The 57,671-nt window shown below is 59.9% G+C and carries 48 protein-coding genes, 1 tRNA gene and 3 rRNA genes (2 of these 52 cut by a window edge); 15 read left to right on the top strand and 37 right to left on the bottom strand.

Annotated elements, in window-relative coordinates:
• The 3 genes from ispG to BBAG_RS02085 all read right to left on the bottom strand — a co-directional run.
• Nucleotides 1–1,170: the 5' portion of a flavodoxin-dependent (E)-4-hydroxy-3-methylbut-2-enyl-diphosphate synthase gene (gene ispG, locus BBAG_RS02095; RefSeq protein ID WP_003825649.1), read on the bottom strand. The gene continues 33 nt to the left of window position 1, outside the view; 1,170 of the gene's 1,203 nt are visible here — the first part of the coding sequence; its start codon is at nucleotides 1,168–1,170; its stop codon lies beyond the left edge, outside the window.
• A gap of 72 nt (nucleotides 1,171–1,242) precedes the next feature.
• Nucleotides 1,243–2,427, bottom strand: coding sequence for a 1-deoxy-D-xylulose-5-phosphate reductoisomerase (dxr, locus tag BBAG_RS02090; RefSeq protein WP_033508626.1), 1,185 nt, complete (start codon nucleotides 2,425–2,427; stop codon nucleotides 1,243–1,245).
• Nucleotides 2,427–4,052, bottom strand: a complete 1,626-nt coding sequence (locus BBAG_RS02085; protein ID WP_003825645.1) for a DivIVA domain-containing protein — start codon at nucleotides 4,050–4,052, stop codon at nucleotides 2,427–2,429. The genes dxr and BBAG_RS02085 overlap by 1 nt, the downstream gene beginning before the upstream one ends.
• Nucleotides 4,053–4,209: 157 nt before the next feature.
• Between BBAG_RS02085 and BBAG_RS02080 the strand changes: the two genes are divergently transcribed.
• A tRNA-Val gene (locus BBAG_RS02080) sits at nucleotides 4,210–4,283 on the top strand.
• 254 nt (nucleotides 4,284–4,537) lie between these two features.
• Here the strand turns inward: BBAG_RS02080 and BBAG_RS02075 are convergent.
• Nucleotides 4,538–4,954 (bottom strand): DUF3052 domain-containing protein, encoded by a 417-nt coding sequence (locus BBAG_RS02075; RefSeq protein WP_033508624.1) that lies wholly within the window; start codon nucleotides 4,952–4,954, stop codon nucleotides 4,538–4,540.
• A gap of 54 nt (nucleotides 4,955–5,008) precedes the next feature.
• Nucleotides 5,009–5,860: a YlbL family protein gene (locus BBAG_RS02070; protein ID WP_231855883.1), complete on the bottom strand. Its 852-nt coding sequence runs from the start codon at nucleotides 5,858–5,860 to the stop codon at nucleotides 5,009–5,011.
• A gap of 270 nt (nucleotides 5,861–6,130) precedes the next feature.
• On the opposite strand from BBAG_RS02070, the gene BBAG_RS02065 reads away from it, so the two are divergent.
• Nucleotides 6,131–7,711 (top strand): zinc-dependent metalloprotease, encoded by a 1,581-nt coding sequence (locus tag BBAG_RS02065; RefSeq protein WP_003825639.1) that lies wholly within the window; start codon nucleotides 6,131–6,133, stop codon nucleotides 7,709–7,711.
• 161 nt (nucleotides 7,712–7,872) lie between these two features.
• On the opposite strand, the gene BBAG_RS02060 is transcribed toward BBAG_RS02065, so the two are convergent.
• Nucleotides 7,873–9,390: an ATP-dependent helicase gene (locus BBAG_RS02060; RefSeq protein WP_033508620.1), complete on the bottom strand. Its 1,518-nt coding sequence runs from the start codon at nucleotides 9,388–9,390 to the stop codon at nucleotides 7,873–7,875.
• Nucleotides 9,391–9,523: 133 nt separating this feature from the next.
• On the opposite strand from BBAG_RS02060, the gene BBAG_RS02055 reads away from it, so the two are divergent.
• Together BBAG_RS02055 and BBAG_RS02050 are read left to right on the top strand one after the other, a co-directional pair.
• Nucleotides 9,524–10,990: a phosphotransferase gene (locus tag BBAG_RS02055; protein ID WP_003825637.1), complete on the top strand. Its 1,467-nt coding sequence runs from the start codon at nucleotides 9,524–9,526 to the stop codon at nucleotides 10,988–10,990.
• A 69-nt stretch (nucleotides 10,991–11,059) separates the two neighbouring features.
• On the top strand, nucleotides 11,060–11,284 hold the full coding sequence (locus tag BBAG_RS02050; protein WP_003825636.1) for a DUF3107 domain-containing protein: 225 nt from the start codon (nucleotides 11,060–11,062) through the stop codon (nucleotides 11,282–11,284).
• A 133-nt stretch (nucleotides 11,285–11,417) separates the two neighbouring features.
• On the opposite strand, the gene BBAG_RS02045 is transcribed toward BBAG_RS02050, so the two are convergent.
• Nucleotides 11,418–12,299 (bottom strand): PHP domain-containing protein, encoded by an 882-nt coding sequence (locus tag BBAG_RS02045; protein WP_003825633.1) that lies wholly within the window; start codon nucleotides 12,297–12,299, stop codon nucleotides 11,418–11,420.
• A gap of 85 nt (nucleotides 12,300–12,384) precedes the next feature.
• On the opposite strand from BBAG_RS02045, the gene BBAG_RS02040 reads away from it, so the two are divergent.
• On the top strand, nucleotides 12,385–13,038 hold the full coding sequence (locus BBAG_RS02040; protein WP_003825631.1) for a vitamin K epoxide reductase family protein: 654 nt from the start codon (nucleotides 12,385–12,387) through the stop codon (nucleotides 13,036–13,038).
• 119 nt (nucleotides 13,039–13,157) lie between these two features.
• Here the strand turns inward: BBAG_RS02040 and dapF are convergent, their stop codons facing one another.
• A complete protein-coding gene (dapF, locus tag BBAG_RS02035) occupies nucleotides 13,158–14,048 on the bottom strand; it encodes a diaminopimelate epimerase (protein ID WP_033508546.1) in 891 nt (296 codons plus the stop codon).
• A gap of 160 nt (nucleotides 14,049–14,208) precedes the next feature.
• Between dapF and murI the strand changes: the two genes are divergently transcribed.
• The 4 genes from murI (at nucleotide 14,209) to BBAG_RS02015 (ending at nucleotide 18,500) form a co-directional block, all read left to right on the top strand.
• A complete protein-coding gene (gene murI / locus BBAG_RS02030) occupies nucleotides 14,209–14,988 on the top strand; it encodes a glutamate racemase (protein ID WP_003825626.1) in 780 nt (259 codons plus the stop codon).
• 169 nt (nucleotides 14,989–15,157) lie between these two features.
• On the top strand, nucleotides 15,158–16,006 hold the full coding sequence (locus BBAG_RS02025) for a patatin-like phospholipase family protein (protein ID WP_033508544.1): 849 nt from the start codon (nucleotides 15,158–15,160) through the stop codon (nucleotides 16,004–16,006).
• 100 nt (nucleotides 16,007–16,106) lie between these two features.
• The gene (locus BBAG_RS02020; RefSeq protein WP_003825622.1) at nucleotides 16,107–17,039 is read left to right on the top strand and encodes a LysR family transcriptional regulator; all 933 of its coding nucleotides are present in this window, start codon (nucleotides 16,107–16,109) and stop codon (nucleotides 17,037–17,039) included.
• 228 nt (nucleotides 17,040–17,267) lie between these two features.
• Nucleotides 17,268–18,500 carry a MalY/PatB family protein gene (locus BBAG_RS02015; RefSeq protein WP_033508618.1) on the top strand — a complete coding sequence of 411 codons (1,233 nt, stop codon included), beginning with the start codon at nucleotides 17,268–17,270 and terminating at the stop codon, nucleotides 18,498–18,500.
• A 567-nt stretch (nucleotides 18,501–19,067) separates the two neighbouring features.
• Here BBAG_RS02015 and BBAG_RS02010 read toward each other — a convergent pair.
• From BBAG_RS02010 to BBAG_RS01960, 11 genes are all read right to left on the bottom strand, one after another.
• Nucleotides 19,068–19,955, bottom strand: coding sequence for an SPFH domain-containing protein (locus BBAG_RS02010; RefSeq protein ID WP_033508542.1), 888 nt, complete (start codon nucleotides 19,953–19,955; stop codon nucleotides 19,068–19,070).
• 152 nt (nucleotides 19,956–20,107) lie between these two features.
• Nucleotides 20,108–20,299, bottom strand: coding sequence for a PLP-dependent transferase (locus BBAG_RS02005; protein WP_231855881.1), 192 nt, complete (start codon nucleotides 20,297–20,299; stop codon nucleotides 20,108–20,110).
• A gap of 187 nt (nucleotides 20,300–20,486) precedes the next feature.
• Nucleotides 20,487–21,662 carry a pyridoxal phosphate-dependent aminotransferase gene (locus tag BBAG_RS02000; protein WP_003825613.1) on the bottom strand — a complete coding sequence of 392 codons (1,176 nt, stop codon included), beginning with the start codon at nucleotides 21,660–21,662 and terminating at the stop codon, nucleotides 20,487–20,489.
• An 83-nt stretch (nucleotides 21,663–21,745) separates the two neighbouring features.
• Nucleotides 21,746–22,405, bottom strand: coding sequence for a methionine ABC transporter permease (locus BBAG_RS01995; RefSeq protein WP_033508614.1), 660 nt, complete (start codon nucleotides 22,403–22,405; stop codon nucleotides 21,746–21,748).
• Between the two features lie 5 nt (nucleotides 22,406–22,410).
• A complete protein-coding gene (locus BBAG_RS01990; RefSeq protein WP_003825610.1) occupies nucleotides 22,411–23,499 on the bottom strand; it encodes a methionine ABC transporter ATP-binding protein in 1,089 nt (362 codons plus the stop codon).
• Nucleotides 23,500–23,633: 134 nt separating this feature from the next.
• Nucleotides 23,634–24,509, bottom strand: coding sequence for a MetQ/NlpA family ABC transporter substrate-binding protein (locus BBAG_RS01985; protein ID WP_003825608.1), 876 nt, complete (start codon nucleotides 24,507–24,509; stop codon nucleotides 23,634–23,636).
• A gap of 50 nt (nucleotides 24,510–24,559) precedes the next feature.
• Complete coding sequence (locus BBAG_RS01980) at nucleotides 24,560–25,570, bottom strand: ketopantoate reductase family protein (protein WP_003825607.1); 1,011 nt, start codon at nucleotides 25,568–25,570, stop codon at nucleotides 24,560–24,562.
• A gap of 239 nt (nucleotides 25,571–25,809) precedes the next feature.
• Complete coding sequence (locus BBAG_RS01975) at nucleotides 25,810–26,706, bottom strand: cysteine ABC transporter substrate-binding protein (protein ID WP_003825603.1); 897 nt, start codon at nucleotides 26,704–26,706, stop codon at nucleotides 25,810–25,812.
• A gap of 14 nt (nucleotides 26,707–26,720) precedes the next feature.
• The gene (locus BBAG_RS01970) at nucleotides 26,721–27,542 is read right to left on the bottom strand and encodes an amino acid ABC transporter ATP-binding protein (protein ID WP_003825601.1); all 822 of its coding nucleotides are present in this window, start codon (nucleotides 27,540–27,542) and stop codon (nucleotides 26,721–26,723) included.
• A complete protein-coding gene (locus BBAG_RS01965) occupies nucleotides 27,535–28,209 on the bottom strand; it encodes an amino acid ABC transporter permease (RefSeq protein WP_003825599.1) in 675 nt (224 codons plus the stop codon). Before BBAG_RS01965 ends, BBAG_RS01970 begins: the two co-directional genes overlap by 8 nt.
• Nucleotides 28,196–28,852 carry an amino acid ABC transporter permease gene (locus tag BBAG_RS01960; protein ID WP_033508539.1) on the bottom strand — a complete coding sequence of 219 codons (657 nt, stop codon included), beginning with the start codon at nucleotides 28,850–28,852 and terminating at the stop codon, nucleotides 28,196–28,198. Before BBAG_RS01960 ends, BBAG_RS01965 begins: the two co-directional genes overlap by 14 nt.
• Before the next feature lie 263 nt (nucleotides 28,853–29,115).
• On the opposite strand from BBAG_RS01960, the gene BBAG_RS01955 reads away from it, so the two are divergent.
• Together BBAG_RS01955 and dapD are read left to right on the top strand one after the other, a co-directional pair.
• Nucleotides 29,116–29,763 (top strand): alpha/beta hydrolase, encoded by a 648-nt coding sequence (locus BBAG_RS01955; protein ID WP_003825596.1) that lies wholly within the window; start codon nucleotides 29,116–29,118, stop codon nucleotides 29,761–29,763.
• A gap of 150 nt (nucleotides 29,764–29,913) precedes the next feature.
• On the top strand, nucleotides 29,914–30,903 hold the full coding sequence (gene dapD, locus BBAG_RS01950) for a 2,3,4,5-tetrahydropyridine-2,6-dicarboxylate N-succinyltransferase (protein ID WP_003825592.1): 990 nt from the start codon (nucleotides 29,914–29,916) through the stop codon (nucleotides 30,901–30,903).
• A gap of 152 nt (nucleotides 30,904–31,055) precedes the next feature.
• Here dapD and BBAG_RS01945 read toward each other — a convergent pair whose 3' ends face one another.
• The 3 genes from BBAG_RS01945 to BBAG_RS01935 form a co-directional block, all read right to left on the bottom strand.
• Nucleotides 31,056–32,348: a citrate synthase gene (locus tag BBAG_RS01945; protein WP_003825590.1), complete on the bottom strand. Its 1,293-nt coding sequence runs from the start codon at nucleotides 32,346–32,348 to the stop codon at nucleotides 31,056–31,058.
• Nucleotides 32,349–32,505: 157 nt separating this feature from the next.
• The gene (map, locus tag BBAG_RS01940; RefSeq protein WP_003825588.1) at nucleotides 32,506–33,282 is read right to left on the bottom strand and encodes a type I methionyl aminopeptidase; all 777 of its coding nucleotides are present in this window, start codon (nucleotides 33,280–33,282) and stop codon (nucleotides 32,506–32,508) included.
• Between the two features lie 24 nt (nucleotides 33,283–33,306).
• Complete coding sequence (locus BBAG_RS01935; RefSeq protein ID WP_003825586.1) at nucleotides 33,307–33,912, bottom strand: HdeD family acid-resistance protein; 606 nt, start codon at nucleotides 33,910–33,912, stop codon at nucleotides 33,307–33,309.
• 169 nt (nucleotides 33,913–34,081) lie between these two features.
• Here BBAG_RS01935 and BBAG_RS01930 point away from each other — a divergent pair, with 169 nt between their 5' ends.
• Nucleotides 34,082–36,163 (top strand): M13 family metallopeptidase, encoded by a 2,082-nt coding sequence (locus BBAG_RS01930; RefSeq protein WP_003825584.1) that lies wholly within the window; start codon nucleotides 34,082–34,084, stop codon nucleotides 36,161–36,163.
• Nucleotides 36,164–36,175: 12 nt separating this feature from the next.
• On the opposite strand, the gene BBAG_RS08095 is transcribed toward BBAG_RS01930, so the two are convergent.
• Both BBAG_RS08095 and BBAG_RS01920 read right to left on the bottom strand, forming a co-directional pair.
• On the bottom strand, nucleotides 36,176–36,886 hold the full coding sequence (locus tag BBAG_RS08095; RefSeq protein ID WP_050754766.1) for a single-stranded DNA-binding protein: 711 nt from the start codon (nucleotides 36,884–36,886) through the stop codon (nucleotides 36,176–36,178).
• Between the two features lie 369 nt (nucleotides 36,887–37,255).
• Entirely contained in the window at nucleotides 37,256–39,079 is a 1,824-nt protein-coding gene (locus tag BBAG_RS01920; protein ID WP_033508608.1) for a proline--tRNA ligase, read from the bottom strand.
• Between the two features lie 412 nt (nucleotides 39,080–39,491).
• On the opposite strand from BBAG_RS01920, the gene BBAG_RS01915 reads away from it, so the two are divergent.
• Nucleotides 39,492–40,169 carry a response regulator transcription factor gene (locus BBAG_RS01915; protein ID WP_003825579.1) on the top strand — a complete coding sequence of 226 codons (678 nt, stop codon included), beginning with the start codon at nucleotides 39,492–39,494 and terminating at the stop codon, nucleotides 40,167–40,169.
• Complete coding sequence (locus tag BBAG_RS01910; RefSeq protein WP_003825577.1) at nucleotides 40,162–41,271, top strand: sensor histidine kinase; 1,110 nt, start codon at nucleotides 40,162–40,164, stop codon at nucleotides 41,269–41,271. The genes BBAG_RS01915 and BBAG_RS01910 overlap by 8 nt, the downstream gene beginning before the upstream one ends.
• A gap of 252 nt (nucleotides 41,272–41,523) precedes the next feature.
• Here the strand turns inward: BBAG_RS01910 and BBAG_RS08090 are convergent, their stop codons facing one another.
• From BBAG_RS08090 to BBAG_RS01850, 12 genes are all read right to left on the bottom strand, one after another.
• Nucleotides 41,524–42,948, bottom strand: a complete 1,425-nt coding sequence (locus tag BBAG_RS08090) for a polysaccharide deacetylase family protein (RefSeq protein WP_003825573.1) — start codon at nucleotides 42,946–42,948, stop codon at nucleotides 41,524–41,526.
• A 186-nt stretch (nucleotides 42,949–43,134) separates the two neighbouring features.
• The gene (locus BBAG_RS01900; RefSeq protein WP_003825571.1) at nucleotides 43,135–44,550 is read right to left on the bottom strand and encodes a DEAD/DEAH box helicase; all 1,416 of its coding nucleotides are present in this window, start codon (nucleotides 44,548–44,550) and stop codon (nucleotides 43,135–43,137) included.
• A 37-nt stretch (nucleotides 44,551–44,587) separates the two neighbouring features.
• Entirely contained in the window at nucleotides 44,588–45,238 is a 651-nt protein-coding gene (gene orn, locus BBAG_RS01895; RefSeq protein WP_033508605.1) for an oligoribonuclease, read from the bottom strand.
• Between the two features lie 134 nt (nucleotides 45,239–45,372).
• The gene (locus BBAG_RS08765) at nucleotides 45,373–45,519 is read right to left on the bottom strand and encodes a hypothetical protein (RefSeq protein ID WP_269147683.1); all 147 of its coding nucleotides are present in this window, start codon (nucleotides 45,517–45,519) and stop codon (nucleotides 45,373–45,375) included.
• A 5-nt stretch (nucleotides 45,520–45,524) separates the two neighbouring features.
• Nucleotides 45,525–45,917, bottom strand: coding sequence for a substrate-binding domain-containing protein (locus BBAG_RS08265; RefSeq protein ID WP_269147682.1), 393 nt, complete (start codon nucleotides 45,915–45,917; stop codon nucleotides 45,525–45,527).
• Between the two features lie 185 nt (nucleotides 45,918–46,102).
• Nucleotides 46,103–46,846 (bottom strand): phosphatase PAP2 family protein, encoded by a 744-nt coding sequence (locus tag BBAG_RS08200; protein ID WP_047750045.1) that lies wholly within the window; start codon nucleotides 46,844–46,846, stop codon nucleotides 46,103–46,105.
• Between the two features lie 204 nt (nucleotides 46,847–47,050).
• Nucleotides 47,051–47,167 (bottom strand): 5S ribosomal RNA (gene rrf, locus BBAG_RS01880).
• A 169-nt stretch (nucleotides 47,168–47,336) separates the two neighbouring features.
• A 23S ribosomal RNA gene (locus BBAG_RS01875) occupies nucleotides 47,337–50,394 on the bottom strand.
• Between the two features lie 425 nt (nucleotides 50,395–50,819).
• Nucleotides 50,820–52,350 (bottom strand): 16S ribosomal RNA (locus BBAG_RS01865).
• Together the 16S, 23S and 5S rRNA genes form the textbook arrangement of a ribosomal RNA operon.
• A 564-nt stretch (nucleotides 52,351–52,914) precedes the next feature.
• A complete protein-coding gene (gene guaB / locus BBAG_RS01860; protein WP_003827769.1) occupies nucleotides 52,915–54,468 on the bottom strand; it encodes an IMP dehydrogenase in 1,554 nt (517 codons plus the stop codon).
• A gap of 62 nt (nucleotides 54,469–54,530) precedes the next feature.
• Nucleotides 54,531–55,658 carry an MraY family glycosyltransferase gene (locus tag BBAG_RS01855; RefSeq protein WP_003827767.1) on the bottom strand — a complete coding sequence of 376 codons (1,128 nt, stop codon included), beginning with the start codon at nucleotides 55,656–55,658 and terminating at the stop codon, nucleotides 54,531–54,533.
• Nucleotides 55,655–56,314 (bottom strand): L-threonylcarbamoyladenylate synthase, encoded by a 660-nt coding sequence (locus BBAG_RS01850; RefSeq protein ID WP_033509204.1) that lies wholly within the window; start codon nucleotides 56,312–56,314, stop codon nucleotides 55,655–55,657. Before BBAG_RS01850 ends, BBAG_RS01855 begins: the two co-directional genes overlap by 4 nt.
• A 238-nt stretch (nucleotides 56,315–56,552) precedes the next feature.
• Between BBAG_RS01850 and BBAG_RS01845 the strand changes: the two genes are divergently transcribed.
• Nucleotides 56,553–57,209 (top strand): sugar O-acetyltransferase, encoded by a 657-nt coding sequence (locus tag BBAG_RS01845; protein WP_033509206.1) that lies wholly within the window; start codon nucleotides 56,553–56,555, stop codon nucleotides 57,207–57,209.
• A gap of 86 nt (nucleotides 57,210–57,295) precedes the next feature.
• Here BBAG_RS01845 and BBAG_RS01840 read toward each other — a convergent pair whose 3' ends face one another.
• A protein-coding gene (locus BBAG_RS01840; RefSeq protein WP_003827763.1) for an ABC transporter ATP-binding protein crosses the window boundary here: on the bottom strand, nucleotides 57,296–57,671 show its 3' portion. It continues 329 nt past the right edge of the window; the window shows 376 of its 705 coding nt (coding positions 330–705); the start codon falls outside the window, past its right edge; the stop codon is at nucleotides 57,296–57,298.

Below are 57,671 nucleotides of genomic sequence, written 5' to 3'. Positions count from 1 at the left end.
CGGACCGGTGGAATTGACCGGAACCTGGCCGTCCGCTTCCATTTGCGCCGCGATTTCCTGCGCCTTGTTCAGGAGCGTCTCAACAATCTGGTCTTCAGGCACGGTTTCGATCACCTTGCCCTTGATGAAGATCTGCCCCTTGCCATTGCCGGAGGCCACACCCAAATCGGCTTCGCGCGCCTCGCCTGGGCCGTTGACGATGCATCCCATCACAGCCACGCGAATCGGCGCGGTCACATCCTTCAACCCTTCGGTCACGGCGGAGGCGAGCTGAATCACATCCACCTGTGCACGGCCGCAGCTCGGGCAGGAGATGATGTCGAACTTGCGTGGGCGCAATCCCATGTATTCGAGCAGTTTGCAACCGACCTTCACCTCTTCGACGGGAGGTGCGGACAGCGAAACGCGGATGGTGTCGCCAATACCTTCGGCAAGCAGCGCGCCGAACGCCAGACAGGATTTGATGGTGCCCTGCCAAGCCGGCCCTGCCTCGGTCACGCCGAGATGCAACGGCCAGTCGCCTTTGGATGCGAGCAGTCGATAGGTCTGCACCATGGTGATGACATCGTGGTGCTTCACCGAGATTTTGAAATCGTGGAAGCCTACGTCCTCGAACATGTGCGCTTCCTTCAGCGCCGATGCGACCAGGGCTTCGGGGGTCGGGCCACCGTATTTGGCATACAGTTCCTTGTCGAGCGAACCGGCGTTCACGCCGATGCGCAGGGAGATGCCGGCATCCGTCGCGGCCTTGCAGATGGACGGGCCGACCTCATCGAACTTGCGGATGTTGCCCGGGTTCACGCGTACCGCTGCACAGCCGGCATCGATGGCCTGGAACACGTATTTGCTTTGGAAATGAATATCGGCGATCACCGGAATCGGCGACTTCGCGCAGATTTCCGGCAATGCGTCGGCATCATCCTGACTAGGCACCGCGACTCTGACGATATCGCAGCCCGCCGCGGTGAGCTCGGCAATCTGCCGCAACGTGGCGGGAACATCGGCAGTGACCGTATTGGTCATGGATTGTACGGAAATCGGCGCTCCGCCACCAACCGGCACCGGGCCGACCATAATGCGGCGGGATGTGCGGCGCGGATGCAACGGGCTTTCACTGGTCAGGGCAATGGGGTCGCCGGTCGGGCGGAACGGCTTTTCGATTTCTGCCATAGGTTTCTTCTACTCGCAATTCTTGACGATGACGAACAATTCCAGATGCAGAGTTCGCTCACCTGCATCCAGTCACTGTTGACGGTTTATCAAATCATCGGCACGGCGTCGAGCTTCCCGCTCGACTTGACCCATTTCCTCCACGTCCTTGAACAGCGGGGCGCCACGCAGTTCGCCGTCCATCGCGTCGAGCACGGCCTTGACCGTGTCCACAATGCCCAGATATGGCAAACGATGATCGAGAAAAGCGTGCACAGCCTGTTCATTGGCCGCGTTCAGCACGGCGGTATGCTTCTCCGAAGCGGCAAGGCAATGCCGGGCAAGGGAGACCGCGGGGAACGCCTCATCGTCCAACGGCTCGAAGGTCCACTGCGCGGCTTTGGTCCAGTCGCATGCCGCGGCGACATCGCCCAGACGGTCCGGCGCGGACAGACCGAGCGCGATAGGCAGACGCATGTCGGGCGGCGATGCCTGGCTGATGGTGGCGCCGTCGACGAATTCCACCATGGAATGCACGATGGACTGCGGGTGCACGGTCACTTCGATGCGATCCGGCGGAATATCGAACAGACGGCTTGCCTCGATGACCTCCAAACCCTTGTTCATCAAGGTGGACGAATTGATGGTGACCACCGGTCCCATATGCCAGGTCGGGTGGTTCAGCGCCTGCTCGGGTGTGATATCGGTCATCTGATCGCGCTTCCAGCCTCGGAACGGGCCGCCGGATGCCGTGACGATAAGCTTGGACACTTCGGCATGCGTGCCGGAACGCAAGGACTGCCAGATGGCGGAATGCTCGGAGTCGACGGGATTGATCTGCCGGTCGCGAATCTGCGCGCCGAACAGCAGATGACCGCCAGCCACAACGGATTCCTTATTGGCAAGAGCCAGCTGGGATCCTGCCTGCAGCGCCGCAATGGAAGGCTCCAAGCCGATGGAACCGGTAATGCCGTTCAACACCACGTCGGCTCCGGAACCGGCCAATCCGATTACCGCTTCAGGACCCGCCTGAATCTGGGTGCCGTGGGCTCCCGCCTGGTCAAGCGCCTCGCGCAGCGGCTTGGCGGCCTGCCTGTCGAACACCGCGACCAATGGAACGTGGAATTGCGCGGCCTGCTGGGCAAGCAGCTCGATATGGGCGCCGCCCGCGGCCAAACCGCTTACGGTGAAACGTTCCGGATGTCTGGAGATAACGTCAAGCCCTTGAGTGCCGATGGAGCCGGTGGACCCAAGAACGACCACGGTATTGCTGTGAATCACTGCTCTTTCTTTTCGTTGTCGAAAGTCGGGAACGACAGATCGGGAATATCGGCGCCGGGGAAGGTGAAATCGAATTTCACGCCATTGTCGGTGCCGTCGGCACCGTTGCCGCCATTGCCATCATCGTTCTGGTGAACGGTCTGCGGGGTTTCATCCCCGGCGGGCGCGAAGCTTGGGAACGATGTGGACGCGAACGGGCTGGGGGCATCAAGACTCGGCACCTTGGGCACGAAGCTTTTCTCTTCGATCCTGGGGAGCTCCTGGGAGACCTCGGCCATATGCGCCAGGGAGGCCAGTGAAGCGTTGACGCGGGTGGGCTGTGCAGCCGGTGCCGTCGTGCCTGTCGGGGCCGGTGCCGTCTGGCGTGGCGGTGCGAATATGGAATCGGGTGCCGGAGCGAAGGGCTCCGGGGCCGCGGAAGACGGCGCGAATGCCGCAGGCGCTTCCACAGCCGGGGCTTCGACCGGATGCGACTGCGCGGCCGGCTCGAAGGACGGCAGCGGTGTGCGTTCCTGCTGCGGAATCGGATTGACGGACTCGGCAGGGGCGAATATCGAAGCGGAGGAAGTCGCGCTCGGCTCGTCGGCCATCTGCTGCTGCGATTGCGCAGCCGCAGCCTCGGCATGATCGGTGTTGACGACTGGCGGTGCAAAGGATGGCGGAATCGCCGTGTTGTTCTCGTCCGAACCCTGAGCAGGGAAGATGCTCGACGTGGAAACATTGCCGGCAGACTGCACCGGTTCCGCCGCCTGGTCGAATATGGACTGCTGCACAGGCTGGGAGAAGAGGCTCTGCTCGGCCTGGCTGACTTCGCTGAAGCTGTCGCCGGTGCTCACCGAGGTGGGTTCCGGAGTGTTCAACAATTCGCTGACCGCGGACTGGAATTGGGCGTCTGCGGAGATCAGCGGCGCGTCCGTGCCGGCCGCAGCCGCGGAAACGGCCGGGGCGACAGCCGCCATAGCCGGCACTTCGGATTTCTCACCCTCGTTGGGGGCGATGCGGTCGGAGATACGACCATAGGATTCGATACGGCTCAGCAGCTGCACGCAGGAGTTCAGGAAATAATCGACCTGACGCTCGTCATACCCCTTCTTGCCCTTGCGCTGGGTGAACACGGAATTGGCAACCGCCTCCGCGGTGATCTTGTCGAACCCCTTCACATCCTCTTTGGAGATGCCGTCGATGCCCAGCTCCGCCGCGCACTTGTCCACGATCCTATCGGCGAGCTTATCGACCTGCTTGCGGTCATAGGACGGCACATGCGGCTTGCCGGAGCTGAACCGCTCGCCATTCGCGCGACCGACGTGACGGGCGACGTCATGATACAGGTCTTCGGTCTGTGCCTTCCACGCGACGCGGCCATGCTGGGAGATCTCGCAGGCGGTCTGCTTATCGACCACCGCACGCTCCAATCGCGCCAGTGCCGCGTCGACCTGCGCAATAACGTAACCGCCTCGGGTCAAGTCAAAAGAAACGTTTTGGATGTCGCGCTGCGTCAGCTGCACGCCATCGCCGTCATACAACGCGTGTGCGTGCTCCAGAAACTCATCCACTTGACCGGGATCGTACCCCCACTTGCGCTTCCCGGCCCTGGGGATTGAAGCTTCAGACTGCTGAGCCATAGTCTACCGACCTCCTAGAGGAACAAACATACTCTGTTCCACTGTACGTGGGCGTTGAGACGCTATGCCATGCCGAATGCTCAACTCGCCGTATATTCCGCCCTTTTGCCGCATTCACCACGCATTCGTCAAGGGTTACGCTATGGTATTGGAGAGCGGGCGATTAGCTCAGTTGGTTAGAGCGCCACCTTTACACGGTGGATGTCGGGGGTTCGAGTCCCTCATCGCCCACGATTCGCAGTGGGTCCGTCAAGCGTTGGCTGGCGGGCTCTTTTTATGATTCCACGCACAATATACGAGATATACGAGGTGGAGGCCTCTTCGAGCGGAATCGCCACTCCCCTCCGCCCCCGTCCGGACCAACCGCCATTCGTGGCGAAACATCCGAATCGACCATTCTTCGCCACATATGAAAAGAGCGACCCGAAGGCCGCTCCTATAACGTCTATAAACCGTTCACCCCACAAAAGACAGTGAGCCTCGGCTCACCTTCCCCTGCCGTAGGCGCGCAGGCGAATGCCGTTCCAATCGCCGCTCACCGTCAATGGAGTCGCCGCATTCATGCCGGCGGTCTTGGCCGCGGATTGCACGGTGCTGGAGCTTGGCGCCCCCGGACGCCCCGGCTTCGGGGTAAGCACCCATAACGGCCCGTCATTGCCGAGCACGGCGTAGGCGTCAACGATGGTGTCCGAAAGCGCATCCTCATCGTCGCCATCCCGCCACCACAGGATTACTCCGTCTACAGCGGAATCGTAATCCTCATCGACAAGCTCTTCGCCAGTCAGTTCTTCAATCTTCTCTCGGATGGAGTCATCCACGTCGTCATCCCACAACCATTCCTGCACGATGTCGCCGCGTTCAAATCCAAACTCTTCAGCGTTCTGTGATGCCGTTTGATTCACAAAGCCCAAGAATAGCAACATGTGACGAAATACGTGTGATCTGTTCACATTTTTCTATTTCGTTTTCTCCACGTCGGTATCGACCGTGCAATGCGGCAGCGATGCGCCCTTGCCCTTGCCTATGGCCACGACGGCATCATAGGCATCGTCGATGGTGGAAACAGCCACATCGCGCAACCCGCTGGGAACGTGGCCGACCACTTCGTCGCAATTGCCTCGGGGAGCCAAAAACCATGTGGCCCCGTCGCGTTTGGCTCCAAGCATCTTCAATCTGATGCCGCCGATCTCGCCCACCGTCCCCTTGGCGTTGATGGTGCCAGTGCCGGCAATGGTCTTGCCGCCGGTCTCATCCTGGGAGGTAAGCTTGTCGATCAGACCGAGCGTGTACATCATGCCGGCGGACGGGCCGCCGATATCGTCCACATGCATGGACACCTGGGCGTCGGCTACATCGATTCCACGCTTTCTGAGCATGTTCTTCGCAGCCTTGACGGCGCTGTTTTGCGAATCCTTCATCTCCGTGGCGCTTTCGGCCTCGTATTCCTCCGCAGTCTGCCCGGTCGGAACCACCACTTCACGCGGCATCACCACGGCATGGGGGTCGAACAGCGCCCACACCACTTCCGCATTGGTGACCGGATAGCCGGGCAGTCCGCTGGCATTCACCGTGGTCAGCAGCAGCTTGCCCCGGCTCCGGTACGTATGCGCTTGGGAAACGGCGATGATCTGCTTGCCGTCGCTGGAACCAAGCACGTTCTGCGTGGGGCCGGGCATTTCCACCGAATAGGCGCTGGGCAGGCACAGCACCACCACGGAAAGCGCCACTGCGATCAGACCGGCCAGATAGCGCGGCGAACGCGCACGGAAATACCGTGCGATACGTGAGGGTATTGAGGTATGCGACATACCGTGCATACTACACAGGTGCGCTGAACGACCAAGACGGATCCGGATGGTGGGCACTGACGCTTGGGAAAGGCCGGCAGATCAAACAGCCGAAGCGCCATCGATATGTGCATATTATGTGCGCACGCATGGGAATCCTGTAAAACCTATGCCGTCAGCAATGGCAATGCGTATATTAAGTGGACGGCACACCCTAATATGAGTACCACAAGACGCGTGCGCCAGCATGCGCACCGACCACACATCCGCAGGGATCTAAGGACCTCCACCATGGACGAGAACGCATTTCACGATTGGCTTATCACCTGCTTCGGCAAGGAGCAGGGCGACGCTGTCTGGCAGCAGATTTCCCAGCTTCCCGATTCGATTCGCGAACAGTTGCTCAGCCAGGATCCGAGCACACTGCCCAACCCGGCCGAAGTGCAGCAGCTGATGAACGCGTTCACCGTCGGAGGACTCAATACCGTCAACGAAATGCAGCAGACCGTGCAGGACGGCCCCATCAACATCAAGCTGGCGAAATCGCTGGCCTTGCAACGAGCCAACGCGGACGGCTCGCGCACTACTGTCAGCGCCGAAGAGGGCGCGGCCGTGCGCAAAGCCATGAGCGAGGCGAATCTATGGCTCGACAGTGCCTGCGAATTCGCACCGCCGAGCGGTGACCCGCAGGCTTTGACCCGCGCCGGATGGGTTGAAGGCACATTGGACGCATGGGCGAAATTCGCCGCACCGATCGCCGCTTCGATGGGAGATGCACTGGCCTCGGTGATCTCCGAACGTCTGGGAGATTCCTTCAACGGCGAAATCGCCGGCATGTTCGCCGGTCCGGTGCCGATTCCGATTCCCGAAGGCATGAAGGACCCTGCACAGCTGATCAAATTGCTGGGCAATACGTCATTCGCCATGCAGCTCGGCCACGCCGCCGGCGTGCTCAGCCGGGAAGTGCACGGCGGTTTCGATCAGGGCATCGCGCTGCTGTCCAATCCAGCCGGCGCGCTGATCGCGCAGAACATCGAGGAATACACCGCATCGTTGAACAGCAATGTGGAGGATTCCTTCGGCAACATCTCCGAGGAGGAAACCGCAGCAGATGCAAAGACCGATAAGGCCGACGCCGATGCATCCGCCGGCGAGCAGCACAGCGCGATGGACGCGCAGACCGAGGCGCTGTTCAACGAAATCGTCCAGCCCGATCCGATTCCACAGGATGAAGTGATGACGTTCCTCGCCCTACGCGAGGCCGCGCACGCACGCCTGTTCTCGGCGGTTCCATGGCTGATGCCACGCTTCGAAGCACTGATCGGCAAATACGCCCGCGGCATCTCCATCGATCTGGATGCGATGGAAGAACAGCTGCGCGACGCCGAAAGCCTCGACCCCGATTCCATCTCCAATGCGGTCAACCTCACCAAGGTGGGAATTCCCGATACCCCGGAGCAGCGTGAGGCCATGGCATCGATCGAGTCACTGCTGGCGCTGGTCGAGGGATGGGTGGATTGCGTGGTCTGGAGGGCCGGCATGGCGCATCTGCCGCATATCGAACAGCTCACCGAAATGGCTCGCCGCGAACGCGCCACAGGCGGGCCTGCCGAGCGCACGTTCGAAAGCCTGCTGGGATTGGAACTTCGCCCCAAGCGCATGCGCGAAGCCGCCGACCTATGGTCCATGATCACCGCCGCCGACGGCCCGGAGGCACGAGACGCCAAATGGACTCACCCGGACATGCTGCCGTCCTTGGATGGCGGGGCAAACGGTACTGCCCCCAACTCGCAGAATCCCACCGACCCGCCTTCCGGCGGCAATGATTGGGACGCCGAACTTTCCAAGCTGCTTGGCGAGGAAGACAGCTGATCCCACACTCGTTCATCCGTAACGCGCGGTAGGACGCAACGGCTTCACACCTTGTGTTGCCTTCTGCGCTCTACCGCGCGTTACCTCTGATATACGCCACTGCCAACACAACGCTTATGCGTGGCATGGGTATGCGCCGCCGGAGCCACCCGGCTACCCCGTCAGCTGAGGAAACGGCTCAGCACACGCTGCTGGGAGCCCATACCGTCTTTGGAACGGGCATACGACATATGAAGCGTATCTTCGGCTCGTGTGATGGCCACATACATCAGACGCCGCTCCTCCTCCAAGTCGTCGCCGTTGCGGGCGGAACCGTATGGCAGCAACCCCTCCGAACAGCCGACCACGAACACATGCTTGAATTCGAGGCCTTTTGCGGCGTGGATCGTGGATACGGTGACACGGCCGAGCTTACGCACCGCAGCGTCATCCTGTTCATGCATCGTCTCGACCAACGCCAGTTTCCCTGCCGTCTCGAGATCCGCGACCGGCGATGACGATGCCCAGCCGGAATCACGCCGGACGCGATACCCCAGCCGTTCGGTGCGCAATGCGCTGCAGCAGGCGGCCTGTTGGGCGTTGATTCGCGTCAGAATCGCACAATCCGAAGGGTTCGCCCCGTTCGCCACCAATTTCGCGATACGGGCGGCAACCCCCTGTGCCTCCAGCAGATCCGTCTCGTAGATATTGCGAGACACCCTGCTGCCGTTGGCCCGAGCGGAGCGCAATTTCAGATAGTCGTGCCGCACCGGGGACGCCGCCAATACGCGATTGGCATAGTTCACTACCTGCGGCGTGGAACGATAATCCGTGTCCAAGCGGATATCGGCGGCCAGGGGTTTGAACTCGTCGGCGAAACCCAGCAGATCATAGCTGGATGCGCCGGCGAACGAGTAGATGGTCTGTGCCGGGTCACCCACCACACACACATTGCGGTTATCGCCCAGCCACAAGCGCATCAGCCTGTGCTGCAACGGGGATACGTCCTGGTATTCGTCCACGGTAAGCCATCCGATGGCATGGCGGATCCGAGCGGCGGGCTCGTCGAATTCCTCAAGCACATGGCACATCATGAGCAGAATGTCATCGAAATCCATCTCGCCGCGCGCGGTTTTCTCCAGCTCGTAGGCGTCGTAGATATCGGCGAAATGCGAGGCGTCGATCCCCGCCGGCATACAGCGTTCGACGGCGGCCGCCACACGTTCCACCTCGCTTGGGGCCACCAGCGACACCTTCGCCCAGTTGATCTCGTCGCGCACCGCGCGAACCGTCATATCGTCCAACCTGTCGGCAAGACCCACCCTGCGCATGGCGCGCATGGTGATATCACGCGCATCCTCAATCAATCGTGGAAACGGCGCCTCGCACACGTCGGCCCACACACGGCGAAGCTGCCGCAATGCCGCCGAGTGGAAGGTCGCCGCAGTCACCTGGCCACCCACGCCCAAGGATTCGAGACGCACCCGCATTTCAGCGGCCGCCTTGACGGAGAACGTCACCGCAAGCACACGCGACGCATCCCATTGGCCGCTTGCGCACGCATGGGCGATACGCCGGGTCACCGTACGGGTCTTGCCCGCGCCAGCGCCAGCGATAATACGTACAGGGCCTTCCAGCGCCGTCGCCGCAGCCAGCTGCGCATCATCCAAACCTTCAAGCAGCTCGTCCATGCACCCCATTGTGGCAAGCGGCCTGCCCACATACGGCGGCATGACGGCGAAATCAGCGCCATGATGCCCACCCTCGGTCGTGTCTGGCCGCTCTGGGCCGCACATGTATTAGTGTGGAAGCGTGACTGAACGAAACGAACTCATGATGGCGGCGCTGACCTCGGCTGCCATGCCCTCCATCGTCGTGGCCGGCGTATTCGCCGGTACCACGCATGCGCACGGCATCGACCAAGCACAGGTGCGCGACGCGTCGGGCACCGTATACGACGTGTACGCCACCAACAGCGATCAAGGACGACAACTGTTGGCTTCGCGCGTACAGGCGTCGCGTGCGCTCTGCGAGGTAAGGGAATCGGGCGGACTCGGCTTTTCGCTGGGTCGCGTGCTCACCTTCGTGCCCGGCACCGATGCCAAGGGACCGACCGGAGACACCGCGGTAATGGTGATGATGCATCAGGATGGTGCCGAAGTGCCCCTTGACGTGCTTTCGTCAACGCAATGCTCCGCCATGGGAACCGCCATCGGCGCAATCCACCGTCTGCGCACGGATTTCATGCAGGAGGCGGGCTACCCGGTGTTCGTCACAGGGCAGATCAGGGCTCAGTTGACCGCTTGGATCAGGCGGCTGCGCAATGCCGGCCATGTGCCGAGCGAGATCACCACAAGCTGGGCGCGCATCATGGATACGGAGGGGCTGTGGTCGTTCTCGACATGCATGGTGCATGGCGGGTTCGATGACGGCGATGTGCGTTTCAGCGGATCCACCATCACCGCCGTGAACAATTGGCAGAACATGCAGGTCAACGACCCGGCACGCGATCTGGCCTGGATCTTCTCAAAGCTTGATGAGGAACGTCGCAACGCGGTGCTTACCGCGTATGGGCGCATGATGGGCAACCGTCTTGACGATCTGATCATGCTGCGCGCCAACCTGTGGGTGCAGATGGAGCAGGTAGGCGATTTCATCCGTGCGTTGAACAATGCCGACAACGATCGGATCATCCAGTTCAAGGCACAGGTGGACCGTCTCGCGCATCAGCTCGGCGTGAGTGTAAGAGGTACTCAGGCATCCCACGGCGCTACGGTACAACCGTCCGCCGGCAAGCACCCCTCCACGATCACGGTCGGAACGCTGCTTCAGGGCGATGAGAACGGCATGCGTTCGGGCAGCGGGTTCGCCGATGCGGACGACAGCACGCTCGACCCGGACAACACCGGTTCCGCGAACATCTCCACTCATTCCGGCGCATCTTCCGACAGCACGGCAAGCGGGCATTTCGCATCCGCGCCGATGCCCGACATTCCTCCCATCTCCTCGGCCACCATCGCGCTCGGCCAGATGGACGACGCAACCGGCAACACCCATGTATCGCCCGGGGAAGGCGTGGTAAGCGACGACACGAACGAGCACCACATCGTGGCGAACCAGGCGAACGGCAACACGCTGAACAACGAGCAGCCGCAACGTTTCTCCATTCCGGATCTCAACGCGCCGGCAACGGAGGTGATCCCCCTGCTGGAGCGGGAGGAACGCGCCCTGCATGACGCGCAGACCGGATTGGATGCGTCGGATGTGACGAACGAACGGAATATCACGCCGCAAGCGTAATCAGCACTGTGGTTTTCGCCACACCAGAGCAGAATATAGCCATATACGAACCAACCAAGGAGCATTTCAATGGATATCGAACTGGGCATTCAGAACGTGGCACGCGCCGTCACCTTCAGCACCGAGGAATCCGCAGAGGCCGTCAACGCCACCATCAGCGCCGCAGTAGCCGAGAACAAGCCGATCGTGCTGAACGACGACAAGGGACGCAGGATCATCGTCCCCGCCGGTGCCCTTGGCTATGCGATCGTCGGTTCCGAAACCAAGCATGCCGTCGGCTTCGGGGCACTCTGATCGGTTGTACCGCCAGCGCACAGGCAATGTGCGCACCATATGCGTTGAGGGCGCCTTCCGCCAGTAAGCAGGAAGGCGCCCTCAACGCATATCAGCAGAGCTCCGGCCAGACAGCCGGCTCACCAGCCGACGTTCAGACGAGTGCAAGCACCCCTCGTTCCACGATCCGTTCCACCGTGGCCGCATCGGTCAGATTCTCCCCCAACGCGTTCAGCTTTCCTGCGCCATGCCAATCGGACCCGCCGGTCACCAGCAGCCCATACTTGCGTGCAAGATCAAGCAAACGGCGACGCTGATCGGGAAGATTGCCGCGATGCCACACCTCGAGACCATCCAATCCGGCATCGACCAGCATGCCGATCTGCGCGTCGGACAGTAACGTGTCGTTGCGACGCCTATCGCCAGGATGCGCGATGACGATCACGCCGCCAGCCTGTTTGACGGTCTCCACCACCTCCCGTGCCGTTGGCGACGGCGTGGGAATGTAATACTTCGATTGCGCACTCACCGCCCCGGCGAACGCCTCGCTTCGCGTCCGGTACACGCCGGCCGCAACCAGCGCGTCCGCGATATGAGGCCTGCCCACCGTGGTGCGGCTCCCCTCCTTGACCTGCTGCTCGACCTTCTGCCATGTAATCGGAAAATCCTGTGCCATGCGTTCGACCATATGCCGCGTGCGCAGCAAACGCTTACGTCTCGTAGTCGAAAACATATCCGCGATCCGCTTGTTCGCCGGATCATATTGCAAGCCAAGCATATGCACGCTCACCGAACCGCATACGGCCGTGATCTCCGTTCCCCGCAACAGTGCGATTCCTTCGCGGGCGGCAGCATCCGCGGCATCGTCCCAACCCGCACTGGTGTCATGATCGGTGATCGCAATGCCATCCAGCCCATTGCGCAATGCCAGCGAAACCATGCCCTGCGGGGTTTCCGTCCCATCGGAAAACACGGTATGGCAGTGGATATCCCACCCCGTTTCAGGCGGCTCATCGGGAATCTCATAGCGTGTCATGACCCCTATCGTAACCCACTGTTAAGCTCGTTGCGCAGCATGAGGGAACATCCGCAGCCGGTTCAATGAGGAAGGAACAGCATCCATGAGCGACGAAGCAACGGAAAACACCGATCTCAAGCCACACGGCTGGAGACACAGCGCCACCTGGACATACCTGGTGATGCTGGCGGCATCCGCCGCGGCATTGGTCGTATCGTTCATATTGAGCGCAGACACGCTGAAACTGGCGCGGAACCCCGGCCAGCAACTGGGCTGCGACGTCAACGCGGTATTGTCCTGCTCCTCGGTCGCCCAATCATGGCAGGCCGAAATCGTGAAATTCGGCGGACTGAGCTACCCGAACGCATTCTTCGGCATCGCCGCGGAATCGGTATTCGTCACCATCGCCGTCATAGGATTGGCACGCGTCACCGTGCCACGCTGGTTCGCCACCTGCACCTGGCTGGGAGGGCTCGCCGCGCTCGCGTATTCGTACTGGCTGACCTCGCAGTCGCTGTTCGTGATCCAGGCGCTGTGCCCTTGGTGCCTGGCGCTGATGTTCTCCACGACCATCCAGTTCATGGCGCTTTCGCACGCGACGGCCGTGGTCCAGGAATTGCCCGCACGCAAGAACGGCGCAGTTCGCGGTCTCGACACGTATTACCGGCTTAATTACGATCTGATGGTCGACGTGGTGTGGATTCTGGCTTTGGTTGCGATCATCATGGTCAAGGATGGACCGATGATATTCCGCTAGAACCGTCATCCCGTCTCCCATATTCGCCATCGCGGCGGAGGCATCAATGAAGGGCCGCGCATCGATTGTTCGGTGCGCGGCCCTCATTGATGTCGTAGGCGACACCGTCGCCCGCTCAATCACAACAGCGTGATGTCGCCCACCAGCGTCGCGTCTCCGGTAAGTTTCACATCCGTGTCGCTCACGTCGATGCGCAGCACACCGCCACGCACGGCAATCGTCCAATGGTCGATGCCGGTCTTGGCGCGAAGCGTGACGGCGGTGGCGCACAATCCGGTACCGCACGACAAAGTCTCACCACAGCCGCGTTCGTTCACGCGCATGGTCGCCGTGCCGAGGTTATGGTCGGCGTCCCGCGTATCGATACGCACGAATTCCACATTCTGGTCGGATTCCAGCACCGGGCTGACCACCGGCTTGGTCACCAGGTCGAGATCCTCCACCGCAGGCAATGTGGCCTTGCCGTCTTCGATCACTGCAACGACATGAGGATTGCCCATATCCACGTATGTACCGCGCGCAGACCCTGCGGTCCCCGGAATCGTCACTTCGAAGGCATCCACCTCGCCGCGCTTCCATGCGCCCATGTCCACGCGGAACACGTTTCGGCCAAGCCCTTCGACGCTGCCGAGCGACGTGAGCACCTTCACGCCGGCGCGGGTGCCCAAATGGAAGGCATCGCCCTTGGCGTAGCCGCGGTCATAGGCGAACAGCGTGATCGCGCGGGTGCCGTTGCCGCACATCTGGGCCAGGGAACCGTCGGCATTGCGATAGTCCATGAACCATTCGGCACCGTCCTCACGGCATTCGGCGATCTGCTCGGCCGTCAGATCGGACACGTCCTCGGGATGTGCGAGACGGATCACGCCATCTCCGCCAATGCCGAAATGGCGATCGTCAAGGTGCCGTACCTCGTCGGCAGTCGGCTCGAACCTGCCTTCGGGATCGGCATATACGACGAAATCGTTGCCGGTGGCATGCGTTTTGGTGACTTGCTGCGGAATACCCATGCGCCCCACCCTACCCGTCGCCATGCTCAACACCGCATACCGACCGGCACCGCACGCCAGGAACGCCTACAGTGGCGCAATGGGACGATTCCCGCACATTGCGGCGAGTACTCTAGAAAGAGTCTGATAATCCAGGCTCGATGAACGGGAAGGAACGCATATGAGCTCAACGGCACCGATCGGCGTATTCGATTCCGGCCTCGGCGGCATTTCGGTGGCCCGGCAAATCGCACACGATATGCCGGACGAAAAGGTGCTGTATTTCGGTGATTCCGCGAATGCGCCATATGGGACCAAAACCCCGCAGCAGGTGCGCGATCTCAGCTTCGCCATCGTGGAACAATTCGTAAAACAAGGTGTGAAGGCCGTGGTCATCGCCTGCAACACCGCCACATCGGCAGCAGCCGACGCACTGCGCGACACCTACGACATCCCGATCATCGGCATGGAACCGGCGCTCAAAGTCGCCTGCGACCGCGGCCACGGGCACCGCCAGCGCGTTATCGTCGCCGCCACGCCGCTCACCCTGCGCGAGCGCAAATTCGCCAAGCTGATGGACCGGTTCAAGGCGGACCACACGATTTTCCCCGAACCCTGCCCCGGCTTGGTGAACATCGTCGAGCATGGCCAGCTGGACGACCATGACACCGTAATGCGCACCCTGCACCATTATTTCGGCAACTACGATCTGCCGACCATCGACTCCGTAGTGCTTGGATGCACGCATTTCGTGTTCTACCGCGATTATTTCCGCGAACTGCTGCCCGACACCGCCGCGATCATCGACGGCAACGAAGGCACGGTGAGGCATTTGCATGTGGTGCTGGAATCATTGGGCAAACTCGCTCCGGAGGGGGCGGAGGGCGGCGTTACGATCGCCAATTCCGACACGTCCCCACGCACCGCCGAACTGGCCTCGTACCTGCTGCACCGCAATTGATCGCCGACCCCGTCCGCCGCCAGCATTTTGCGCCGATGGCCGAACAGCCTTCCGGAAATGTCCGCCGAAACGGCATAAGCTTGGCTCAGCAACACGGCCATCGCACCGACTAGCGCATGGCCAATACCTCATAAGACCCTGAATAGGCAAACAGGAAAGGGGCAGTCCTATGGCACATAGAACAGCGATGATCGACGTTGGCGGCGGCTTCCGCGCGATTTTCGGCGCGGGGGTAATGGACCGCATGCTGGAGGACGGCATTATGGTCGACCATTGCTATGGGGTTTCCGCAGGCAGCGCGAATATGGTCTCCTATATCTCCAAGCAGCATGGCCGCACCCACAAGTTCTACACCGAATACGCCTTCCGCAAGGAATACGCGAGCCTCGACAGCTACATCAAAAACCACAATTATGCCAATCTGGATTACATGTACAGCACGCTGAGCAACCATGACGGCGAATATCCCGTCGATTATGAGGCGTTCGCGGCCAATCCCACCGGCTTCACCGTAGTCGCCTGCAACGCCGAGGACGGGTCGACCAAGTATTTCGACAAATCGGATGTCAGCTACGACAATTTCGACATCATGAAAGCCTCGTCGGCGGTGCCGTTGGCTTGCGAACCGTATGTAATCGATGGCGTGCCGTATTACGACGGCGGCATTGCGGACCCGATTCCGGTGCAAAAAGCATTGGATGACGGCTACGACCGCGTGGTGGTGATTCTGACGCGATTGAAGGACGTGCTGCGCGAACAGAAAAAGGACATCGGCCCGGCGACCATTCTCAAGCGCACGCACCCGGAGGCGGCGGAACGCCTACTGAACCGATGCCAGACCTACAACGACGAGGTGGCGCTGGCCAAAGAGGTCGAGCAGGACGGACGCGTGCTGATTCTCGCGCCGGAAAGCCTATACGGCCTGAACACCCTGAGCAAATCCTATGAGGGCCTGGAACGCATGTACCGAGCCGGATATGCGGCGGCCGAGGCCATTCCGGCATTTCTCAACAGCTGAAAGCCCGGCGGCAACAGGAACGCCGCTGCGGGCAACGGCGGACGGCGATGACGTAGGCAATGCCTGCCAACGGGCGAACAGCACACGAAAGGACAGACCAATGCAACGGCTGAATCCACAGACCCTAGTGACCTTGTGGACCATCGAACAGCTTGGCTCGTTCTCGGCCGCCGCCCGCGACATGGGTTGGTCGCAGCCCGCCATCAGCCAGCAGATCAGAAAATGCGAGACCGAACTCGGCGTAAGCCTTGTAGACCGCACCTCGCATGGCGTGGAGCTGACGCCGGCGGGCAGAATCCTCGCCCGTCATGGCCAGCTCATCGAAAACCGTCTTGCTCAGGCAGGCAAAGATCTTGAGGAATACCGGCGCAACGGCTCCACGCATATCCGGCTCGTCGCTCCCCCATCGGTGTGCTCGTCGTTCGTGGCACGCGTACTGGTGCATATCAGCAAATCGACCGACATCCGCGTCAGCCTTATGCAGATGGAACCGCCGGAGGCGGTCAAGGCATTGCATCAGGGCCTTGCGGATTGCGCAATCACATTCCGATACAATTCGCTGCCCGGCATGGACGATTCCACCGACCTTAACACCGAATGCTTCGGCATCGACCCCCTGATGCTGCTGGTCGGCGCTTCCAGCAGCATCGCCGCAACATACCGGCGTACCCAGGAGCCGGTGAATCTGAGCGAAGCTTGCGACGAGTCATGGATCGCCGGCTGCGAAACCTGCCAAGCCAATCTCGTCTCCTTGGCGAAAGCGGCGGGATTCTCGCCGAATATCACGCATTCGACCGATGACTACTGGGCCACGCAGAATCTGGTCGAGGTCGGTATGGGCGTATCCATCGTGCCGCGTTTGGCGACCATGGCGGGGTTGCGGGGCGATCTTGCCGCATGCCCGATCAGAGACGCCAACGCATTCCGCCAGGTCTGCTTCGTTGCCCGGAACGGCGACGACCGCCCCGCCATCGCACAGGTGCGGCGGGAAATCGGCAAAGCATCCAGGCAGTATCTCGAACCGGTATGTTAACCGGTCGATTCACAGCAGTCGGTTCACAGCAGTCGATTCAAAACAGTCAGTTCACAGCAGTCGGTTCACAGCAGTCGGCTCAAAGTTTTATGACGAGCCCTGGCATCCTCTTGCGTAAAAACACCCTGTGATATAAGCAAAGTTCATAGCAGCCAAACAATCCGGCGGAGGAACACCCTCGCTTCCACGCCGCGCATCACGCATGCTGAAGGTATGAGCGATATCAGCATGACTTCAACAGATCCGGCCGCCACCGCAACCCACTGCCATGAGCAGGCGAACACATCAGGTTTCGACGCGGAAGCCATCGACCGCACTTCCGCCGCGGACCTGGCGGCCATCGGCGGCGACAAGTGGACCCGCTACCCCGGTTGCATCGGCGCGTTCATCGCCGAAATGGACTACGGCCTGGCGCCCTGCATCCAGCAGGCCATCGACAACGCCTGCGACCATTGCAAGCTCGGCTACATCCCCGACCCATGGAAACGCCGTGTGGCCGAAGCCTGCGCCAAGTGGCAGAAAGACCATTACGGCTGGAATGTAAGCCCGGACATCATCCGACCGGTTCCCGACGTGCTCGAAGCGTATGAGATCTTCCTGCGTGAAATCGTCGGCGCAGGCAATTCGGTGATCGTGCCGACGCCGGCCTACATGCCGTTCCTGAGCGTGCCGCGCCTATACAACATCGACGTGATAGAAATCGACATGCTGCAGGACGGCGACGCATGGGCCTTCGACTTCGATGCCATCGAGCAGGCGTTCCGCAACGGATGCAAGGCGTTCGTGCTGTGCAACCCGCACAACCCGATCGGCAAGGTGCTTACGCTTGACGAGGAACAGCGAATCTCCGACCTTGCCGCCGCATACGATGCGCGCATCTTCTCCGATGAGATCCATGCGCCATTCGTATTCGACGGCTACACGCACATCCCCTTCGCCACCATCAGCGAACAGGCCGCCATGCAGTCCATGACCGCGACCAGTGCCTCCAAATCCTTCAACATTCCCGGCACGAAATGCGCGCAGGTGCTGCTCACCAATCCGGACGACCTGACCATGTGGATGGATCGCGCCGAATGGAGCGAACACCAGACCGCGACCATCGGCGCCATCGCCACCACCACCGCCTACAACGAGGGAGACCCCTGGTTTCAGGATGCGTTGCAGTATGTGAAGCGCAACTTCACGTTGGTCGATGAGGAAATGCACGGACGATTCAACAAGGTCGGCTATGTGAAACCACAGGGCACGTACATCGCATGGCTCGATTTCAAGCCGCTCGGCATTACCGACCCGGCGGCGTATTTCCTCGACAGGGCCAAGGTGGCGCTTACCGACGGCAAGGAATGCGGCACGATTGGTCAGGGGTGCGTACGCATGAACTTCGCCATGCCGCGACCGCTGCTGCGCAATTGCTTCGACCGCATGTATGTGGCATTGCACGAGGATGGGCTGTTGTAACAAACAGCGTGCTGTCGGAGCGAGGATTGCAGGACTTCCACAACCTTCACTCCGGCAACGCCTTTCGGTATTTTTTGGGGAGAGGCTTGATTTCTCCGCAGGAATATGGATTATTGCCATCAATACTGCATTCCGTAGGTGGTTTTGCGGTTCCGTAGGTGGTTGCCCGCGGAACCGCCACCGGGAAATGGCCTCAGTCAAGCCATTTCCCAAAACCGTTATCCCGCCATACCCTCCTACGGAATGCAAAAACCACCTACGGAATCCCCCATGCCCACAACAGCATCAGGAATATACATGCAAACGCTCGACACATGCCCTGCCCACATGCTATTACTTCTGACGCCAAGCCATCAAGCATCAAGGCACCAGGCATCGGGAATCCTGTGGAAGCCTCATTATGCTCAGGCTGCAATTTTCGTCGGGCACGGCCCATGCCCCTTCCCCTCCCCAGTCGCCATATAGCTCATTACACAGAAGGGGCGGTTCAGCTTTGAACTGAACCGCCCCAATAGCATTTCAGGCCCACAACCACGCAAACCCGAACACGCCTACAGCTGACCGGCCTTACTTGCCCGCCTCCATGGCGGCGATGACCTGATCGCGCATCTCATTGAAACCTCCCGGCGTGGAGGCCGGCAGCACAACCGTCTTCGTGTTCTGCGAGGAGGCGAGATTACGCATGGTGTCGAGATACTGGTTGAACAGCACCACGTTGTTCACATCGCTCACGTTCATGCCCACGGCCTGCAGGCTCTTGATCTGATCGACGATGCCGTTGGCGATCTCACGGCGGTAGTTGGCCTGGCCTTCACCCTGCAAACGGGTCTTTTCAGCCTCGGCGGCGGCCTGCGTCTCGATCTGGATACGCTGCGCCTCGGCGCGCTGACGGGTGGCCTCCTTCTCACGCTGGGCCGCATTGATGGAATCCATGGCGCTTTTGACCTGCGGGCTCGGGTCGATGGCGGTGATCAGCGTCTTGACCACGGTGAAACCGAAACGAGACATCTCATTGCCCACGGTCTTCTGCACATCGAAGGCGACATCGTCCTTACGGGAGAACGCGTCGTCAAGCGTCAGCGCCGGAATGGCGGAACGCAGCGCATCCTCCATGTAGGAGCGCAGCTGGCCGGCTGGATCGCGCAGCTCATAGTAGGCGGTGGCCACATTGCTGGGATCCACACGGAACTGTGTGGAAGCCACGACGGTGACGAACACATTGTCGAGCGTCTTGGTTTCCAACTGCACGTTAAGCTGGTTCACACGCATGTTCGTCTTCATAGCGATACGGTCGACGAACGGGATACGAATATGGATGCCTGCGAACTGAACGGTGTGGAATTTGCCGAATCGTTCGATGATGTAGGCCTGCTGCTGCGGCACGATGAACAACGTGGACAGAAACAGCGCGGCGATAATAATGACAATGACAAGAAGTGTGAGCAGAAAGCCCATGTCCTCTCCCTTTCCTTTGCAAAGGTGCGCTGCATCCGTTGCAACGCACCTTTTCAGCGTATCAGAGCGGAACATGGGCCCGATTCGCATGGCCAGGAGCTGGGCAATGCCTGTCCGCGAGCTGGACAGACGTATCGGGTCGGGCGTATCGGTCAGGCGGCATACGCTCCGGCGATGGCTTGGTCGAGGTCGGCTATCAGATCGTCGACGTTCTCCAAACCGATCGACAGACGGATCAGATTATCGCCTACGCCGGCCGCCTCGTAATACCGCTGCGGCACCTCACGATGCGTCACATGCGTCGGGTCTACGATCAGCGAGCGCGAGTCTCCGCTGTTCGTCACGCGCTCGTCCCTATCACCGTTGCCTATACAGCGCACGAATCGTCATAGGGCTTATTTATGAGGAGTTATCGAGCCGAAAAAACGCAGAAAATCAACGATTTTCTCGACCAATAACAATGCCGTTCCCGCAGGGAAAGTCATATGTTATTCCCCTTGTGGAAACGGCATTTCAAAAAGCAAAACGGCCTTACAGCACGCGCCCCACCCGGCGCACGGCCTCGCGCAGCAGATCCTCCGATTTCAGCAGGCTGAACCTCACGTAGTCCACGCCCACTGTGCCGAAGCATGTGCCTGGCAAGGCGGCGACAGCGGCGCGTTCCAGCAGCAGGTCGGCGAACTGCTCACCGTTCAATCCTTCCGGCGCATGCACCCATGCGTAGATGCCGCCGTCCGAATCGAATACGTCGAGCCCGAGCTCGCGCAGCCCACCTGCCACAATCTTTCGGCGCAATGCATAACGTTCCGCCAACTCATGCACACAACTCTGGTCGGATTCCAATGCGGCCGCTCCGGCGTCCTGCACACTGCCGGTGATCATGGAACCCATCTGGTAGTGGTATTGCTTCACATGGCTCACGATGTCGCTGTTTCCCGCAATGAAACCGGCACGCCAGCCGGCCATCGCATACATTTTCGATAGTGAGCACACTTCCACGGCCACGTCGAACGCACCGGGCAGCGACAGAATGCTGATCTGCTGTTCACGTACGCCAAGCCCCGCATAGGCGAAGTCCTGCACGATGGCGAACCGGTGTTCGCGAGCAAGTTCGATGGCACGTTCCAGAAACCCTCGCGGCGCCTGCGCTCCGGTCGGATTGTTCGGATAGTTCAGGATCAGCACCTTCACGCGATCCCAGGTATCCGCAGGAACCGCATCCAAGTCAGGCAGGAACCCGCGTTCCGGCAGTGACGGCAACAGTATTTCCTCAGCTCTGCCCATTACCGTCATGCAATGGTATGACGGGTAGTAGGGGTCGGCGTAGGCCACGGCGTCTCCAGGCGATACGAGCACCGCGAATAGTGCGGCCAAGCCATCGACCGCGCCTTCCACGGCGAACAGCTGCGTCTTCCAATCAAGGTCGACATCATACGTATTGCGATACCACGCCTGCGCCGCCTTGAGGAAGCTCGGCTTGCCATCGAACGGCGAATACCTGGCGTTCGCCGGGTCGTCCACGCCCTTTTTGGCGACTTCACGAATAAAATCCGCGGGGAACGCATCCGGGTTGCCTTTCGCCAAGTCGATCACATCCGCACCGCCCGCCACGGCCGCGGCCACTTTGCGATCCATGTCCGCGAACACGTTCGGCGGAATGGACTGGGCGACCGTGGTGAACGGGACCGGGGAAACATTCGAAGTCATACACAAACCTGCCTTACTCAACCTGCTGTATTGGCACTATCACTTGGCTGCACTTCACGCGACTGGCGCCGTCGTGCCGCCCGTCAGTGGGTCACTTTGCGTGCGATGGCATCGCCGATCCACTGGATGATCTGCACGATGACGATGAGGATGATCACAATCGCCACGAGCACACCGGTTTCGTAGCGGTTGTAGCCGTATTGGATGGCCATGTCGCCGATGCCGCCGGCCCCGATGGTGCCGACCATGGCGGAATAGCCGATCAGCGAGATGATGGTGAGTACCACGCCGCGGATGAACGACGGCAGCGCTTGGGGGAATACCGCATCGACAATGATCTGCCGTGTGGTGGCGCCGGTGGAGATGGCGGCTTCCAGCAGACCCGGGTCGACTTCGGAGAATGCGCTTTCCGCAATACGTGCGAAGAACGGTACTGCCGCAATCGATAGGGAGATCGCGCCGCCGGTCGGCGTGTAGGGGTCGCCGAGCAGGAACTGGGCAACTGGGATGAGCACGACCATGAGAATGAGGAACGGCAACGAGCGAATGGCGTTGACGATGAATCCGACGATCACGTTCAGCGCATGATTGGGTGTGAACAGACGGTTTTCGGTCAAATACAGCAGCAATGCCACCAGTGTGCCCAGCACCACGCCGATCACGGCCGACACGATGACCATATAGGCCGTGTCCAGCAATGCCTGACCGAGATTCTCTTGAAGAATCTGCAAGGTCTCTTCCATATCGATCATGCCTCCCTAGCTTCAGCGGATTCAGCGTTCCCGGCGCTTTCCGTGGCCCCTGCGGCTGCCGCCAACTGTTCGCGGTCGAGTTCGCGATAGCTGTACACGTGCGTTCTTAGCTGGCCGAGCGCCTGCGTCAACGACTTGCCGTCGCCCGCGACCAGCACGATCAGAATGCCGATTGCCTGCGAACCGAAGTATTCCACGTTGGCGTGCAGCACGTCGATGCTCACACCGTAATCCTGCGCCACCTGGCTGATCAGCGGTTCCAATGCGGCATCGCCCTTGTATCGCAGCTCCACGATGGTGCCCGCCGGCAGCGACGGCACCAGCTGCGGCGGCACCTGAATGCCAAGGTAGCGTTCCACCAGCGCCTTGGTGGTCGGGTGCTTCGGCGCGCTGAACACGTCGAAGGTACTCCCCTGTTCCACGACCACGCCGTTTTCCATGACGGCCACGCGGTCGAAGATCTGTTTGGCCACATCCAGCTGGTGGGTGATGAACACGATGGTGATGCCCAGTTCGCGGTTGATACGCTGCAGCAACGCCAGAATGCCTTCGGTGGTTTCGAGATCCAATGCGCTGGTCGCCTCGTCGCACAGGAGGATTTCCGGCTTGTTGGCCAGGGCGCGTGCGATGGATACGCGCTGCTTCTGCCCGCCCGACAAGCTCGACGGGTAGCTGTCGATCTTGTTTTCCAGCCCAACGAGCGTAAGCAGTTCACGGATGCGCTCGTTCCACTGCGCTTTCGGATAGCCGCCGGCTTTGAGCGCGAATTCGATGTTCTTGCCGACAGTGACGTTGGTGATCAGGTTGAAGCCTTGGAAGATGAACCCGATGTTCTTGCGCAGTTCGCGTAACTGTGCGCCTGTAAGCCCGGTGATGTCGTTGCCGTCGATGAGCACCTGGCCTTCGGTCGGGCGTTCCAGCAGGTTGATGGTGCGTACCAGTGTGGATTTTCCGGCTCCGGAGAATCCTACGATGCCGAATATCTCGCCTTTGTCCACACTGAGGCTCACATGTTTGACCGCTTCGACGGTTCGTCCGCCTTCGTGGAACGTGACCGAAACATCGTTCAGTTCGATGACGCTCATTATCCCTCGTTTCGATGAGTTTCGATGAATGTGAAGTCGATTGCCGATTGACGGATCGGTGGGCTTCCCGTGTAGCGTATTGCACAAGGAACCCACCAATCCGCATCAATCATGGAACTTGGCTGAACCGTGCATCACCAGGTGGTCGGCTTGCCGAAGTCCTTGAAGTCGCTCTTGGCGATGGCGTCCTTGAATTCCTGGCTGACGAGCAGTTTCTTGACGGCCTTGCCGAAGTCGGAGTTCGCGTCCTTGGTGTTGACCACGAACACGTTGATCACGCCTTCGTCCTGCTTCTCCATGGCGAGTGCCTCGGATGGCTTGAGTCCTGCGGCCCACGCGAAGTTGCCCGGTACGAGCGCCACGTCGACGGTGTCGACGGAACGGGCGAGCTGTGCCGCGTCAAGCGTCTTGATCTTGAGGTTCTTCGGATTGTCCTTGATGTCGTTGACAGATGCCTTGGTGGAGTCGATATCGCCCTTGAGCGTCACCAGCCCCTGCTGTTCGAGCACGCCGAGGGATCGGGCGAGGTTGGAGCCGTCCGCCGCAATGGACACGGTGGAGCCGTCCTTGATGTCCTTGATGGACTTGAATTTGTTGGAGTAGATGCCCAGGCCCAGCGTCGGCACCTGGCCGAGCGATGTCAGGTCGAGGTTGTTGTCTTTGGTGAATTTGTTCAGGTAGTTGATGTGTTGCATCAGGTTGGCCTGGATGGAACCGGAGGCGAGCGCCTTGTCGGGTTGCACGTAGTCGTTGAACAGTTTGGTTTTCAGCTCGAAGCCGTCGTCCTTGAGCAGCGGTCCGATGACCTTGTCGACCATGTCGCCGTATGGGCCGGGGCATACGCCGACGGTGATCTTGGTGATCTTGCCTTTGGAGGCGTTGAGTGATTCGTTCGATGCGGAGCTGTTGCCGGAGCCGCAGGCGGCTACGGAGATCAGCGTTGCCGCGGCGAGCACGGCGGCGACGGCTCGTTTGATGCCGTTGGCGTTCTTCAGAATGGTGATGGTCATGGTGTTCCCTCTCTGTGCGTGTAAGAAATTCAGGAGTTTTGCTCGGTCCGTTATTTGCTGGCTTCGGCGTCGGCCCTGGCTTGGGCGACGATGTCGGGATGGTGAAGGGCGAATGCGTGTTCCGCCAGGTGAACCTCGCGGGTCAGGAATTCGTGCAGTTTGCACACGTAGCCGTGTTCCCGGCCTACCTTGGCGATATAGCCGTTGATGTAGTCGACTTCCGTTGGGCGGCCTTTGGTCAGATCCTGGTACATGGACGGGTAGTGCAGCGGATGCGCGACTCCGGCGGTGTGCAGAATGGTTGCGACTTCCGTCTCACGGGTGTCGAGCAGCTTGTATCCGGCTGCCTCTGCCGCGCTGTAGGCTTCGTCCACCAATTGTTCGGTGAGCCATCGCGCGTCGGGGTGTGCATGGAATTCGCCGAATCGGATCTGGTACATGGTGCACAGCGTGTTGAGCACGGAGTTGAACACGATCTTCGCCATGCACATGCCGATGAAGTTGTCCACGATGGTGGGGTTCAGCGTGGCGGCTTTGAAATCCTCGAACAATTCCTGTTCCGCTGCGGCCACGGTGTCGGTCACGGTGTCGGCGTAGGCGCACAGGTTCATGGCCTTGGCGTGCGCGCCACCGGTGAAGTTGAAGTCGCCCGGCCCGTACACGTAGGCGCCGATCAGCGCGGTGCCGCCGTAGATGCGGTCTTTGACGAAGTATTCGTTGAGCTTTTCGAAATGCCCGTAGCCGTTCATGGCGGAGAACACGACCTGCTTGTCGTTGAACAGGTGGGCGCAGCGCTTGAGCACGCCGTCGAGCTGCATCTGCTTCAAGAATACGATCCACACATCCGGCTGGCCGGTGTATTCCTCCGGATAGTACACGTTGATCGGCACCAGGTGGCGGTCTTCGCCGTCCTGGGACACGTAGGCACCACCCTGTTCGCGGATCTTCTCGACGTTCGGCTTCCAGGTGTCGATGAAATCGACGTCCTTGTGCGCGAATTCCTGCAACAGCACGCCGTACTGGATGCCCATGCCGCCAGCGCCAATCACCGCATACTTCATGTTCCCTGTCTCCTCTCTCCTGTGGTTTTCGTTGTTTTCAAGCGAATACCCACAAGATATCGGGAAACATCCTTGTCAATGCCGGCGTGGCTATATGCGCTTCTTATGGAAGGCGCAAACCGCAATAATTCTTTTTTATGAACGGTTATCAGGATATGAAAAGCCTCCCGCGGCACATGCCACGGAAGGCTTGGAAACAGAATTGACGGACGGCAGGTTGCCGTCAGGTCAGGCGATTGTCAGAGCTTGCCGCCCTCGACCACAATGTCATCCGGATCGACATCGGAACCGTACACCGGCTTCAGGGTCTCCTCGTAATCCTTGTGGAAGAAGTTCTCCTTGCCGAGCTTCACGATCTCGTCGTTCAGCCAGTTGAGCAGTTCCTTGTTGCCCTTCTGCACAGCCGGAGCGATGGTGTCCTCATCGCCCAGCTTGGTGATGCCCACCTTGAAGCCCTTGTTGGACTTGGCCCAGGCCAGCACCTCGGTGTTGTCGGTGGAGAAGGCGTCGCCGCGGCCGTCGAGCAGTGCGTTGTAGGCGTCGGCGTACTGGTCGTACTTCTGCAGCTTCACGTCAGGCTGGTTCTTCTCGAAGTAGGTTTCGGCGGTGGTGCCCTTGGCGATGATCAGGGTCTTGCCCTTGAGCTGGCTCACATCGGTAATTTCGGCGTTCTCCGGGGACACGACGCCCAACGCGACCTTCATGTATGGCTTGGCGAAGTCGACCTTCTCCTTGCGCTCGTCGGTCACGGTGAAGTTGGCCAGGGTGATGTCCACCTTGTTGGAGGTGAGCACGTCCACACGGGCGGCCGGATCGACGGAGGTGTACTTGACCTTCACGCCCAGATCCTTGGCGAGACGCTCGGCGAAGACGATGTCATAGCCGGCGTTCTTGCCGTCCTTGTCGACGTAGCCGAACGGCGCCTTGTCGGAGAACACGGCGACCTTGAGTTCGCCGGACTTCTTGATCTCGTCAAGGGTACGGGCCTTGGCGCTGGAGGATGCCGTGGTGTTGTCGGACGACGACGCGTCGGACGGCGATGCCGCGGACGGACCGCACGCAGCAAGGGAGGCACCCATAATCAGCGCTGCGGATGCGGCGATAACGGCTTTCAGCGGTTTGATGGTGAATTTCATGGTTGTTTTCCTCTCTATTGCTGATCGTGCGACGCACGTTCAAATTCAAAGGTGCGCAGGAACTGCTGCGCACGTTCCGTTTCCGGTTCGATGAAGAAGCGTTCGGGGTCGGTGGAATGCTCGACGATATGACCGTCCTCCAGCAGGATGATCTCGTCGGCGATGGCACGGGCGAAACGCATCTCGTGCGTGACAATCACCATGGTCTGCCCGGATCGTGCAAGACCGATCACCACGTCAAGCACTTCGCGCACCATTTCCGGGTCGAGTGCCGCGGTGATCTCGTCGAACAGCAGCACTTCCGGATGCAGGATCAACGCACGGCAGATGGCGATGCGCTGGCGCTGGCCGCCGGAAAGCTCATGCGGCCAGGCATCCTTGCGATCGGCAAGACCGACCTTGCCAAGCAGTTCCAGGGCTTCGCGTTCGACTTCGGCCTTATCACGCTTTTGCACGAGCAGCGGCGCCATCATGATGTTGCCAAGTACGGTTTTGTTCGGGAACAGATCGTAGCTTTGGAACACCATGCCAATATGCGTGCGCAGTTCGCTGGAGCGTGCCGAGCGCCCGGCCTTCTCGCTGCCGGGCTTCCCGGTTTCGATGACCGTGCCGTTCAGTGCGATCTGACCGCCCTGAATCGGCTCCAATCCAGCGATTGTGCGCAACAGCGTGGATTTGCCGGAACCGGACGGGCCGACCACGACCAGTACACGGCCTTTGGGAACGTCGAAGCTGACGTCGTCAAGCACACGCCTGTCGGCATTGGCGTACTGCTTGACCAGATTGCGCACAGACAGTGCCGCACCGTTATTCGTTTCGGTAACGATATCAGTCATTTGCCCACCTTTTCTCAAGTCGACGGGCCACGATGGAAAGCGGCCAGCACACAATGAAGTACATGAAGAAAATCACCCCGTAGATCCACAGGGTTCCGGTCGGATACTGGAATCGGTTCGCGTCGATGATCTGCTGACCGACCTTGATCACTTCGACCACGCCGAGCAGCACGGCCAACGATGTGGTCTTCACAATACGTGTCGCCAGGTTCACCGAGGCTGGCAGCAACCGGCGCAGAGCCTGAGGCAGAATCACATGCACAAAGCCCTGCCAGTTGCTCAGTCCCAGCACATACGCCGATTCGGATTGGATTTCGGGAATCGACTGCAATGCTCCGCGCACCAGATCGCCCAGTTCTGCGCCACCCCACAGGATGAACACCAGCACGCAGGCCCCGGTGGCATCCAGATTCCAATCGAACCAGCGCGCGAACCCGTAATATGCGAGGAACAGCAATGCAAGCTGGGGCATAATGCGGATGAAATCAAGGTATATGCGCATCAGCACACGAACCACGCGGCTCTTCAACGTCATCAGCCAACCGACCAGCAACCCCACCGGAACGGAGGCGATGACGGAGACCGCGGCGATCCACACGGTGACCCACAGGCCTTGAAGCAGTCGCGGCATCACGCCCGGCTGCAGAAGAATCTCAGCGCCTTGCATAGTCGAACCTCCTTTCCAACCAGGTGCCGATCAGCGAGATCGGCAGCAGTACGATCAGGTAGCTTACGACGAGCATGGCCAGCGATTCGTAGGTACTGTAGTACATGCCGATCAGATCCTTGGCCATATACATCACGTCGGCGAGCGCGATGGCGGAGACCACGGAGGATTCCTTGAACAGGAAGATCACATTGGCCACAATGCCTGGAATCGCACCGGAGACGGCTTGCGGCAGCACGACCCGTGTGAGGGATTGCATTGGAGTAAATCCCAGCACGTACGCGGTTTCACGCTGCACTTCAGGCACAGCCTGCAATCCCGCACGCATGGCTTCGGCCATATAGGATCCGCCGAGAAAGCCCAGTCCCACAATCGCGCAGGTTTCCGCCGACCAGACGATGCCCAGCTTGGGCAATCCGAAGAACAGGAAATACAATTGCACCAGTAATGGCGTGTTACGGCTGATTTCGATGTACACGCGCACGATCTGCCGCGCCACCGGCACCCGGGCCAATTCAACGCCTGCGCATATCAGGCCGACGACCAGCGCCAGGATAATGCCAATTATGGAGATGAACAATGTCATCTCCATGCCTTTTACGAAAAAAGGCGCGTAGCGCTGGACGAACGACCAGTCGAACATGGCAACCCTTTCTTCCATTTCACTTCTGCGATGTCCCGTAACTCCTATCGAAAGGATGCCGGAGCATCAGGCCCGTGCGCTGGGAAGTTCCACCCGACAACCGCAACAGGCTTCACTGCACAACATTGTATTTGCTACACGATGCGCAGGTTACGGCGATGTTATCGGAATTGCTTATGAGACGCTACCGACTTGGCTTGTGGCGGAAACTCTGCCCGGTGCATGCACGCGTGGTGCCGCAATGCGGTTATACACTGGGGGTCATGGATATTACCAAGGCTTTGACCAGATTGAACGGTTCGGGCAACGATCCGGTTTTCCTGCTGCTTCATGGGTGGGGTTCCAATGAGCTTGATCTGCCCGACCTGCTGCGGTACTGCGGTGCCGGTTCGGCGGATTTCGTCTCGTTGCGGGCTCCCATCGCCTATGGCATGGGTTTCACATGGTTCGGCGAATGGGCGCACGAGGGCGTGCCCGAGGGCCGTTCCTTGACCCGGCAGGCGTATGATGCGGCCGATGCCGTCAACCGCTGGGTCGAAGCCAATGTCAATGGTTCCCGCCCGATCGTCACCATGGGTTTCTCGCAGGGAGGCCTGCTCGCCACGCATATGCTGCGGTTCGATCCCAAGCGCTATGCCGCGGCCATCAGCTTCTCCGGCTGGCTTGCCCCCGGCTCGCTCCCCGGCGATAAGGCGCTTGAGTCGGCGCAGCCGCCGGTGTTCTACGGACATGGTTCCGCAGACGTCATCTTCCCCACTCAGGACGTGCTCGCCATGAGTTCGTTCTGGCGCAGGCACGGCACGCTCAGCGAGCATATCTATAGCGGCATGGGGCACTCAATCAACATGGACGAGCTGCGCGACGTGCAGCGTTTTCTCGAATCGAATAATCTGATCCGCCCTCAGATGTGACGGCGGCAAGCGGTATGCGGACATCCTTTCACCCCGCATACCGTTCTTTGAGCGCGCAGGCGAGCGCATCCCCGCAGCACGCTACAGTGGCCAATAAGCGTACGGATATGCCCGCTTCCGGCATGTCCGCGTTGATAAGGAGCATAACGAATGACTGATGAAAGAACCGCATACGGTTGGGGCTTGGCGAGCGTCGATGCCGCCGGCAACACCCTGGACGTCTGGTACCCGGAACTGACGCTCGGCCCGGCACCCGCCGAAGCCGATCGCGGCAATCATAACTTCGGCGCGCTGGCGCATGCCGAGGCCGACGCCCGTGGCGTACGCCGCATGCCGGTGTTCACCGTATCCAAGCTGGACGAGCCGATCGAAAGCGCCGAGGACGCCTATCTGCGCCTGCATTTGCTGAGCATGCGCCTGGCCAAGCCGAACACATTGAATCTCGACGGCATCTTCGCCAAGCTGAACAATGTGGTGTGGACCAATTACGGGCCGTTCGCCGTCGATGATTTCGCCCTGCGCAAGCTCGACGTGATGAATGCCGCCGCGCAGGCTGGCCCGTTGGCTCCGCGTGCCGACGTGAATGTGCTGTCCATCGACAAGTTCCCCCGCATGGTCGATTACGTGGTGCCGACCGGCGTGCGTATCGGCGACGCCGACCGTGTACGCCTGGGTGCACACCTGTCCGAGGGCACCACCGTCATGCATGCCGGTTTTGTGAACTTCAACGCCGGCACCCTTGGCGTCTCCATGGTCGAGGGCCGCGTCTCGCAGGGCGTTGTGGTCGGCAACGGCTCCGATATCGGCGGCGGCGCATCCATCATGGGTACCCTGTCGGGCGGCGGCAAGCTGAAGAACTCCATCGGTGAGCATTCCCTGCTGGGCGCGAACGCCGGCATCGGCATCTCGCTAGGCGACAATTGCGTGGTCGAGGCCGGTCTGTACGTCACCGCCGGCACCAAGGTCACCATCTACGACAAGGCCAAGGTTGCCGCAGGCGAGCCGCTGGAAACCGTCAAAGGCGCCGAACTGTCCGGCAAGGACAACATTCTGTTCATCCGCAACTCCGTGTCCGGCCGTATCGAGGCCCGCTATCGCAAGACCGGCATCGAGCTTAACGAGAAGCTCCATAAGAACTGAGTCTTCTGGGCCTTCGCCGGCTATTCCGGTGCCCGCGCACTCCGTGCGCATACCATTGGGCGGTTTATTTGGACGAAATCGGGGCTGATTTCGTCCAAATAAACCGCCCAATTCGTAGAATCGTCCAAACAGACCGCCCGGTGCGGCGGGAATCATCGTTCTTCCATCGGAATGTAGTCGCGCTTCGTGTAGCCGGTGTAGACCTGGCGTGGGCGCCCGATCTTCGTGTTCGGGTCGGCAAGCATCTCACGGTACTGTGCGATCCATCCGGGAATGCGTCCAAGTGCAAACAGTGTGGTGAACATGGACGGATCGAAGCCGATGGCCCGGTAGATCAGCCCCGTGTAGAAGTCGACATTCGGGTAGAGATGCCTGGAGACGAAGTATTCGTCGTTCAACGCGATCTCCTCCAGCTCCGTGGCGACTTGGAACAACGCGCGTTCGTCTGCCGGTAGTTTCAGCGTATCGGCCCGTGTCATGATCTTCTCCAGGTAGCTCTTGGCAATGGCCGCCCGCGGATCGTACGACTTGTAGACGCGATGTCCCAGTCCGGAGATGCGCTGCCCATTGGCCTTGGCATCCTCGACGAATTCCTTCACGCTCTTGCCTGAATCACGAATCGCCTTAAGCTGGCGGAGCACGGCCTCGTTCGCGCCGCCATGCAACGGTCCGGACAGCGCATTGATGCCCGCCGCGACCGCGGAATACAGGTTGGCATGCGCCGAACCGGCGATACGTACCACGGAAGTGGAGCAGTTCTGCTCATGATCGGCGTGGATGATGAGCAGTCTACCGAGCGCATGCACGTATAGCGGGTCGGATTCGAACGGCTCGTACGGCACGGCGAAGCACATGCGCAGGAAGTCGTCCACGTAACCGCGCGAGTAGTCCGGGTACAGCATCGGCTCGTCACGACGACGACGGAAGATATAGCTCACGATGGTACGGGCCTTGGCCATGATGATGGTCGCAGCCTCGTCAAGCTGGTCGGAATCGTTGATGTCGGTGGTGTCCGGATAGAAGGTGGCGAGCGCGTTGACTGCGGATGCCATGACGCTCATCGGATGCGCGGTGCGCGGGAAGGAGCCCATGAAGGTGCGGAAGTCCTCCCCCACCATGGTGCGGTGGTTGATGTCGGAGATGAAGCGGTCGTATTGCTCTTTGCTGGGCAGCTCACCGTGGCGCAGCAGCCATGCCACTTCAAGGAAGTCGGACTGGTCGCATAATTGCTCGATCGGGTAACCTCGGTAGCGCAGGATGGAGTTCTTGCCATCGATGTACGTGATTTTCGATTCGCACTGCGCGGTGGTCAGAAATCCCGGATCGAGCGTGACCCAACCGTCGTTTCTCAGGTCGGAGACAACGATGCCGTTGGCACCGGCGGTAGCCTCCACTAGGGGAAGGGTGAAGCTGTTCGAGTCGATGCGCAGCTGGGCTGTGGCCATATCACGTGCTCCTTACGCCAATGAGTTAGAGTATCGCTCACTATAGGGCATCGTCGTTTCAGCGGTACCGCATATCTCAAAAGGCAAAAAGAGCCTCCCTCTTCATAAGGAAAGGGAGGCTCTTTGTCCCGGCCCCATTGTCGGGCCGATGCCGATGCTAGTCGCGCTTGGTGAGAATCAGCGGACCGTTGTCGGTGATGGCGATGGTGTGCTCGCTATGCGCGCCACGGGAACCGTCCTGGGAGCGCAGCGTCCAACCGTCCTTCGGATCCTGGAATATCTCGTCGGTGGTCTTGAGGAACCACGGTTCGATGGCGATGACCAGACCTGGGCGCAGCTTGTATCCGTGATGCGCGCTGCCGTCGTTCGGCACGTGCGGATCGCCGTGCATGACGCGTCCCACGCCATGACCGCCGAATTCGAGGTTGATCGGGTAGCCGTAGGTACGAGCCACATCACCGATGACGTTGCAGACATCGCCCAGACGGTTGCCGGCCTGCGCCGTGTCGATGGCGGCGGCGAGCGCTTCTTCGGTGCACTTGATGATGCGCAGATCCTCCGGGTCGGGGTTGTTGCCGACCACGAAGCTGATGGCGGAGTCGGCGACCCAGCCGTTCACGCTGATGGCGAGGTCGAGGCTGACCAGATCGCCGTCTTTGAGGCTGTAGTCGTACGGCACGCCATGCAGTACGGCATCGTTGACGGATGTGCAGATGTAATGTGCGAACGGGCCGGTGCCGAAATCGGGGGCATAGTCCACGTAGCAGGATTCGGCGCCTTTACGGTCGACAATCTTCTTGTGCACGAATTCGTCGATCTCCAGCAGGTTGGTACCGACTTTGGTGGTTTCCTTGAGTTCCTTGAGGATTCCCGCAACGAAACGACCTGCGGGCTTCATCGCCTCGATTTCGGAGGCTGTTTTGATTTCGATCATGGTCTCTAGCCTAGGCCACCCGTCTTACTTTCCAAAACGAATCGCGCGAACAACGGCCATAATGCCAATGACGACCAACGCGATGGCGACGAACATCACCAGCCATACGGTCGATCCGAACGGGTTGAACAGGGCTATGAAACCGGCGACGATGGACAGTAGCGAATAGATCACCGCCCACGCCGAGCTTGGCACGTTCCAGCATTCGAATAGTGTCATAATGCCTTCGAGCAGCCAGCTGACGCCGATCGCCATGGTGCACAGCACGGTGAGCATGGCCGCCGACATCGAGGAGTTCTTCAATACCACTATGCCGCCGACCAGCATCAGCGCGCCGAATAGCACGCCCAGCACTCGCCACCCGCCGGGCAGACCGAGTTCGACGATGGCCGTGACGATGCGCACCATGCCGGAAATCAGCAGGTATATGCCCAGCATGATGGCCACGACAGCCAGAGTGTGGCCGGGCCAGAACAGCAGGGCCACACCCAGCAGGATGGAGGCGATGCCGATCACCCCATACATGCCGCGAATGCGATTCTTGGCTTGCTGCGGCAACACCTGCTCGAGGAGTCGGAACGGATCCATACCGTTATTCGGCGTGGCGTTCATCGGGTTGAAGTCGCTCATGGTTATTCCTTTCCGTTTCCGGCCGCATACGGATATGCGTCGGGTTCGCCTTCCGCTCGCGCGGATGTGCGTTCTCCCATGATAGAAGCCGTTCGCGGTTTGCGATATGTACAGACTTCCCGATGTGTAAGGCTTTGCCACGGGTGGAGCCGGGACTAGGCTTGTTGCCATGAGTGAAGCATTGAAATCCGGCATCGACCCGGCATCGTTCTCGTCCGTCATCAAACCTTCCGCCGATCTGTTCCGTTACGTCAACGGCCCATGGATCGACACGTACCGTCTGCCTGATGACCGTTCCCGCTATGGTTCCTTCGACAAGCTTGCGGAGGACGCACAGAATCAGATCAGGGATATTCTGGAAGACGATGACTGCCCGGCGGTGTTGTCGCGGGCACTGTACCGTTCCTTCCTGAACACGGACGCCATCGAGCGAGCCGGCATCGAACCGATTCGCGATGCGTTGCAGCTGATCGATGAGGCCGAAGGCAAGGCGGATCTTACTCGCGCCTTGGGCTTCATCAACCCCACTGGCGGCCCCGACCTGTTCGGCATGGCCATTTACGGAGACCCGGGCGACCCAGATGTCAATATCGCGCATATCGAGCAGGGCGGCCTCGGGCTCCCCGACGAAGCGTATTACCGCGAGGATCACTACGCGCCGATCCGCGGTGCCTATGTCGACATGGTCGCCACGCAACTGACCAATGCAGGTTACGCCGGTGACGATGCGAACGCACGCGAGCAGGCCGAGCGTTTCCTTGCCGTCGAGACGAAACTTGCCAAGCATCATTGGGATAATGTCGCCACCCGCGATTCGGTGAAGACATATAACCCTATGAGTTACAGCGAACTTGCCTCCACGCTCGCACATTTCGATCTTGATTCGTGGGTCGAGTCCTGGCAGGAGGCCTACGACGCTTCCGAGGCATCCGCCGATCAGCCGCTCGACTTCCATACCGTGCTGAACCGTGTGATCGTGCACGAGCCGAGCTTCCTTACGGGTCTGGACTCCTTCTGGCAGGCCAGCGATCTGGATAATCTGAAGCTGTGGGCGCGTGTGCATATGATTATCGGCTCGGCTTCCATGTTGAGCGAGCGGTTCGACAGCACGAACTTCGACTTCTACGGCAAGGTGCTTTCCGGACAGAAGGTGCAGCGCGAGCGTTGGAAGCGCGCGGTGAGCCTGGTCAACGGCGTATGCGGCGAGGATGTCGGCGCCGAGTATGTGCGCAGGCATTTCCCGGAAAGCTCCAAGAAACGCATGGAACAGCTGGTGGCGAATCTTATCGACGCCTACCGTGCCTCCATCACCAGTTCCGATTGGCTGGGCGAAGATACCAAGGCCAAGGCTTTGGAGAAGCTCGGCAAGTTCACTGCGAAAATCGGATACACCAATCATTGGCGCGACTATTCGGCATTGCATCTTGATGAGGATGCCGCGCTGTCCAAGAACATGCAGTCCGCGAACCTGTACGAGACCGGCTATCAGCTGTCCAAGGCAGGCAAGCCCGTTGACAAGGACGAATGGCTGATGAACCCGCAGACGGTGAACGCCTACTATGAGCCATCCATGAACGTCATCGTGTTCCCCGCAGCCATTCTGCAGCCTCCATTCTTCAATCCACAAGCCGAGGACGCCGCGAACTATGGCGGCATCGGCGCTGTGATCGGTCATGAGATCGGTCACGGCTTCGACGACCAGGGCGCCCAGTACGACGGCGACGGCAAGCTCCATGACTGGTGGACCCCGGAGGACAAGGCGAATTTCGAGGCACGCACCAAGGCTCTGATCGAACAGTACAACGCGTTCGTACCCACGCAGCTTGCCGAGAAATACGCCGACGACCCAAGCAAGGCGCCACATGTCAATGGCGCGCTCACCATCGGCGAGAACATCGGCGATCTCGGCGGCGTCAATATCGCGTTGAAGGCATATGCCTTCGCACTTGACGAGGCAGCCGGCCGCGAAAAGGATTCCACGCCGGAAGGCATCGAATCCACTCTCGACGGCGCCCCCACCATCGACGGCTTCACCGGCCTGCAGCGCTTCTTCCTGAGCTACGCCTCCATTTGGCGCACAAAGAACCGTGACGAGCTGGCCGAACAGTATCTGCAGATCGACCCACACTCCCCTGCGGAGTGCCGTACCAACGGCATCGTACGCAATGTGGATCTGTTCGCCAAGGCATTCGATGTGCACGAGGGTGACGCCATGTGGCTTGACCCGGCTGACCGTGTGCGCATCTGGTAGCGGCCACCATGATCAGAACTCCGGTTCTTCGGCAAGGGCGACGGTAGATTCAGACTGGCTTTGCGCCACATACTGTTGACCTCCATTGTTCGGGGACTGGGTGTTGCACGGCGGCATACCGGCCTGTTGCATCCCATTAGGGATGCCGCTGGCCGGTGTGCCGCCGTTTTCCATATCGTTTCGCGTGTTCCGCATGGCGTTCGGCTGCGTCGAACCGTTGCCTGATGCAAAGGGATCGACGCCGGCTCCGTTGAGACCGCCCGCATTATCGGGATTGCCTCGGTCTTCGGCAAATCCATCCGTGTATGCGCCTGCGGAACCGGCCGCGTCATTCGTGCCACCGTTGCCGCCTTGAGCACGGTTCAATCTGGAGAACGCCGACGTTCCGTAGTTCAGGTCATGCCCGATCGCACTGGCATCCATGACGATCGCAGTGCGATTGACGCCGTCCTTCGTCCACCGGTCCATACGTAGTGCGCCGGTGACGACCACGGCATCGCCCTTGTGCAGCGAGCGCATCACGTTGGCGGCCAAGGTGCGGTATGCACGGATTTTGATCCATACTGTCTCCCGTGATCGCCATGATTGCGAGGATTGGTCGAAATACCCAGATGAGACTCCCACATTGAACGAGCATGCCGGATTGTTCGGGTCTCTGGAGAAACTCACCGGATCCATGCCAAGATTGCCGGTAAGCGTGACTGTTCCTTGCTGGCCTGCCATGATATGTCCTTTCCACTGGCAACGAGTTGGACCGCACCGCCGCGCCGTTGAGGCAATGCGGTACTCCCAGCATGCCGTACGCCGCATTGGCGAACCAGCCGCTCCCTTGCCTGTGGACAGCACTCCCCTCGCCGGGCGTGTTGTGGATAGCCAGTGGATAACCTCCCGGTTATCCACCGTCGGCAGATTGCGGGACACCCAAACCACCGACACAGAGCCAATATCCACCGCACCCACTTTCCGCCCCGCAAACCCCGCAAAACCGCACAAAAGGCAGGCAGATACAACAATTCCCCTCGCAGAGCCTTGTCTGCGAGGGGAATTGTTATGATAAAAGGCTTTCGCCGTCAAACGAAACGAACCAGCGAATCAGATGCGCGCAAGCAGCGTCTCCACGGCTTCAGCGGCAGGAACGATCACCTTGTTGTCACCGTTGCGGTCGCGGATCTCAATGGTGCCGTCGTTCACGTAGTCGCGGCCGACCACGGCGATCTGCGGCACGCCGATCAGCTCGGCGTCCTTGAACTTCACGCCCGGGGAGACCTTCTTGCGATCGTCGAAGATCACTTCAACGCCCTTGGCCTCAAGCTCGGCGATCAGCTGTTCGGCACCTTCGAACGCCTTCTCGTCCTTGCCGGTGGCGACCACATGCACCTGAGCCGGAGCGATGCAGCTCGGCCATGCCAGGCCGCGCTCATCATGATGGGTCTCGGCGATGCAAGCCATCACACGGGACACGCCGATGCCATAGGAGCCCATCCACACCGGAACGGTCTTGCCGTTCTGATCGAGCACCTTCAAGCCGAGCGCATTGGAGTACTTCAGACCGAGCTGGAAGACCTGCCCGATCTCCACACCACGCTCGAAGCTCAGGGGGCCGGATCCGTCCGGGCTCATATCGCCATGACGCACCTCAACGGCCTCGACGGTGCCGTCTGCCTCGAAGTCGCGGCCGTACACCAGATCGTAGTAATCCACGCCAGCCTCGTCGGCGCCGGTGAACCATGCGGAGCCGCGGGCGATATGCGCGTCCAGCAGGTAGCGCAGCGCCTCGCCGGTCTCATCGGCGTTTTCGGCCTTCTTGCCATCGCGCGCCTGCGGGCCGAGCACCATCGGGCCGATATAGCCCTTGACCAGTTCGGGGTGCTTCTTGAGGTCTTCTTCGGTGGCCTCTTCGATTTCGGCGGGGGCGAACTGCGCCTCCAGGCGCTTCATGTCCACCACACGGTCGCCGGGCACGCCCACAACCACGAGTTCGCGCCATGGCTCGTCGTGGTTCTCGTCCTCGGCGTGCTTGACGACGATAACGACGTTCTTCAGAATGTCGCTGGCCTGCCATTCGCGGCCATCGGTACGCGGATGGTTGACGTTGGCGAATTCGACCATCTTGTCGATGGTCGCGGCGTCCGGGGTCGGGCGCTTCGTGGCGGCCGGAGTGTTGGAGTAATCGATTGCCGGCGGTTCCGGAGTGGTCAGAGCCTCGACGTTCCAGGCCTTGCCGGACGGCGACTGTGCGAAGGTGTCCTCGCCGATCTCCATCGGGGCCAGGAACTCCTCGGATTCGAAGCCTCCCATCGGGCCTGCCATGGCGTGTACCGGCACGTAATCGAGGTCGAGACGCTTGAAGATGCGCTCATAGGCGCCGCGCTCGTCCATGTAGGCCTTGACGAGGCCTTCCTTGTCAAGCGTAAAGGAGTAGGCGTCCTTCATAATGAATTCGCGGCCACGAATCAGGCCGGCGCGCGGACGGAACTCGTCGCGATACTTGGTCTGAATCTGGTACAAGGTAACCGGCAGATCCTTGTACGAGGAATACAGGTCCTTGACCAGCAGAGTGAACATCTCCTCATGGGTCGGCGCCAGCAGGTAATCGGCCTCATGGCGGTCCTTCAAGCGGAAGATGTTGTCGCCGTATTCCTCCCAGCGGTGGGTGGCCTCATACGGCTCGCGTGGCAGCAGGCCGGAGAAGTGCACTTCCTGGGCGTTGATGGAGGCCATTTCCTCGCGGATGATGTTCTCGATCTTGTTCAGCACGTTCAACCCCAGCGGCAGCCAGGTCCAGATGCCGGGGGCCGCCTTGCGCAGGTAGCCGGCACGCTGCAGCAGCTTGTCGGATACCACATCGGCGTCGGCGGGGTCTTCGCGCAACGTGCGCAGAAACATAGTAGACATACGAAGAGTATTGGAAGTCATAGGTTCCAAGATAGCGCGACCCGCACCCACGGCGAGCGGCGCCGCAACAAGCTTGCAGAACGCCAACGCCTCCGGCATAACAATGATCATGCCGGATTTGCGCGAGTGTTGCCTCGTTGCAACGTGATGGCCACCCTATGTGGCCGCGGGCCTCACCCGTGCATATTTATTACCATGGCTGACCCTCACCACACAGCGGAATCAAGAAAAAACAACAAATGTTGTGGCGGGTGACATACAACGACATGACACTGACATATGCAACCAGCAGGTATTATGCTCCTCTGTAGAGGGGTGATGTTCGTATGGTGCGCCCGGCGTATAACCACAACAGGTATACGGGCGATGCACCATATGGGCAATCGAACCTTCGGCCCCTGCTGAACAGCCAAAAGAGAGAACATATAGCATCATGAACGTCGTACAAGACAACGATGACGTAGAAAACAGGCCTTTCTCAATCGCCATAGTCGATAATGATGCCATTGCACTGTATGCATTGCGTACATTGATCGAGAAAACGCCAACGATGCGCATTATCTGGACAGCGACAACCGGTCGCGAAGCGTTGACCCGCTGCCTTGAAGACGATGCGGCGCCGGATGTGCTGCTCATCGACATGGCATTGTCGGACATGCCGGGAACCGTGCTCTGCCGGCGTCTGCGAGCCAGCACACCGTTCCCCAAGGTACTGGCGATCACCTCCTACCCGTTGGATATTTACGAAACGGAAGCCGCCGAGGCAGGAGCACAGGGCATCATTGCCAAGGACGATTTCAAGATGCTGGCGCAGGCCATCGCTATCGTCCACGACGGAGACGTACTACCGGCAAACGCCCCCTTCGAAACAGCCGAAAACGCATACGACCGTATCCGCAGCACGCCAGCAGACCCTCTGACCACTTTGACATTCAACGAGATGAAAGCCTTGAACCTGGCTTCCCATGGCTTAAGCTCCAAGGAAATCGCAAAGCAGATGAAAGTTACACCGGTGACCGTGCGAACGTATACCCTGCATGCACGAACCAAACTCGGTGCCGCCACGCTGGGCGAAGCACTGGTCAAATGGCAAAGGGCGAAACATGTTTGATCGATTCCGTCATGCCGTACTGCGCCCGACCGACGCGTCGTTCTTCCTGAACCAGAAACGCTATCGGGCGATTATCTGCTGCATCTGCATCGGCATATCCCTTTTCGAATGGTCCGGCATCTTCGATCAGCTGTTCCCCGGAACAGTAGGGCGGCTGATTGCCATCGAATACCTCCTGTCGATGGTGGTGATGGTATTCTTCCCCGTGCCGGCAGGTCTGGTATGCATGATTACATACTGCTGCTTGCTGTTCTCTCCCACATATGCCGCAGCCAACATATACTGGGGCATGCTGCTGTCCATTTTCTACATCGCTTTCCACCTGCGACGTTGGGCTTCCGGCGGAGTTCTGTGCCTGCTACTCATTGCGGAGTTCCTTGAGATGAAACTGATGGAGGGTTCCATTGACGCTTTCGTCGGATTCGCCAGCGAAGATCTCTTCGTATTCTGCATCGGCATACTGCTCGCCACCACGGAGCGCACCGCTCAGGCCAAGCAGGTGGAGCATAATCTGCGGATAGCCTCGCACCTCCATTCGGCGGTCACCAGCGAGCTCTCCTCCATCATTCTCATGGCACGGTCCGGAAGCAAGGACGACGGCACCCTGGAACGCATCGAGACCGTAGCCCGGCTCAGCCTAGCTAATATGCATAGCATCATCCGCACATTGTCCGACACAGGCAACGCCGATACCGACGAGTCCCATAAATCGCCCGATATCACCGCCTATGCACAAGCTCTGGATCACAATGCACAGTCGATGGGGTTCACGGGGCGTCTATCTATTCGATTGGACTCCTTCCCCGTCTCCAACAGCCAATTCATGCTGATACAACTATGCATCAAGGAGTTGTATGCCAATATCACTCGCCACATGGCAAAGAATGGCGGCGAATACAGCATCACCATCAGCGGTTCCGAAAACAGCATCCGCATCACCGAGACCAATCCCTCATCGGGCAATCCCAATGAACTCACTTCAGGGTTCGGGCTCAGCCTTCTCGAACATCAGTTGGAGGTTTCGGGCGGAGCCATACGGTATGGATTGTCCGGCAACACATGGCACGTAGAGGTGACGATTCCTTCAGGCCTTGCACATTGATACGCACCTGGGAATCCTCTTACATGCAGGATATGCCGGGCATGATATGCGTGCGCCGTCATCCGCAACGCTTTGAACATCGACCCCCGCACCCGCCGCCGGCGCAAATGCCATCACACAGGTCAACAGGCCGGAAACCGCCAATCGAATCATCACTTCACGCTCCTCATTTCGCTATCGTTACACCCCTACTATGCACCGAACCGGATTTGGCGGCAACTTAGAAAGCACTATGCGCCCCACTGAATACAGTCATTCGGCGTCGCGTTGCACGTCGTTCAGGCCGTACGCCACATCGCCGGGTTGAATGTCTCCAGCAAGCAGCGTGCTCACCGTGACCAGGGTATACCCCTTGCCCTTAAGCCCTTTAATGATCTTCGGCAGCGCCTTGGCGGTCGCGGCATTGCCGTCATGCAGGGAGACGATGGAACCGGAATACGCGCCGTCGACCACACGCTTGGTTATGGCGTCGGCACCAAGCTTGCCCCAATCGCCGGAATCCACACCCCATAGAATCATGGCCTGACCGGAATCCCTGGCCTGCGCACGCAATGCGTCGCCCCATGCGCCATCCGGAGGGCGGAATAGCGTGACGTCCTTCCCGCTTGCCTTGGAGATCACCGCATCAGTGTCGTCAAACCATTTCCTCAGCTGCTCGGCGGGCATGCCATGCATCTGCGTATGCCGCCACGAAATCGAACCGACATCATGCCCCTCCCCGGTCATGCGCCTGACAAGCCCCACATTGGAACCGTTCACGAACTGCCCCTGCAGGAAGAACGTAGCCGGCACACCGGCGTTCTTCAACACATCGAGCACCTTCGGCGTGTTCGTCTTGTTCGGCCCGTCATCGAAGGTGAGCGCCACGCACTGGGTGAAATGGCAGTCGAGCGGCATAGACGCGATAATATCGTCGACAGCGCCCCTCAGTCGGGCGAATTCGCCGTTCAGAGCGGTCGCATCGTCGCTGCTTGCCGTATCAAGGGTGTGCTTGGCGGAGGCGAGCTCCGTCTCCAAAGTGCTCCGCTTGGACTCGTCCACCTTGCCCTTGGACCGTTCCAGTGCGAGTTCGCCGCGGGAGATGAGCTTGGACAGCTGCTTGCGCATGTCCTGCGCGTTCATCCCGTCAATCATCTGCTGCAGCGTCTGCGAATCGTATTGCACTGTAGTCAGGCCGTTCACCATGACCGTCCTCGACCTGCCGTAACTGTCGGCAAGGTCCGAAAGCTCCCCGCGCGACTGCTTCGCCGAGCATTCCTTCGCTGCGAGCTCTTCGACGCCGCTGCCGCGCAGGCTGTCCACCTGTTGCCGCAGCCGGTCGCGGGCGTCGCTGTCGGTGATGGATTTCGTCTCCTTCAGCAGAGTCGCCGCCTTGCTCATGGCCGGCGTATAGGAGGTATATGTTCTGATGTAATCCGTGCGCGCCGACCGGCAGTCGGCGAGCGCCGCCGCATGGGCCCGTCGATTGTTCGCCATGGCCGCGCCGATGACGTTCCATCCGGCGAATACCATGCCTGCCGCGAATATCGCGATAAGGGCACCGACGATTACGCGCCGTTTCCTGCCGGTGGCCTTGCCGCTCCCATCGCCGTCCGATTGCCCACCGGTGTCGCCATACTCCTCACCGCCAAGCTCGCGCAGCTCGTCCATGCCGTCGCGATTACGATTGTCGCTCATTCAGTCTCCCCTTGTCATCAGGCCAGGGTTCTCATCCGTTACCCTTCGCCGGTTTGGTGGCGACGGGCGTCCCGCCGCGGCGCACGCCGCGGACTCCCGCTTTTGTGTCTTCCATTAAGAGGATAGGAACAATAAGTTATCAGATGAGCAAAAAGCGTCTTTTTCGCCATCAAATGTTGTATGCGCCTAGAACAGCGCATCCTGGGCGAATTCGCTTTTTGATTCGTCGGCGGCTTCGGCGTTGCTGGGTTTAAACACGCTTGCACCCTCATCGGCCAGCCGCGCCGAGGCTTCATGGGAAGCCACGCGAAGACTGCCATCAAGCCTCACAGCATCCGGCGAGACCAGGAACATGCGTTCGTTCACTCCGGTCAGATACAGCCCTCGCATCGATTCCACGCGGGAGAGCGCCACGTACCCCATGCCCGGCGCGAAGGTGCGGCGCAGGTCCATCACCGCGCGGTCGAGCGTCATGCCCTGCGACTTGTGAATCGTGATCGCCCACGCGCAGCGCAACGGCACCTGGTTCACGCTGGCGAGCACGGTGTCGCCGTCCATCATCTCCCAACAATCGGGTTTCATGGTGACGATATTGCCGTTTTCGAATTCGACGATCGGCCAACCGCCCTTCGATTCCGGCACGAACGCCCGAACCGTGCCGAGCGACCCGTTGACGAACTGATGGTTCTGATCGTTGCGCACGGCCATCACCGCCGCACCGGTTTTCAACTGCAGCCGTTCCGGCGCAAGCATGTTGCGTTTGAGCCGTTCCACCAGATTCGCCGGTCCTGCCGCGCGGGCGAGGTATTCGTGCGGCTCCTCGCGGATCTCGAACAGTCTCATATCGTTCAGGGTGTCCGCCTGCTTGTTCACGGGGAACAGATTCACCGCCTGCTGGCCTGGTTCGGGCAGCATGCCGAGACATGTCGCCAATGCAGCGCGGTCATCATCGTTGACGGTTCTCTGCCGAATGTCGGTAAGCACGCCCAACAGCCTGCCATCGTCCTGACGGTGTTGTTCGGTCAAGTAGCAGACGATGCAACCCAACTCGTCCCAGACCAATGATTCGGTGACGAATCCTTCCGGATTCTTGCCCTGTTGGGCGTACCGTTCGCGCGACGCTACGAATTCCGGCGTAGGCGCGATCACATCATGATTGCGGTTGGAGGTGCTGACCGGCGGCAGCTGGAAGAAATCACCGCAAACCACAACCTGCAGCCCACCGAACGGGCGCGGGTCGAGTCGGATCCTGCGGCACACCTGATCGACCATGTCGAACAGCCAGGCATGCATCATCGACACTTCGTCGATGACGAGGATGTCAGCCGCTTGCAGTTTGCGTTTGCGTCGCGTGCGAATCGTTGTGAGCAGACGCTCGCTCAACGAGGTGGCCAGGCCGATGCCGCTCCAAGAGTGGATGGTCTGACCGTTGATATGCGTGGCCGCGATGCCCGTGGATGCGGTGACAGCGACGTTCGCGCCCTCCTCACGAGCCGCACGCACGAACTCGTTGAGCACGTAGGTTTTGCCTGCACCGGGGGCACCCGTGAGGAACACGTTCGCCCCGGCGTTCAGAATGGCCAGCGCTTCCGACTGCTGCATATCTCTCCTCGCCTCGCGGGGTTCGCTTCGCCTTCGCTTACTTGTTCAGAATGCTCGTGGCCGCGATATCGTCGGCCATGGCCTTGGCGGCGACGTCATCGGGGCCGGGGGCTGGAGCCATGAAGGCCTTGCGGTAGTAGCGCAGTTCGTCGAGCGATTCGATGATATCCGCAAGCGCACGGTGGCCGCCGTTCTTCGGCGGGCGGTTCTGGTATACGGCGGGGTACCAGCGGCGTGCGAGCTCCTTGAGCGTGCTCACGTCGATGACGCGGTAGTGCAGGTGTTCCATGAGTTCCGGCATGTAATGGTCGAGGAACTTCTTGTCGGAGCCGATGGAGTTGCCGGCCAGCAGCGGCTTGACGCCGTCCGGAGTGAACCGCTTGACGTAGTCGACGACCTTGGCCTGTGCCTCCTCCAGCGACAGACCGTTCTCCCATTCGTTGATCAGGCCGGAACGGGTGTGCATGTTGCGCACAAAATCGTTCATATGGTCAACGGCCTTCTGGCTGGGCTTGATGACGTAATCGACGCCTTCGTCCAGTACGTTCAGATCGAAGTCGGTCGGCACCACGGAGACTTCGACCAGCTCGTCGCCGCCGAAGATATCCAAGCCGGTCATCTCGCAGTCGATCCAGATCAGGCGCGAACCCTCCGCGGTGTAAGTTTCGCCATCATGCGCATCTACCATCATTGCCTCGTTTCCTTGTTATGTCGTGGCGTTGCGGCCGTGAGGCCGAACATACGAAGATACCGCGAGGTAGGGAGATTAGCGGATTGCATAACCGGCCCACACGAAGATGCCGTTCAGGCGGAAGGCGGCAGTCAGTGAACCGCAACCCGTTCCGTGGTGCTGCGCAGCACCAGTGATGTCGGCATGGTGTGAACGGGCTCGTCCAGAGTCTGCCCGTTCATCAATGCAAGCGCCTTGTGTGCCGCCTCCCGACCGATCTGCACTGGGTTCTGGTGCACGGTGGTCAGGCCGGCAACGGCGGCGCTGATATCGTCGTCGAATCCGATAACCGACGCATCTCCTGTGGCACACGCCACCCCATACGGCGCATCTCCTTGATCAACGGCACTGCTGCCGCGTCGCAGGAGACGCATATGCCGGTCGGCTTTCTGACTACGCTCAACAGCTGCGCGACGATGCCCGAATACATATCCTGTTCCACCTGTTCACCCGCATTACACAGCGAGGGAATCACTATGACATCGCCATCCCCGTAACCGCATTCCTCGGCGGCGCGTACAAAGCCCTGCTCTCGCACGGACTCCGAGCAGATGAATGGCGAGGCATTCACCGGCTGGCTTACGTAGGCTAGCGTCGTATGCCCCTGGGAACGCAGGAACCGTACCACACCGCTCATCGCCGCAATCTCCGTGCTTGGCATCAAACGCGTGCGCTAAAATCCAAGTCCGCCCATATGAGTGAGGGGTTGGTCGGTACTGTTTCGTACCAATCAACCCCTCACTCGTCGTATCTCGATATCGCTAACCACATATTATTCGCATTAAGCTACAGATGATGTCTTGTTGCTCAGTCGTTGTTCCGTCATGCTTTTGCCGATCGTAATTGTTCGCGTATTATCCAGACCGTATACGAGATCAGCGGGCAGACAATGGCCGAGGTGAGCACATCCGTGGGAAAATGCAAACCGAGCAGCAAACGCGATATTCCAACTGCAACGACCAGAATCGTACCCGTTACCATTGCTCGCCTGGTATAAACGGCTTCAATGCTTCCAGCAGTGCCGCCATTTCTGCAGGCTTCCGGCACTACTCCCATATGCCGTCGTAGTTCTTCGATCCCCCGCATCCTGCAATGCGCAGCGTTACGCACTGTCAATAGGATCATCGTCGCCACAATAACCGCCCCAGCGGTGTGGCCGCTGGGAAAACTCGGATCGGTCGGCAACAGGTTGGAATGCAAGGCGGTAACCGGCCTTGGCCGTTCCACCAACCATTTGATGCCGGTCACATATACGATTGGCGATGCCGCAACAGCCACATCGCCTAGAACGGTTCTGATTGAATGCGCAAATCGAAAATCGATGCAGGCAATGATAGCCAGCAGCAGCACGCAGCCCCCTGTAGAGAACAGGAGTGCGAATATAGCGGAACAATCATAAAGCCATTGTGGACGGTTGGACAGTCTTACCAGCAAATGAGTCTCATACGATACGAACGTATGTGAATTGCAAAGCAGAAAACCTATCAGGGGAACAATACAGCAGACCAGAATCGTCACTGTAATAGCGGAACGTGCCCGCGTATCGTAATGTGCCTTCAAATGCATTCCGTCATTCTCTCACTTGATGTATGCACCGCGTACCCCCTGCGGCGATCCATGACAGAAACGGCACATGGACGACGCCCTGCGGCCTTCCCTGTTTCCCTGCCCGTCCGCCCCGCCGTCGGGCCCGCCCGCGCGTGCGTGGGAAAAACGAGGATCCCCCCGGGAGCCCGTGGGGGCTCGACCGGGGGGAACCGTATCGTGTGAAAGCGGCGGCGCGCTACTCTCCCACACCCTCTCGGGTGCAGTACCATCGCCGTGCAGGGCCTTAGCTTCCGGGTTCGGAATGGGACCGGGCGTCTCACCCTGGCCATGGCCGCCGCAAATCTTGTCGACCTTCCCCGGAAGGACCCCGGGGGGATCGGACCGTGACGGTCCGGGAACCGGACAATGGACGCGAAAAAAGTCTTGTGACGCATTCCGGACGCTCCCTGCCGTGGGGAATCATCCGAAGGACGCAATACGGGCCACCACCCGGGACCCGGATGATGGAGTATGATTGCCTTTCCCCCGTTAGTACCGGTCAGCTCCACCCCTTGCGGGGCTTCCACGTCCGGCCTATCGACCACGTGTTCTACATGGGGGGTCGCGCGGCCCGAGGCCGCGAGGAATCCTAATCTCGGAGCAGGCTTCCCGCTTAGATGCTTTCAGCGGTTATCCCTTCCGAACGTAGCCAACCGGCCGTGCCGCTGGCGCGACAACCGGCATACCAGAGGTTCGTCCACCCAGGTCCTCTCGTACTATGGGCAGGCCTCCTCAGGATTCCAACGAGCGCAGAGGATAGAGACCAAACTGTCTCACGACGTTCTGAACCCAGCTCGCGTGCCGCTTTAATCGGCGAACAGCCGAACCCTTGGGACCTGCTCCAGCCCCAGGATGCGACGAGCCGACATCGAGGTGCCAAACCATCCCGTCGATATGGACTCTTGGGAATGATCAGCCTGTTATCCCCGGGGTACCTTTTATCCGTTGAGCGATGCCGCGTCCGTACGCCGGCACCGGATCACTAGCTCCGACTTTCGTCCCTGCTCGACCCGTCAGTCTCGCAGTCAAGCTCCCTTGTGCGCTTACACTCGCCACCCGATTGCCAACCGGGCTGAGGGAACCTTTGAGCGCCTCCGTTACTCTTTGGGAGGCAACCGCCCCAGTTAAACTACCCGCCAGGCACTGTCCCTGAGCAGGATGACTGCTCGAGGTTAGACATCCAATGCGAACAGAGCGGTATTTCAACGACGGCTCCTCACGGGCTGGCGCCCATGACTCGTAGCCTCCCGCCTATGCTACACAATCCACACCGAATGCCAATACCAAGGTATAGTAAAGGTCCCGGGGTCTTTTCGTCCTTCTGCGCTTAACGAGCATCTTTACTCGTACTGCAATTTCGCCGAGCTCCTGGTCGAGACAGTGGGGAAGTCGTTACGCCATTCGTGCAGGTCGGAACTTACCCGACAAGGAATTTCGCTACCTTAGGATGGTTATAGTTACCACCGCCGTTTACCGGGGCTTGAATTCACCGCTTCGCCCGAGGGCTGACGGATCCTCTTAACCTTCCGGCACCGGGCAGGCGTCAGTGCATATACAGCGGCTTTCGCCTTCGCATGCACCTGTGTTTTTGGTAAACAGTCGCTACCCCCTGGCCTGTGCCACCCCCCGCCGCTCCCGGGGCAAGCCCGTTCACAGCAGGGGGTCTCCCTTAAACCGAAGGAACGGGAGCAATTTGCCGAGTTCCTTGACCAGGATTCGCTCGATCGCCTTGGTATTCTCTACCTGACCACCAGTGTCGGTTTGGGGTACGGGCGGCATTGGCCCTCGCGCCGAAGCTTTTCTCGACGGCAGGGATCACCGGATATCGGCCCATAAGGGCCCCATCATCGCACCTCGCCCACACGCCGCACGGATTTGCCTGTGCGACGGGCTGCGTGCTTGACCACGGAAAACCACCTCCGCGGCCGGCTACCCGTCCGTGTCACTCCTGCGCTGCCCTACTGCCGGGCGGTTCCCAACGCGCCGGACCCACACCCACCCGAAGGAGGGCACGGAACCGGAACGGAGGTTAGCAACCCGGTCTCGGACCGGTCGGTCCAAAGCCGGTACGGGAATATCGACCCGTTCGTCCATTCGACTACGCCTGTCGGCCTCGCCTTAGGACCCGACTAACCCGGGGACGATGAACGTGGCCCCGGAACCCTTGGTCATCCAGCGGCGGGGATCTTCACCCCGCTCTCGCTACTCATGTCTGCATTCTCACTCCCGTGCGGTCCACGACAGGCTCACGCCGCCGCTTCGCCCCGCACGGGACGCTCTCCTACCCAGTACAGAAGTACTGCCGCGTCTTCGGTGGTGTGCTTGAGCCCCGCTACATTGTCGGCGCGGAACCACTAGACCAGTGAGCTGTTACGCACTCTTTCAAGGATGGCTGCTTCTGAGCCAACCTCCTGGCTGTCTATGCGACTCCACATCCTTTCCCACTTAGCACACGCTTGGGGACCTTAGACGACGATCTGGGCTGTCTCCCTCTCCACGACGGAGCTTATCCCCCGCCGGGTCACTGCCGCGATACGCATCACGGGTATTCGGAGTTTGGTTGCTGTTGGTACCCGGTATGGGCCCGCAAGCATCCAGTAGCTCTACCCCCCGGATGTAATCACGCGACGCTGCACCTAAATGCATTTCGGAGAGAACCAGCTATCACGGAATTTGATTGGCCTTTCACCCCTAGCCCCAGGTCATCCCCTCAGTTTTCAACCTAAGTGGGTTCGGTCCTCCACGCGGTCTTACCCGCGCTTCAACCTGCCCAGGGCTAGATCATCCCGCTTCGGGTCCAGGGCACGCGACTCAAAACGCCTTTTGAGACTCGCCTTCGCTACGGCTCCCCCACCCGGGTTAGCCTCGCCACATGCCACTGACTCGCAGACTCATTTTTCGATAGGCACGCCGTCACCCCTCAGGGCTCCGACGGTTTGTAGGCGCACGGTTTCAGAGACTATTTCACTCCCCTCCCGGGGTACTTTTCACCTTTCCCTCACGGTACTCGTTCGCTATCGGTCAGACAGGAATATTTAGGCTTATGCAACGGTCTGCACGGATTCGCACGGGATTCCACGGGGCCCGTGCTACTTGGGAGAACCCATCGGAAGACCATGTCCCTACGGCTACGGGGCCATCACCCTCTGCGGCCCGGTATTCAACCCGGTTCGCCTAAGACATGGTTTTGTGACTCCCGCCCGGCGCGTCGGCACCGGGACAGGGCTTCCCACAACACCCAGGACGCAACCCCCGACGGGTATCGCGCGCCCCAGGTTTGGCCTGATCCGCTTTCGCTCGCCACTACTCACGGAATATCCTCTCCTGCAGGTACTGAGATGTTTCACTTCCCTGCGTACCCCCCGCCCGAAGGCGGTGCCGGCCCATGACGGCCGGCGGGTTTCCCCATTCGGAAATCCTCGGATCAAAGCCCGGTTGGCGGCTCCCCGAGGCTTATCGCAGCCTCCAACGTCCTTCATCGGTCCTGTCTGCCAAGGCATCCACCCCACGCCCTTGCAGGCAACCCATACACCCGTACGGGACCCGCAAGACGCCCTATCGGCAAATTCCCAGACGACAAATCATCACATCTGAAATGATCACAAAACGATCGACGAACAACAATAAACAAAACATTCAAATGAAGTTCGATCGAAAAACAATAGAAGCAAAACGAAGGCCGACGGCCTCCGCCTCGCTCGCGTCCACTATCCAGTTCTCAAACCACCACGCGCCACGCGCCCACGCACACCCCCAAGGGGACGCGCGCACCACGCATGGGCAACGAACCGCACCACGGGAAAAACCCGCGGGGTGGCGGTCCGGGAGCCCAAAAGCATGCCCATACCATGCAAGCCGCATGATCTCTTCCACACCAGCACCCGCGACACGGCACGACCATCGCGCCGGCGCGGCACACACTGTCCGAAAACACGGACTGCAATCTCCGTAGAAAGGAGGTGATCCAGCCGCACCTTCCGGTACGGCTACCTTGTTACGACTTAGTCCCAATCACGAGTCTCACCTTAGACGGCTCCCCCCAGCGAACTGGTTGGGCCACCGGCTTCGGGTGCTACCCACTTTCATGACTTGACGGGCGGTGTGTACAAGGCCCGGGAACGCATTCACCGCGACGTTGCTGATTCGCGATTACTAGCGACTCCGCCTTCATGGAGTCGGGTTGCAGACTCCAATCCGAACTGAGACCGGTTTTCAGGGATCCGCTCCATGTCGCCATGTCGCATCCCGTTGTACCGGCCATTGTAGCATGCGTGAAGCCCTGGACGTAAGGGGCATGATGATCTGACGTCATCCCCACCTTCCTCCGAGTTAACCCCGGCGGTCCCCCGTGAGTTCCCACCATCATGTGCTGGCAACACGGGGCGAGGGTTGCGCTCGTTGCGGGACTTAACCCAACATCTCACGACACGAGCTGACGACGACCATGCACCACCTGTGAACCCGCCCCGAAGGGAGGCCCCATCTCTGGGGCTGTCGGGAACATGTCAAGCCCAGGTAAGGTTCTTCGCGTTGCATCGAATTAATCCGCATGCTCCGCCGCTTGTGCGGGCCCCCGTCAATTTCTTTGAGTTTTAGCCTTGCGGCCGTACTCCCCAGGCGGGATGCTTAACGCGTTAGCTCCGACACGGAACCCGTGGAATGGGCCCCACATCCAGCATCCACCGTTTACGGCGTGGACTACCAGGGTATCTAATCCTGTTCGCTCCCCACGCTTTCGCTCCTCAGCGTCAGTAACGGCCCAGAGACCTGCCTTCGCCATTGGTGTTCTTCCCGATATCTACACATTCCACCGTTACACCGGGAATTCCAGTCTCCCCTACCGCACTCCAGCCCGCCCGTACCCGGCGCAGATCCACCGTTAAGCGATGGACTTTCACACCGGACGCGACGAACCGCCTACGAGCTCTTTACGCCCAATAATTCCGGATAACGCTTGCACCCTACGTATTACCGCGGCTGCTGGCACGTAGTTAGCCGGTGCTTATTCGAAGGGTACACTCACCCGAAGGCTTGCTCCCCAACAAAAGCGGTTTACAACCCGAAGGCCGTCATCCCGCACGCGGCGTCGCTGCATCAGGCTTGCGCCCATTGTGCAATATTCCCCACTGCTGCCTCCCGTAGGAGTCTGGGCCGTATCTCAGTCCCAATGTGGCCGGTCGCCCTCTCAGGCCGGCTACCCGTCGTAGGCTCGGTGGGCCGTTACCCCGCCGACTACCTGATAGGACGCGACCCCATCCCATACCGATAAAATCTTTCCCAGACCACCATGCGATGGACTGGAGCATCCGGCATTACCACCCGTTTCCAGGAGCTATTCCGGTGTACGGGGCAGGTCGGTCACGCATTACTCACCCGTTCGCCACTCTCACGGCCGGAGCAAGCTCCAGCCGATCCCGTTCGACTTGCATGTGTTAAGCACGCCGCCAGCGTTCATCCTGAGCCAGAATCGAACCCTCCACAAAAAACTTCGCGAAGGGAATCAACATGTGACTCCCAAAATAAAGAAAATCGACTTCGCCTTATAAGGAAAGGCGCTATCGCACGAAAACCCCGCCGACCTTCAAGGCCCCTCGGCCACTCCCCAACGGGAAGCGGACGGCGGACTGGCAATCATTGACTTGCATAAAGTAGTACAGACACGCTCTTGAGTTCTCAAACCACCACCGCACCGGACCGGAAGCACCAGCCCCAAGGGGAAGCACCCCGTGCCGAGCAGCAAGAGAAAAACTTACACCAACCCCGGCCCACACGCAACCCCGACCCACACGAACACCCCCAAAACCATTGGAAACACACGCAAACACCGGCGTGTCGAAAACACCCCGAAACCGGCCCGAACCACACCCACGACACCCACGGGAACACCGGAACCCCCCACCAAACACCACAGAACAACCAGACAACGGCGCGTCACACAAGCACACCCACCAAAACGACAGCCTAGGGATGGATATGCAACGAGGGCCGCTCCACAATGGAACGGCCCTCGCCTATGTACAACCTACGCCTTACGACGCGAACTGCGATCAGTTATGGAAACCGGTGTAGTTCGGAGCCTCGGCGGTCATCATGATGTCGTGCGGATGGGATTCGCGCAAGCCGGCATCGGTGATGCGGATGAACTTGCCGCGTTCCGGCATCTCGGCGATGTTGTGGGCACCGATGTAGAACATCGACTGATGCAGGCCGCCGATCATCTGATACAGCACGGCGTTGAGCGAGCCACGGTACGGCACCTCGCCCTCGACGCCTTCCGGAATGACCTTGTCGTTGGAGGTGACATCGGCCTGGAAGTAACGATCCTTGGAATAGGACTTCTTGCCGCGCGGAGCCATGGCGCCCAAAGAGCCCATGCCACGGTACAGCTTGTACTGCTTGCCATGCAGCAGAACCTTCTCACCCGGAGCTTCCTCACAGCCGGCAAGGGCGCCGCCCAGCATAACGGTGGAGGCGCCGGCGACCAGAGCCTTGGCGATATCGCCGGAGTAATGGATGCCACCATCGGCGATGCAGGGAACACCAGCGGCACGACAGGCCTGAGCGGCCTCGTACACGGCGGTGAGCTGCGGAACACCAACACCGGCGACAACGCGGGTGGTGCAGATGGAGCCAGGTCCGATACCGACCTTGACGGCATCGGCGCCGGCATCAATCATGGCCTGGGCACCGGAACGGGTGGCAACGTTACCGCCGATGATCTGCACGTTGTCGAACGCGGAATCATGCTTGAGGCGGGAGATCATGTCGAGCGCAAGACGGGCCTCGCCGTTGGCGGTGTCGACGACCAGCACATCGACACCGGCCTCCATCAGCGCGGAGGCACGATTGTACGCATCGCCCAGGAAGCCGACGCCGGCAGCGACGCGCAGACGCCCCTGCTCATCCTTGGTGGCGTCCGGGTACTGCTCGGTCTTGACGAAATCCTTAACGGTGATCAGGCCGGTCAGATGGCCTTCGGAATCGACCAGCGGCAGCTTCTCGACCTTATGCTTGGCCAGCAGACGATGCGCGTCATCCTTGGAGATGTTGGTCGGACCGGTGATGAGGTTCTCACGGGTCATCACATCCTTGACCTTGAGCGTGTCGTAATCCTCGGAAGGAATGAAACGCATATCACGGTTGGTGATGATGCCGACGAGCTTATTGTCCTTATCGACTACAGGAAGGCCGGAGATGCGGAACTTGCCGCACAGCTTGTCGAGATCGGCCAGAGTGACCTCGGGGCTCACGGTCAGCGGGTTGGTGATCATGCCGGATTCGGAACGCTTGACCACATCGACCTGGGCAGCCTGGTCATCAATGGAAAGATTACGGTGGAGCACGCCGATGCCGCCATTACGAGCCATGGCGATGGCCATTTCAGCCTCGGTTACGGTATCCATTGCAGCGGAAAGTACCGGAACCTTCATCGTGATCTTACGGGTCAGATGGGTGGTGGTATCTACTTCAGAGGGGATGACATCCGTCGCGTTAGGCAGCAGCAGCACATCGTCATAGGCGAGGCCAAGGCTAGCGAAGATGGTCGGAAGCGGTGCGTATGCAGATTGAGGCTCTGCAAAGATATCAGAATTTGTAGCCATGTACTCACTATATGAACGACACCTGACTTATTGGCATACGACATGACAGGATGCGGACACGACTACTGCCGATTGGCGTTGACCGAATCCTCCTCGCGCAGTTCGACAAGACGATGCTTCAAATACGGATACATGGTGACAACCGTAAGAATTGCGGCGGCGACGACCATGCCGACCAGCACCAACCATGCGGGAACGAACAGAATCATCAACGATCCGAAGGAAATCAGCGCAGCCCACGCCCAAAGAATCAGCACCGCACCCTGAACGGAATGACCGATGCGCAGCATGCGATGATGCAGATGCATACGGTCGGGGTGCATCGGAGACTGCCCCTTGCTCAAACGCCGAACAATGGCAAGACACATGTCGAGCACCGGCAGGAACAGCACCAGCACCGGCAGCAGAATCGGCATGAACACCGGCAGATAGACGCTGGTATGTACGGACGCCGGATCGATATGGCCGGTCATCACGATGGAGGCGCAGGTGATGAGATAGCCCAGCAGCATGGAACCGGAATCGCCCATGAACAATTTTGCCGGATGCCAGTTATGCATGATGAACCCCGTGCAGATGCCCACCATCGCAACATCGATCAGCGTGGCCATGGAAGCATATGAGGGAGAGGTACGCGCCAGCACGTACGAATAGATGGCAAACGCGATGCCGCCAATTGCGACGATACCCGAGGCAAGGCCATCAAGGCCATCCACGAAATTGACCGCATTGATCGAGGCGACAATCAGAAACGCCGTAATAGCCATGGACAGGCTGGGAGACGCAGTTACCAAAGACCCCAGCGGCAATGAGATGATCTGCAGACCACCCCACGCCACAAACACCGAAATAAGCAGCTGCCCCGCCATTTTCAGCATCCAATCGAGATCCCACAGATCGTCGGCCATACCCAGAAGACAGATCAGCACCGCGCCGATCATCACCACCCACGCCTGATGATTCTCGTGGAACAGGCCTTGAATGAAGGGGATCCTGCTTGCAAACAGCATGGCGATGACGAACCCCAGCATCATGGCCAAACCACCCATACGCGGCGTGGGAATGGTATGCACGTCGCGCGAGCGCACCTCGCCCACGGCGCCGATCCGGATGGCCAGATGGCGGATCAAAGGCGTCAGCAGATAGGTGGCGCCACCGGCGATCGCCGCAATGAACAGGTAGATCCTCATATGCCCAATCCCCCGCCGTTGATGTGCAATGCCTGATGAATGGCGTTCTGGCCGATGATGCCCTCGCGCAGAATGGCGATGCCGTCGCGCGAATGCGGATCGGCCTCGACCACGGTACTGGAGACATGGCCCGGGGTCGCACCACCGTCAAGATACAGATCGACGCTATCGCCCAGAGCCTGCACGGCCTCCTGCACGGTCTGCGCGCTTTCGCCACCGGAACGGTTCGCACTGGATGCGGCCAGCGGGCCTGTGGCGCGGAGGATACGCAGGCTGGCCGTTGAATTGGGGATACGCACCCCCTGGGTCATGGTTCCGGTCGGAGTCTTGCGCACCGTCGCCAACGTGCAATCCGGACGGGCGAGCGCAATCGGAGAGAACGCGCCCGGCATGAACGCGGCGGCCAAGCGATTGAGCGGTGCGGGAAGATCGAGACCAAGGGAATCGATATCGTCGATGGAGGCGAGCAGCACCTGCAACGCCTTGAACTGTGGACGGTGCTTGGCCTGGTATATCCGTTGGATGGCTTCGGCATTGCGCGGATCGCAGGCAATGCCGTACACCGTATCAGTCGGAATGACAATCACACCGCCGCCGCGAACGATCGCTGCGGCCTGGGCCAGGGACTCGTCGGTAATGGCGCGGACCTCGCTCATGACACCTCCCTTAATCATTGGTACAACCTTTCCATTGCACCACTAGGCAACGATAGATGCAAACCATGCCATAGGCGTGCGCAGCGAAAACCAGGTGCCAGCCCCATAACGCAACCCCGATCGACACCGTATGGGCAAAACGCTCCTTATACTGTGAACGCGATACTGTGAACGCAAACAGCCCTGCAGTGTGCTCTACGAACCACCGCAGGCCCCAATCCCGACGAAGGAGTCCACCATGACATCACTGCCACCGGTCGAACTACGCACACCACGCCGTAGCGAACACGACGAAATGCTGGACGGCAAACTCTACCGTTCCGGAGACCCGGAACTTAACGCGCTACTGGAGCATTCCGCCGACCTATGCACCCGATACAACACTCTGCCGCGTGGAGCCAGCGCCGAACGACAGGCGATCCTCGACGAGCTCATCCCCCATCACGGCGAGCATCTCGACATCATGGGACCGGTCTTCTTCGACTACGGCTGCCATACCACCATCGGCGATCGCGTATTCATGAACTTCAACTTCACCTGTCTGGACTGCGCGCCGGTGAGCATCGGCGATGACGTGCTGTTCGGGCCGAACGTTGCGCTCCTGCCGCCCATGCACCCGATCCGCTGGCAGGATCGCAACGTTCGGCAGGCGGAAGACGGCTCCTACTACGACTACGAATACGGCCGTCCAATCACCATCGGCTCGAACTGCTGGTTCGGCGGCAATGTGACCGTACTGGGCGGCGTGACCATCGGAGACGGTTGCGTGATCGGCGCCGGAGCCGTGGTGACCAAGGACATTCCGGCGAACTCCGTGGCGGTGGGCAATCCGGCGCACGTGATCCGCCAGATCACCGACGCCGACGCAGCGGCATTGCAGGACTACGCGCAATAGCGGAACGGCCCGCAGACATAACGCAACGCCTCCGACACGACCAGGCAGGTCGAATCGGAGGCGTTGCGACATATCGACAGGAAACGCTACGCGCCCAAGTACGCCTTGCGCACCTTCTCGTCGTGCAGCAGATCCTTGGCATCGCCCTCCATGGTGATGGAACCGGTCTCCAGCACATAGGCGCGATCGGCGATGGACAACGCCATCTTCGCGTTCTGCTCGACCAGCAGCACGGTGATGCCCTCGGCATGCAGCTTCCTGATGATGGCGAAGATCTCCTTCACCAGCTTCGGCGACAAGCCCATCGAAGGCTCATCCATCAGAATGGTGTTCGGATGGCTCATCAGAGCCCTGCCCATGGCGACCATCTGCTGTTCACCGCCGGACAGCGTGCCGGCAAGCTGGCGTCGACGCTCCTTCAGACGCGGAAACAGATCGAACACCATGTCAAGGTCGGCGGCC

Source organism: Bifidobacterium angulatum DSM 20098 = JCM 7096, from assembly GCF_001025155.1.
Lineage (GTDB): Bacteria > Actinomycetota > Actinomycetes > Actinomycetales > Bifidobacteriaceae > Bifidobacterium > Bifidobacterium angulatum.
This window is presented reverse-complemented; position numbering and strand designations above follow the sequence as displayed.

Coding starts and splice junctions, on each gene's coding strand:
- BBAG_RS02015 (WP_033508618.1), top strand. CDS start 17,268: ATGACTTCAACAGATCCGGCCGCCACCGCAACCCACTGCCATGAGCAG.
- BBAG_RS01915 (WP_003825579.1), top strand. CDS start 39,492: ATGAACGTCGTACAAGACAACGATGACGTAGAAAACAGGCCTTTCTCA.
- BBAG_RS08200 (WP_047750045.1), bottom strand. CDS start 46,846: ATGCATTTGAAGGCACATTACGATACGCGGGCACGTTCCGCTATTACA.
- BBAG_RS02010 (WP_033508542.1), bottom strand. CDS start 19,955: ATGGGCTTTCTGCTCACACTTCTTGTCATTGTCATTATTATCGCCGCG.
- BBAG_RS08265 (WP_269147682.1), bottom strand. CDS start 45,917: ATGAGCGGTGTGGTACGGTTCCTGCGTTCCCAGGGGCATACGACGCTA.
- BBAG_RS01975 (WP_003825603.1), bottom strand. CDS start 26,706: ATGAAATTCACCATCAAACCGCTGAAAGCCGTTATCGCCGCATCCGCA.
- BBAG_RS01845 (WP_033509206.1), top strand. CDS start 56,553: ATGACATCACTGCCACCGGTCGAACTACGCACACCACGCCGTAGCGAA.
- dapF (WP_033508546.1), bottom strand. CDS start 14,048: ATGGGTATTCCGCAGCAAGTCACCAAAACGCATGCCACCGGCAACGAT.
- BBAG_RS02060 (WP_033508620.1), bottom strand. CDS start 9,390: ATGGGGTGCATGGACGAGCTGCTTGAAGGTTTGGATGATGCGCAGCTG.
- BBAG_RS02000 (WP_003825613.1), bottom strand. CDS start 21,662: ATGACTTCGAATGTTTCCCCGGTCCCGTTCACCACGGTCGCCCAGTCC.
- BBAG_RS01955 (WP_003825596.1), top strand. CDS start 29,116: ATGGATATTACCAAGGCTTTGACCAGATTGAACGGTTCGGGCAACGAT.
- BBAG_RS01960 (WP_033508539.1), bottom strand. CDS start 28,852: ATGTTCGACTGGTCGTTCGTCCAGCGCTACGCGCCTTTTTTCGTAAAA.
- BBAG_RS02025 (WP_033508544.1), top strand. CDS start 15,158: ATGGCACATAGAACAGCGATGATCGACGTTGGCGGCGGCTTCCGCGCG.
- orn (WP_033508605.1), bottom strand. CDS start 45,238: ATGGTAGATGCGCATGATGGCGAAACTTACACCGCGGAGGGTTCGCGC.
- BBAG_RS01850 (WP_033509204.1), bottom strand. CDS start 56,314: ATGAGCGAGGTCCGCGCCATTACCGACGAGTCCCTGGCCCAGGCCGCA.
- BBAG_RS01920 (WP_033508608.1), bottom strand. CDS start 39,079: ATGACTTCCAATACTCTTCGTATGTCTACTATGTTTCTGCGCACGTTG.
- BBAG_RS01945 (WP_003825590.1), bottom strand. CDS start 32,348: ATGGCCACAGCCCAGCTGCGCATCGACTCGAACAGCTTCACCCTTCCC.
- BBAG_RS01965 (WP_003825599.1), bottom strand. CDS start 28,209: ATGCAAGGCGCTGAGATTCTTCTGCAGCCGGGCGTGATGCCGCGACTG.
- dapD (WP_003825592.1), top strand. CDS start 29,914: ATGACTGATGAAAGAACCGCATACGGTTGGGGCTTGGCGAGCGTCGAT.
- BBAG_RS02045 (WP_003825633.1), bottom strand. CDS start 12,299: ATGACACGCTATGAGATTCCCGATGAGCCGCCTGAAACGGGGTGGGAT.
- guaB (WP_003827769.1), bottom strand. CDS start 54,468: ATGGCTACAAATTCTGATATCTTTGCAGAGCCTCAATCTGCATACGCA.
- BBAG_RS01990 (WP_003825610.1), bottom strand. CDS start 23,499: ATGAGCGTCATCGAACTGAACGATGTTTCGGTCACGTTCCACGAAGGC.
- BBAG_RS01985 (WP_003825608.1), bottom strand. CDS start 24,509: ATGACCATCACCATTCTGAAGAACGCCAACGGCATCAAACGAGCCGTC.
- BBAG_RS01935 (WP_003825586.1), bottom strand. CDS start 33,912: ATGAGCGACTTCAACCCGATGAACGCCACGCCGAATAACGGTATGGAT.
- BBAG_RS02085 (WP_003825645.1), bottom strand. CDS start 4,052: ATGGCTCAGCAGTCTGAAGCTTCAATCCCCAGGGCCGGGAAGCGCAAG.
- BBAG_RS02050 (WP_003825636.1), top strand. CDS start 11,060: ATGGATATCGAACTGGGCATTCAGAACGTGGCACGCGCCGTCACCTTC.
- BBAG_RS01980 (WP_003825607.1), bottom strand. CDS start 25,570: ATGAAGTATGCGGTGATTGGCGCTGGCGGCATGGGCATCCAGTACGGC.
- BBAG_RS01995 (WP_033508614.1), bottom strand. CDS start 22,405: ATGGAAGAGACCTTGCAGATTCTTCAAGAGAATCTCGGTCAGGCATTG.
- BBAG_RS08090 (WP_003825573.1), bottom strand. CDS start 42,948: ATGAGCGACAATCGTAATCGCGACGGCATGGACGAGCTGCGCGAGCTT.
- BBAG_RS02020 (WP_003825622.1), top strand. CDS start 16,107: ATGCAACGGCTGAATCCACAGACCCTAGTGACCTTGTGGACCATCGAA.
- BBAG_RS01910 (WP_003825577.1), top strand. CDS start 40,162: ATGTTTGATCGATTCCGTCATGCCGTACTGCGCCCGACCGACGCGTCG.
- BBAG_RS02055 (WP_003825637.1), top strand. CDS start 9,524: ATGATGGCGGCGCTGACCTCGGCTGCCATGCCCTCCATCGTCGTGGCC.
- BBAG_RS01900 (WP_003825571.1), bottom strand. CDS start 44,550: ATGCAGCAGTCGGAAGCGCTGGCCATTCTGAACGCCGGGGCGAACGTG.
- BBAG_RS08095 (WP_050754766.1), bottom strand. CDS start 36,886: ATGGCAGGCCAGCAAGGAACAGTCACGCTTACCGGCAATCTTGGCATG.
- BBAG_RS01930 (WP_003825584.1), top strand. CDS start 34,082: ATGAGTGAAGCATTGAAATCCGGCATCGACCCGGCATCGTTCTCGTCC.
- BBAG_RS01970 (WP_003825601.1), bottom strand. CDS start 27,542: ATGACTGATATCGTTACCGAAACGAATAACGGTGCGGCACTGTCTGTG.
- BBAG_RS02070 (WP_231855883.1), bottom strand. CDS start 5,860: ATGTCGCATACCTCAATACCCTCACGTATCGCACGGTATTTCCGTGCG.
- BBAG_RS01855 (WP_003827767.1), bottom strand. CDS start 55,658: ATGAGGATCTACCTGTTCATTGCGGCGATCGCCGGTGGCGCCACCTAT.
- map (WP_003825588.1), bottom strand. CDS start 33,282: ATGATCGAAATCAAAACAGCCTCCGAAATCGAGGCGATGAAGCCCGCA.
- BBAG_RS02065 (WP_003825639.1), top strand. CDS start 6,131: ATGGACGAGAACGCATTTCACGATTGGCTTATCACCTGCTTCGGCAAG.
- BBAG_RS02040 (WP_003825631.1), top strand. CDS start 12,385: ATGAGCGACGAAGCAACGGAAAACACCGATCTCAAGCCACACGGCTGG.
- murI (WP_003825626.1), top strand. CDS start 14,209: ATGAGCTCAACGGCACCGATCGGCGTATTCGATTCCGGCCTCGGCGGC.